General features: G+C 68.8%; 55 protein-coding genes, 2 tRNA genes and 1 pseudogene (1 of these 58 only partly in view). 35 read left to right on the top strand and 23 right to left on the bottom strand.

Features of this window, described 5'->3' with window-relative positions; all coding sequences use genetic code 11:
* The first annotated feature begins 204 nt into the window (after nucleotides 1–204).
* From A9X00_RS12375 to A9X00_RS12395, 5 genes are all read left to right on the top strand, one after another.
* Nucleotides 205–690: an SRPBCC family protein gene (locus tag A9X00_RS12375; RefSeq protein WP_067153304.1), complete on the top strand. Its 486-nt coding sequence runs from the start codon at nucleotides 205–207 to the stop codon at nucleotides 688–690.
* Nucleotides 687–1004, top strand: a complete 318-nt coding sequence (locus A9X00_RS12380; protein ID WP_067153306.1) for a helix-turn-helix transcriptional regulator — start codon at nucleotides 687–689, stop codon at nucleotides 1002–1004. The genes A9X00_RS12375 and A9X00_RS12380 overlap by 4 nt, the downstream gene beginning before the upstream one ends.
* 171 nt (nucleotides 1005–1175) lie before the next feature.
* Nucleotides 1176–3254 carry an NAD-dependent DNA ligase LigA gene (gene ligA / locus A9X00_RS12385; protein ID WP_067153308.1) on the top strand — a complete coding sequence of 693 codons (2079 nt, stop codon included), beginning with the start codon at nucleotides 1176–1178 and terminating at the stop codon, nucleotides 3252–3254.
* Nucleotides 3251–4378 (top strand): cystathionine gamma-lyase, encoded by a 1128-nt coding sequence (locus A9X00_RS12390; RefSeq protein WP_067153311.1) that lies wholly within the window; start codon nucleotides 3251–3253, stop codon nucleotides 4376–4378. The genes ligA and A9X00_RS12390 overlap by 4 nt, the downstream gene beginning before the upstream one ends.
* Entirely contained in the window at nucleotides 4375–5049 is a 675-nt protein-coding gene (locus A9X00_RS12395) for a DUF5995 family protein (RefSeq protein WP_067153312.1), read from the top strand. Before A9X00_RS12390 ends, A9X00_RS12395 begins: the two co-directional genes overlap by 4 nt.
* A 5-nt stretch (nucleotides 5050–5054) precedes the next feature.
* On the opposite strand, the gene A9X00_RS12400 is transcribed toward A9X00_RS12395, so the two are convergent.
* Nucleotides 5055–5711 (bottom strand): amino acid-binding protein, encoded by a 657-nt coding sequence (locus A9X00_RS12400; RefSeq protein WP_156772052.1) that lies wholly within the window; start codon nucleotides 5709–5711, stop codon nucleotides 5055–5057.
* Nucleotides 5712–5886: 175 nt separating this feature from the next.
* Between A9X00_RS12400 and gatC the strand changes: the two genes are divergently transcribed.
* From gatC to A9X00_RS12430, 6 genes are all read left to right on the top strand, one after another.
* A complete protein-coding gene (gene gatC, locus A9X00_RS12405; protein ID WP_067153317.1) occupies nucleotides 5887–6186 on the top strand; it encodes an Asp-tRNA(Asn)/Glu-tRNA(Gln) amidotransferase subunit GatC in 300 nt (99 codons plus the stop codon).
* Nucleotides 6183–7670 (top strand): Asp-tRNA(Asn)/Glu-tRNA(Gln) amidotransferase subunit GatA, encoded by a 1488-nt coding sequence (gene gatA, locus A9X00_RS12410; protein ID WP_067153319.1) that lies wholly within the window; start codon nucleotides 6183–6185, stop codon nucleotides 7668–7670. Before gatC ends, gatA begins: the two co-directional genes overlap by 4 nt.
* Before the next feature lie 54 nt (nucleotides 7671–7724).
* Nucleotides 7725–8756, top strand: coding sequence for an ATP-dependent 6-phosphofructokinase (locus A9X00_RS12415; RefSeq protein WP_067153321.1), 1032 nt, complete (start codon nucleotides 7725–7727; stop codon nucleotides 8754–8756).
* Between the two features lie 128 nt (nucleotides 8757–8884).
* Entirely contained in the window at nucleotides 8885–10030 is a 1146-nt protein-coding gene (locus A9X00_RS12420) for a MinD/ParA family protein (RefSeq protein ID WP_156772053.1), read from the top strand.
* Between the two features lie 27 nt (nucleotides 10031–10057).
* Complete coding sequence (gene gatB / locus A9X00_RS12425; protein WP_067153323.1) at nucleotides 10058–11569, top strand: Asp-tRNA(Asn)/Glu-tRNA(Gln) amidotransferase subunit GatB; 1512 nt, start codon at nucleotides 10058–10060, stop codon at nucleotides 11567–11569.
* 12 nt (nucleotides 11570–11581) lie between these two features.
* A complete protein-coding gene (locus A9X00_RS12430; protein WP_067153325.1) occupies nucleotides 11582–12136 on the top strand; it encodes a flavin reductase family protein in 555 nt (184 codons plus the stop codon).
* Here the strand turns inward: A9X00_RS12430 and A9X00_RS12435 are convergent.
* A complete protein-coding gene (locus A9X00_RS12435) occupies nucleotides 12133–13254 on the bottom strand; it encodes a sorbosone dehydrogenase family protein (RefSeq protein ID WP_067153328.1) in 1122 nt (373 codons plus the stop codon). The genes A9X00_RS12430 and A9X00_RS12435 overlap by 4 nt on opposite strands.
* 219 nt (nucleotides 13255–13473) lie before the next feature.
* On the opposite strand from A9X00_RS12435, the gene A9X00_RS12440 reads away from it, so the two are divergent.
* Complete coding sequence (locus A9X00_RS12440; RefSeq protein ID WP_067153330.1) at nucleotides 13474–14331, top strand: DoxX family protein; 858 nt, start codon at nucleotides 13474–13476, stop codon at nucleotides 14329–14331.
* Between the two features lie 3 nt (nucleotides 14332–14334).
* On the opposite strand, the gene A9X00_RS12445 is transcribed toward A9X00_RS12440, so the two are convergent.
* Nucleotides 14335–14712, bottom strand: coding sequence for a PH domain-containing protein (locus A9X00_RS12445; protein ID WP_197515143.1), 378 nt, complete (start codon nucleotides 14710–14712; stop codon nucleotides 14335–14337).
* 274 nt (nucleotides 14713–14986) lie between these two features.
* Between A9X00_RS12445 and A9X00_RS12450 the strand changes: the two genes are divergently transcribed.
* From A9X00_RS12450 to ilvC, 3 genes are read left to right on the top strand one after another with little or no spacing between them, the layout of a single operon-like run.
* Nucleotides 14987–16855: an acetolactate synthase large subunit gene (locus tag A9X00_RS12450; protein WP_067153332.1), complete on the top strand. Its 1869-nt coding sequence runs from the start codon at nucleotides 14987–14989 to the stop codon at nucleotides 16853–16855.
* A complete protein-coding gene (gene ilvN, locus A9X00_RS12455; RefSeq protein ID WP_067153334.1) occupies nucleotides 16855–17355 on the top strand; it encodes an acetolactate synthase small subunit in 501 nt (166 codons plus the stop codon). Before A9X00_RS12450 ends, ilvN begins: the two co-directional genes overlap by 1 nt.
* 33 nt (nucleotides 17356–17388) lie before the next feature.
* Nucleotides 17389–18390 carry a ketol-acid reductoisomerase gene (ilvC, locus tag A9X00_RS12460; protein ID WP_082975148.1) on the top strand — a complete coding sequence of 334 codons (1002 nt, stop codon included), beginning with the start codon at nucleotides 17389–17391 and terminating at the stop codon, nucleotides 18388–18390.
* Between the two features lie 159 nt (nucleotides 18391–18549).
* Here the strand turns inward: ilvC and A9X00_RS12465 are convergent, their stop codons facing one another.
* From A9X00_RS12465 to A9X00_RS12475, 3 genes are read right to left on the bottom strand one after another with little or no spacing between them, the layout of a single operon-like run.
* Nucleotides 18550–19248 (bottom strand): cephalosporin hydroxylase family protein, encoded by a 699-nt coding sequence (locus A9X00_RS12465; protein WP_082975155.1) that lies wholly within the window; start codon nucleotides 19246–19248, stop codon nucleotides 18550–18552.
* 25 nt (nucleotides 19249–19273) lie between these two features.
* Entirely contained in the window at nucleotides 19274–20323 is a 1050-nt protein-coding gene (locus A9X00_RS12470) for a class I SAM-dependent methyltransferase (RefSeq protein ID WP_197515144.1), read from the bottom strand.
* Nucleotides 20324–20327: 4 nt separating this feature from the next.
* Complete coding sequence (locus A9X00_RS12475; RefSeq protein ID WP_067153341.1) at nucleotides 20328–21161, bottom strand: NAD(P)-dependent oxidoreductase; 834 nt, start codon at nucleotides 21159–21161, stop codon at nucleotides 20328–20330.
* A gap of 143 nt (nucleotides 21162–21304) precedes the next feature.
* Here A9X00_RS12475 and A9X00_RS12480 point away from each other — a divergent pair, with 143 nt between their 5' ends.
* A complete protein-coding gene (locus A9X00_RS12480; protein WP_067153343.1) occupies nucleotides 21305–21997 on the top strand; it encodes a hypothetical protein in 693 nt (230 codons plus the stop codon).
* Between the two features lie 9 nt (nucleotides 21998–22006).
* Here A9X00_RS12480 and A9X00_RS12485 read toward each other — a convergent pair whose 3' ends face one another.
* The 6 genes from A9X00_RS12485 to A9X00_RS12510 form a co-directional block, all read right to left on the bottom strand.
* Complete coding sequence (locus A9X00_RS12485) at nucleotides 22007–23230, bottom strand: class I SAM-dependent methyltransferase (protein WP_082975150.1); 1224 nt, start codon at nucleotides 23228–23230, stop codon at nucleotides 22007–22009.
* Complete coding sequence (locus tag A9X00_RS12490) at nucleotides 23227–23778, bottom strand: dTDP-4-dehydrorhamnose 3,5-epimerase family protein (protein ID WP_067153422.1); 552 nt, start codon at nucleotides 23776–23778, stop codon at nucleotides 23227–23229. Before A9X00_RS12490 ends, A9X00_RS12485 begins: the two co-directional genes overlap by 4 nt.
* Nucleotides 23775–24890 carry a CDP-glucose 4,6-dehydratase gene (gene rfbG / locus A9X00_RS12495; RefSeq protein WP_232006780.1) on the bottom strand — a complete coding sequence of 372 codons (1116 nt, stop codon included), beginning with the start codon at nucleotides 24888–24890 and terminating at the stop codon, nucleotides 23775–23777. Before rfbG ends, A9X00_RS12490 begins: the two co-directional genes overlap by 4 nt.
* Nucleotides 24851–25624, bottom strand: coding sequence for a glucose-1-phosphate cytidylyltransferase (rfbF, locus tag A9X00_RS12500; RefSeq protein WP_067153344.1), 774 nt, complete (start codon nucleotides 25622–25624; stop codon nucleotides 24851–24853). The genes rfbG and rfbF overlap by 40 nt, the downstream gene beginning before the upstream one ends.
* A 277-nt stretch (nucleotides 25625–25901) precedes the next feature.
* Complete coding sequence (wrbA, locus tag A9X00_RS12505; protein ID WP_067153346.1) at nucleotides 25902–26501, bottom strand: NAD(P)H:quinone oxidoreductase; 600 nt, start codon at nucleotides 26499–26501, stop codon at nucleotides 25902–25904.
* Nucleotides 26498–27937 (bottom strand): NAD(P)/FAD-dependent oxidoreductase, encoded by a 1440-nt coding sequence (locus tag A9X00_RS12510; protein ID WP_067153348.1) that lies wholly within the window; start codon nucleotides 27935–27937, stop codon nucleotides 26498–26500. Before A9X00_RS12510 ends, wrbA begins: the two co-directional genes overlap by 4 nt.
* 29 nt (nucleotides 27938–27966) lie before the next feature.
* Between A9X00_RS12510 and serA the strand changes: the two genes are divergently transcribed.
* On the top strand, nucleotides 27967–29553 hold the full coding sequence (serA, locus tag A9X00_RS12515; RefSeq protein WP_067153350.1) for a phosphoglycerate dehydrogenase: 1587 nt from the start codon (nucleotides 27967–27969) through the stop codon (nucleotides 29551–29553).
* 49 nt (nucleotides 29554–29602) lie between these two features.
* Entirely contained in the window at nucleotides 29603–30613 is a 1011-nt protein-coding gene (locus A9X00_RS12520; RefSeq protein WP_067153352.1) for a 3-isopropylmalate dehydrogenase, read from the top strand.
* A 133-nt stretch (nucleotides 30614–30746) separates the two neighbouring features.
* Here A9X00_RS12520 and A9X00_RS29835 read toward each other — a convergent pair.
* Nucleotides 30747–31811: pseudogene (locus A9X00_RS29835) on the bottom strand (MFS transporter); the annotation flags it as partial.
* Nucleotides 31812–31880: 69 nt separating this feature from the next.
* Here A9X00_RS29835 and A9X00_RS12535 point away from each other — a divergent pair.
* The 4 genes from A9X00_RS12535 to A9X00_RS12550 all read left to right on the top strand — a co-directional run bounded on the left by A9X00_RS12535 (nucleotide 31881) and on the right by A9X00_RS12550 (nucleotide 34452).
* Nucleotides 31881–32681 (top strand): fumarylacetoacetate hydrolase family protein, encoded by an 801-nt coding sequence (locus tag A9X00_RS12535; RefSeq protein WP_067153358.1) that lies wholly within the window; start codon nucleotides 31881–31883, stop codon nucleotides 32679–32681.
* Entirely contained in the window at nucleotides 32678–34132 is a 1455-nt protein-coding gene (gene gltX, locus A9X00_RS12540; protein WP_082975151.1) for a glutamate--tRNA ligase, read from the top strand. Before A9X00_RS12535 ends, gltX begins: the two co-directional genes overlap by 4 nt.
* Before the next feature lie 103 nt (nucleotides 34133–34235).
* Nucleotides 34236–34307: transfer RNA gene (locus tag A9X00_RS12545), tRNA-Gln, on the top strand.
* Between the two features lie 72 nt (nucleotides 34308–34379).
* Nucleotides 34380–34452, top strand: a tRNA-Glu gene (locus A9X00_RS12550).
* A gap of 7 nt (nucleotides 34453–34459) precedes the next feature.
* On the opposite strand, the gene A9X00_RS12555 is transcribed toward A9X00_RS12550, so the two are convergent.
* Nucleotides 34460–34972, bottom strand: coding sequence for a pyridoxamine 5'-phosphate oxidase family protein (locus A9X00_RS12555; RefSeq protein ID WP_067153361.1), 513 nt, complete (start codon nucleotides 34970–34972; stop codon nucleotides 34460–34462).
* A 37-nt stretch (nucleotides 34973–35009) separates the two neighbouring features.
* Nucleotides 35010–35711 carry an IclR family transcriptional regulator gene (locus tag A9X00_RS12560; RefSeq protein ID WP_067153363.1) on the bottom strand — a complete coding sequence of 234 codons (702 nt, stop codon included), beginning with the start codon at nucleotides 35709–35711 and terminating at the stop codon, nucleotides 35010–35012.
* A gap of 65 nt (nucleotides 35712–35776) precedes the next feature.
* Here A9X00_RS12560 and leuC point away from each other — a divergent pair, with 65 nt between their 5' ends.
* The 3 genes from leuC to A9X00_RS29840 all read left to right on the top strand — a co-directional run bounded on the left by leuC (nucleotide 35777) and on the right by A9X00_RS29840 (nucleotide 38684).
* A complete protein-coding gene (leuC, locus tag A9X00_RS12565; RefSeq protein WP_067153365.1) occupies nucleotides 35777–37213 on the top strand; it encodes a 3-isopropylmalate dehydratase large subunit in 1437 nt (478 codons plus the stop codon).
* 18 nt (nucleotides 37214–37231) lie between these two features.
* Nucleotides 37232–37828 (top strand): 3-isopropylmalate dehydratase small subunit, encoded by a 597-nt coding sequence (gene leuD, locus A9X00_RS12570; protein WP_067153367.1) that lies wholly within the window; start codon nucleotides 37232–37234, stop codon nucleotides 37826–37828.
* 214 nt (nucleotides 37829–38042) lie between these two features.
* Nucleotides 38043–38684, top strand: coding sequence for an HU family DNA-binding protein (locus A9X00_RS29840; RefSeq protein ID WP_082975153.1), 642 nt, complete (start codon nucleotides 38043–38045; stop codon nucleotides 38682–38684).
* A gap of 64 nt (nucleotides 38685–38748) precedes the next feature.
* Here A9X00_RS29840 and A9X00_RS12580 read toward each other — a convergent pair whose 3' ends face one another.
* The 3 genes from A9X00_RS12580 to cofC all read right to left on the bottom strand — a co-directional run bounded on the left by A9X00_RS12580 (nucleotide 38749) and on the right by cofC (nucleotide 42712).
* Entirely contained in the window at nucleotides 38749–39696 is a 948-nt protein-coding gene (locus A9X00_RS12580) for an NUDIX hydrolase (protein WP_067153371.1), read from the bottom strand.
* A gap of 64 nt (nucleotides 39697–39760) precedes the next feature.
* A complete protein-coding gene (locus A9X00_RS12585; protein WP_067153373.1) occupies nucleotides 39761–41950 on the bottom strand; it encodes an RNA degradosome polyphosphate kinase in 2190 nt (729 codons plus the stop codon).
* A gap of 105 nt (nucleotides 41951–42055) precedes the next feature.
* Complete coding sequence (gene cofC, locus A9X00_RS12590; RefSeq protein ID WP_067153375.1) at nucleotides 42056–42712, bottom strand: 2-phospho-L-lactate guanylyltransferase; 657 nt, start codon at nucleotides 42710–42712, stop codon at nucleotides 42056–42058.
* A gap of 90 nt (nucleotides 42713–42802) precedes the next feature.
* Between cofC and A9X00_RS12595 the strand changes: the two genes are divergently transcribed.
* Together A9X00_RS12595 and A9X00_RS12600 are read left to right on the top strand one after the other, a co-directional pair.
* Nucleotides 42803–43813, top strand: a complete 1011-nt coding sequence (locus tag A9X00_RS12595; protein ID WP_067153377.1) for an NAD(P)H-dependent glycerol-3-phosphate dehydrogenase — start codon at nucleotides 42803–42805, stop codon at nucleotides 43811–43813.
* Between the two features lie 79 nt (nucleotides 43814–43892).
* Nucleotides 43893–45002 (top strand): D-alanine--D-alanine ligase family protein, encoded by a 1110-nt coding sequence (locus tag A9X00_RS12600; protein WP_067153379.1) that lies wholly within the window; start codon nucleotides 43893–43895, stop codon nucleotides 45000–45002.
* A gap of 5 nt (nucleotides 45003–45007) precedes the next feature.
* Here the strand turns inward: A9X00_RS12600 and A9X00_RS12605 are convergent, their stop codons facing one another.
* Nucleotides 45008–45523, bottom strand: a complete 516-nt coding sequence (locus tag A9X00_RS12605; RefSeq protein ID WP_082975154.1) for a DUF3515 domain-containing protein — start codon at nucleotides 45521–45523, stop codon at nucleotides 45008–45010.
* 172 nt (nucleotides 45524–45695) lie between these two features.
* Between A9X00_RS12605 and A9X00_RS12610 the strand changes: the two genes are divergently transcribed.
* The 4 genes from A9X00_RS12610 to A9X00_RS12625 all read left to right on the top strand — a co-directional run bounded on the left by A9X00_RS12610 (nucleotide 45696) and on the right by A9X00_RS12625 (nucleotide 48638).
* Nucleotides 45696–46664 carry a thiamine-phosphate kinase gene (locus tag A9X00_RS12610; protein WP_067153383.1) on the top strand — a complete coding sequence of 323 codons (969 nt, stop codon included), beginning with the start codon at nucleotides 45696–45698 and terminating at the stop codon, nucleotides 46662–46664.
* A 65-nt stretch (nucleotides 46665–46729) separates the two neighbouring features.
* Complete coding sequence (locus A9X00_RS12615; protein ID WP_067153385.1) at nucleotides 46730–47020, top strand: DUF1330 domain-containing protein; 291 nt, start codon at nucleotides 46730–46732, stop codon at nucleotides 47018–47020.
* Nucleotides 47017–47700 carry a uracil-DNA glycosylase gene (locus A9X00_RS12620; RefSeq protein ID WP_067153387.1) on the top strand — a complete coding sequence of 228 codons (684 nt, stop codon included), beginning with the start codon at nucleotides 47017–47019 and terminating at the stop codon, nucleotides 47698–47700. Before A9X00_RS12615 ends, A9X00_RS12620 begins: the two co-directional genes overlap by 4 nt.
* 5 nt (nucleotides 47701–47705) lie before the next feature.
* Entirely contained in the window at nucleotides 47706–48638 is a 933-nt protein-coding gene (locus tag A9X00_RS12625; protein WP_067153428.1) for an NADP-dependent oxidoreductase, read from the top strand.
* Between the two features lie 23 nt (nucleotides 48639–48661).
* Here the strand turns inward: A9X00_RS12625 and A9X00_RS12630 are convergent, their stop codons facing one another.
* Genes A9X00_RS12630 through A9X00_RS12640 form a run of 3 tightly spaced genes read right to left on the bottom strand, consistent with a single transcriptional unit; the run spans nucleotide 48662 to nucleotide 50360 of the window.
* Complete coding sequence (locus tag A9X00_RS12630; RefSeq protein ID WP_067153389.1) at nucleotides 48662–49168, bottom strand: carbonic anhydrase; 507 nt, start codon at nucleotides 49166–49168, stop codon at nucleotides 48662–48664.
* Nucleotides 49165–49680 (bottom strand): hypothetical protein, encoded by a 516-nt coding sequence (locus A9X00_RS12635; protein ID WP_067153391.1) that lies wholly within the window; start codon nucleotides 49678–49680, stop codon nucleotides 49165–49167. The genes A9X00_RS12630 and A9X00_RS12635 overlap by 4 nt, the downstream gene beginning before the upstream one ends.
* Nucleotides 49677–50360: a DJ-1/PfpI family protein gene (locus tag A9X00_RS12640; RefSeq protein WP_197515145.1), complete on the bottom strand. Its 684-nt coding sequence runs from the start codon at nucleotides 50358–50360 to the stop codon at nucleotides 49677–49679. Before A9X00_RS12640 ends, A9X00_RS12635 begins: the two co-directional genes overlap by 4 nt.
* A 100-nt stretch (nucleotides 50361–50460) precedes the next feature.
* Between A9X00_RS12640 and A9X00_RS12645 the strand changes: the two genes are divergently transcribed.
* Nucleotides 50461–51444, top strand: coding sequence for a GlxA family transcriptional regulator (locus tag A9X00_RS12645; protein ID WP_067153395.1), 984 nt, complete (start codon nucleotides 50461–50463; stop codon nucleotides 51442–51444).
* A gap of 7 nt (nucleotides 51445–51451) precedes the next feature.
* On the opposite strand, the gene rpmB is transcribed toward A9X00_RS12645, so the two are convergent.
* Nucleotides 51452–51646, bottom strand: a complete 195-nt coding sequence (gene rpmB, locus A9X00_RS12650; protein WP_066930307.1) for a 50S ribosomal protein L28 — start codon at nucleotides 51644–51646, stop codon at nucleotides 51452–51454.
* A 247-nt stretch (nucleotides 51647–51893) separates the two neighbouring features.
* Between rpmB and A9X00_RS12655 the strand changes: the two genes are divergently transcribed.
* The 3 genes in view from A9X00_RS12655 to A9X00_RS12665 are tightly spaced (at most 2 nt apart) and all read left to right on the top strand, a layout consistent with a single transcriptional unit that may run on beyond the window.
* Complete coding sequence (locus tag A9X00_RS12655; protein WP_156772054.1) at nucleotides 51894–53558, top strand: DAK2 domain-containing protein; 1665 nt, start codon at nucleotides 51894–51896, stop codon at nucleotides 53556–53558.
* Between the two features lie 2 nt (nucleotides 53559–53560).
* Nucleotides 53561–55801, top strand: a complete 2241-nt coding sequence (recG, locus tag A9X00_RS12660; RefSeq protein WP_067153400.1) for an ATP-dependent DNA helicase RecG — start codon at nucleotides 53561–53563, stop codon at nucleotides 55799–55801.
* Nucleotides 55798–56253: the 5' portion of an HNH endonuclease family protein gene (locus A9X00_RS12665; RefSeq protein ID WP_067153402.1), read on the top strand. The gene runs 255 nt beyond the window's last position; 456 of the gene's 711 nt are visible here — the first part of the coding sequence; it begins with the start codon at nucleotides 55798–55800; its stop codon lies beyond the right edge, outside the window. The genes recG and A9X00_RS12665 overlap by 4 nt, the downstream gene beginning before the upstream one ends.

Raw genomic sequence — 56253 nt, forward strand, 5'->3', positions numbered from 1 at the left:
CCGGCGCCGCCGGCACCGCCGGTGCCCGCGGTTCCGGCGGTCGCAAAGCCGCCCGCGCCACCGGCACCGCCGGCACCGGAGGGCCGTCTGGATTCTTGGGCGCGAACGGTTCGGACGGTTTGACCTAGCAGACGCCATAAGCAACTAAACGGTTGCGCTTCGGGTTTGGTTGTGCCAGCCTGAAAGGCAACCAGGAGGTTGCATATGAGTACGGATCGAATTCAGAAACAAGTCGTGTTGCGCGCGCCGCTGGACCGGGTGTGGCGAGCCATCACCGACGCCGAGCAGTTCGGGCGCTGGTTCGGCGTTCGCTTCGACGGGCCATTCGTCGCAGGGCGGCCCGTCGCCGCGACCATTACGCCGACAACCGTCGACGAAGAGGTTGCCAAGCGCCAGGAGCCGCACTCCGGCGTGACGACGACATGGGAGATCGTTGCCATCGAACCGCAGCGGCGATTCGCCTACCGGTGGCAGCCGTGCGCGGGCGATCCGGATGCCGACGATGGGCCGACCACGCTGGTCGAGTTCACGCTCGCCGACACGCCCGAGGGTGTGCTGCTCACCATCACCGAGTCCGGTTTCGACGCCATCCCCGCGGCGCGTCGCGCGTCGGCCTTTGAGGCCAACTCCGAGGGCTGGGCCATGCAGACCGACCTCGTGCGCCGGTATCTGGAGGGCACCCGGGTATGAGCGCCGTCGGCGCGCCGCTCTTCGACGCGCTGGGGGACGCGAATCGACTGCGCATCATCGTCCGGCTGTGCGACGTCGGGCCCTGCTCGACATCGCAAGTCACACAAGCCATTCCGGTCACCCGGCAGGCGGCCAGCAAGCACCTGGCGCTGCTGGAATCCGCGGGACTGGTCAGCAGCGCCCGCCGCGGGCGCGAACGGGTCTGGACGGTGCGGACCGAACCGCTGGCCCGCGCCAGCGACTACCTCGACCAGCTGTCACGGCGCTGGGACGCGGCGGTGGAGCGGTTGCGGGCGTTCGTGGAAGAGGAGTGAGTCACTCCGGTCACGGCGCGGAGGGATGTGCCGTGGTGCCCGCCTCCGAGCGACAACGGCTGTCGCTCTGAGGCGGGCACACGCGGTGCCGGCTCCGACGGAGGCGGGTGTGGCGGATGTGACCGACGCGTCGCAGTCCGGCATGTCCCAGCCCTTCGATAACCTGCGAAGGTGACTTCAGCAGAGGCTGACCCCGTTGCGCCCGACGTTCGGCGGCAATGGCGGGAAATGGCCGACGAGGTGCGCGAACACCAGTTTCGCTACTACGTACGCGACGCGCCGATCATCTCCGACGCCGAGTTCGACCAGCTCCTCAAGCGCCTCGAAGCGCTCGAGGAGCAGCACCCCGAGTTGCGCACGCCCGATTCGCCGACCCAGTTGGTCGGCGGGGCCGGCTTCGCCACCGATTTCACCGAGGCCGAGCACCTGGAGCGAATGCTGTCCCTGGACAACGTCTTCAGCGCCGAGGAGTTCGAGCTGTGGGCCGCGCGCGTGCGGGGCGAGGTCGGTGACGAGGTGCCGTACCTGTGTGAGCTCAAGATCGACGGCGTCGCGCTGTCGCTGGTGTATCGCGACGGTCGGCTGGTCCGGGCGGCGACGCGGGGCGACGGGCGCACCGGCGAGGACGTCACGCTGAACGCCAGGACCATCGACGACGTCCCGTTGAGGCTGACGGCCGGCAAGGACTACCCGGTTCCGAAGGTTCTCGAGGTGCGCGGCGAGGTGTTCTTCCGGCTGGAGGACTTCGAGGCGCTCAACGCTGCGCTGGTCGAGGACGGCAAGACGCCCTTCGCCAACCCGCGTAACAGCGCCGCGGGCTCGCTTCGCCAGAAGGACCCCGCGGTCACCGCGCGCCGCAGGCTGCGGATGATCTGCCACGGGGTGGGACACACCGAGGGCTTCCGGCCCGCCACGCTGCACGATGCCTATCTGGCGCTGGGCGCGTGGGGCCTGCCCGTCTCCGAGCACACCACCCGGGTGGAAAACGTGGCCGGCGCGCTCGAGCGCATCACCTACTGGGGCGAACATCGCCACGACGTCGATCACGAAATCGACGGTGTGGTGGTCAAAGTCGACGATGTGGCGCTGCAGCGCCGGCTGGGCTCGACCTCGCGGGCGCCGCGGTGGGCGATCGCGTACAAATACCCGCCCCAGGAGGTGCAGACCAAGCTGCTGGACATCCGCGTCAACGTCGGCCGTACCGGGCGCGTCACGCCATTCGCGTTCATGACGCCGGTCAAGGTGGCCGGGTCGACGGTGGGGCTGGCCACGCTGCACAACGCCGCCGAGGTCAAACGCAAGGGCGTCTTGATCGGTGACACCGTGATGATCCGCAAGGCCGGCGACGTCATCCCCGAGGTGCTCGGCCCGATCGTCGACCTGCGCGACGGCTCGGAACGCGAATTCGTCATGCCCACAACGTGTCCCGAATGCGGCACCCCGCTTGCCCCCGCCAAGGAGGGCGACGCCGACATCCGCTGTCCCAACGCGCGGTCGTGCCCAGCGCAGTTGCGGGAGCGGGTCTTTCACGTCGCCGGCCGCGGTGCGCTGGACATCGAGGGGCTGGGTTACGAGGCCGCCATCGCGCTGCTGCAGGCCGGCGTGATCGCCGACGAGGGTGACCTGTTCTCCCTCACCGAGGACGACCTGTTGCAAACCGAGCTGTTCCGGACGAAGGCCGGCGGGTTGTCGGCCAACGGCGCGCGGCTGCTGGCCAACCTCGATGTGGCCAAGGCGAAGCCGCTGTGGCGGGTGCTGGTGGCGTTGTCGATCCGGCACGTGGGCCCGACGGCCGCCCGCGCGCTGGCCACCGAGTTCGGCGACCTGCAGGCGATCGAGGATGCGTCCACCGAGCAGCTGGCCGCGGTCGAGGGGGTGGGCCCGACGATCGCCGCCGCGGTCACCGAATGGTTCACCGTCGACTGGCACCGGGCGATCGTCGACAAATGGCGCGCGGCCGGGGTGCGGATGGCCGACGAACGCGACGCGAGCGTGCCCCGCACCCTCGAGGGCCTGACCATCGTGGTCACCGGTTCGCTGGCGGGTTTTTCGCGCGACGACGCCAAGGAGGCGATCGTGTCGCGCGGTGGCAAGGCCGCCGGATCGGTGTCGAAGAAGACCGACTACGTCGTCGCCGGCGACGCACCGGGCTCCAAGTACGACAAGGCGGTGGAGCTGGGTGTGCCGATCCTCGACGAGGACGGGTTCCGAAAGTTGTTGGCAGACGGGCCCGCTGAGGCTGACGAGTGAGCGGTCGATACGGCGATTCGACCCGCAGCGTCAAGGCCGTAGGCTCCCCGGCCGTTCCCGGTCAGCCGGTGGCCCCGCCGGCGGTGCTCGCCTCCACGTATCACCTCTCCGACGACGAAGCCTCCGATCTCGACACCTACGGCCGCAGCTCCAATGCGACCTGGCGGCAAGTGGAATCGGCGGTCGCCGCGCTGGAGGGAGCGACCGGCGCGGTGGTCTTCAGCTCGGGCATGGCGGCCATCAGTGCCGCACTGCGCGCGCTGACCCGACCCGGGTCGGCCTTGGTGGTGCCGTCCGACGGCTACTATCAGGTGCGCCAGTATGCGGCGGAACACCTTGCGCCCGCGGGGGTTTCGGTTGTCGAGGCGTCGAGTACGCAAATCTACGACGCGGCGGCCGGCGCCGACGTGGTGCTGGCCGAAACCCCCACCAACCCCGCGCTGGACGTGATCGACCTGCAGCGGTTGGCCGCCATCTGCCGGTCTCGCGGGGCGCGGTTGGTCGTCGACAACACCGCGGCCACGCCGTTCGGGCAGTGCCCGCTGGCGCTGGGGGCCGACCTGGTGGTGGCCAGCGCCACCAAGGGGCTCTCGGGGCACAGCGACCTGCTGGCCGGATACGTGGCGGGCAACCAGCCCGAGTTGATCGCCGCGGTGGAACGCCAAAGGCTGCTCGCCGGCGCGATCCTCGGCGGATTCGAGGCGTGGCTGCTGCTGCGGAGCCTGGGAAGCGCCGGACTGCGATTCGACCGCCAGTGCCGCAATGCGCAGGCGGTGGCGACCATGCTGGCCGGCCATCCGGCGGTACGAGCCGTGCGCTACCCGGGGTTGGTCGGGGATCCGGCGCACCCGGTGGCCGTCGCGCAGATGCGCCGCTTCGGGGCCCTGGTCTCGTTCGAGTTGGCCGACGCGGCCGCGGTGCGGGCGCTGGTGGACCGCAGTGCGCTGCTCGTCTCGTCCACCAGCTTCGGCGGCATCCACACCTCGGTGGATCGCCGGGCACGGTGGGGCGACCGCGTCGCCGACGGATTCGCGCGCCTGTCGCTGGGTATCGAAGACACCGACGACGTGGTTGCCGACATCGAACGGTCGCTCGCCACCGAATCTGCTGTGATGGACGGGTGAGCCCAACGTCCGTTGCCGACGTGCTCGCGCGCATGCGGGCCATCGCGGCGCAACTGCCGCCCGATGACGGTGCCGAGGTGTTCAACGGCGTCTATCTGCGAGTGACCGAGATGATGGCGGACCGGCTCGCGACGAGGGGCGTGTTTCACGACGACGCGTTCGTCACCGACTTAGACGTCCGGTTCGCCGGTTACTGGTTCGACGCGTACGACGCCGCCGGGGCCAAGTCCAAGGCGTGGGCGCCGCTGTTCGCCGCCCGAGAAAGCAAGGGCGTCCTGCCGATTCAATTTGCGCTCGCCGGCATGAACGCCCACATCGAGCACGACCTGCCGCTCGCCGTGATCGCCACGTGTGCCGCGCGCCGGCTCACGCCGGACAGCCCCGGCGTGCACGCGGACTACGAGAAAATCAACGACGTCCTCGCCAGCGTCGAGGCCGAGATCCGGCGGTCCTTCCTGACCGACCTCGAACGGTCCGTCGACGATCACCTCGAGCCGGTCGCGCACCTGATCACCTCGTGGGACATCGCGAAGGCACGCGATTTCGCGTGGCTGACGGTGCAGACGATGTGGGAGCTACGGCGCGTCAGCGGGTTGTTCGACGCGTACGCCGCGGGGCTGGCCCACACGGTCGGGATGGGTTCCCGGCTGCTGCTGACCGCACTGACCTGAACGCGTCAGCGCAGCATCGTCGCCACGATGCCGGCCAGATAGCCCAGCCGGGCGACCTCCGAGGGCCGGAATTCCGGGCCCGGACGGCCCAGCACCACCGCCGTGTGTGGGTCGCCCAGCGGCGCCGCGACCATCATGGTGTCCATGTCGCGCCACGCCTGCGGCACCCACTCGGCGGTATGGTCCAGCGCCGCCGCGCGCTCGATCGGCAGCCACGGGGCAGAATCCGCCTTGGTTTCCGGGCACCCGGGGCTGCCGGCAAGGGGCTCCAGTTCGCCGTGCGAACTGCGCAACACCGTGCACCAGCTGACGCGCAGCACCTTGGGCGCCTCGTTGACCAGGACCTTCAGCCGCGACGCGTCGTCGCCGGCCGCGGCGACGTGGTCGAGCAGCTCCAGCTCGCGGTGCGCCTCCAGCAGCCCCGTATGCGGGCGGACGCTGCCCACGCGGACGTTGGGCAATGACTCCGCGGCCGTGATCAGCCGATCCGGCATCGCCCCCGGCGGCAGCTCGATGACCAGGTCGTCGATCGCATAACCCGAGCTGCGCTCCACCACGTCGAGCGACAGGATGTCGGCGCCCACCGAGCCGAGCGCGACGGCCAGCGCGCCCAGGCTGCCCGGGCGGTCGGCGAGCTCGATGCGCAACAGATACGACGGCACGGCCAACACTTTTTCACAGCAATGTATCCACGGCATTTCGGCTGGGACGGGTCCGAGGATGGCCCGCGGCCGAGCGTGCGGCTAGCTTCACACTCGGCACTGAGCGTGCGGCTAGCCGCACGCTCGCGGTTGCCGCCCCCCGCGCCGCATCGTGGCCCGACTAGGCTGATCGGTCGTGTCCCAGATCTCCCGCGACGACGTCGCGCACCTTGCGCGGCTGGCCCGGCTGGCCTTGACCGACGCCGAGCTGGACAGCTTTGCCGGCCAACTCGACGCCATCCTCACCCACGTCAGCCAGGTCCAATCGGTCGACGTTACCGGCGTCGAAGCGACCGACAACCCCCTCAAGGACGTCAACGTCACCCGCCCGGACGAGAGGACGCCGTGCCTGACGCAGGCCGAGGCGCTGGCCGAGGCGCCCGAGGCCGTCGACGGCCGCTTCGCCGTGCCGCAGATCCTGGGGGACGCCGAGTGAGCGACATCGTCCGCTCCGACGCCGCGACGCTGGCCGCCCAGGTCGCCGCCGGGGAGCTGTCGTCCACCGAGATCACCCGGGCCTGCCTGGACCAGATCGAGGCGACCGACGACCGGTACCACGCGTTTCTGCACGTGGCGGCCGACGAGGCGCTGGCGGCCGCGGCTGCGGTCGACGACGCGGTGGCCGCCGGCGAGCCGCTGGCGTCGGCGCTGGCCGGGGTTCCGCTGGCGCTCAAGGACGTGTTCACCACGGTCGACATGCCCACCACCTGCGGCTCCAAGATCCTCGAGGGCTGGCGTTCCCCCTACGACGCGACCGTCACCGCGCGGTTGCGCGCGGCGGGCATCCCGATCCTGGGCAAGACCAACATGGACGAGTTCGCGATGGGCAGCTCGACCGAGAACTCCGCCTACGGCCCCACCCGCAACCCCTGGAACCTGGACCGGGTCCCCGGCGGGTCTGGGGGCGGCAGCGCGGCGGCGCTGGCCGCGTTCCAGGCGCCGCTGGCCATCGGCTCCGACACCGGGGGATCCATCCGCCAGCCGGCCGCACTGACCGCGACCGTCGGCGTCAAGCCCACCTACGGCACGGTGTCGCGCTACGGGCTGATCGCCTGCGCGTCGTCGTTGGATCAGGGCGGCCCGTGCGCGCGCACCGTGCTGGACACCGCGCTGCTGCACCAGGTGATCGCCGGGCACGACGTCCGCGACTCGACGTCCGTCGACGCGGAGGTACCTGACGTCGTCGGCGCCGCCCGGGCCGGCGCGGGCGGCGATCTGCGCGGCGTGCGCGTCGGCGTCGTTCGGCAGCTGCGCGGCGAGGGCTATCAGGCCGGGGTCCTGACGTCGTTCGAGGCCGCCGTCGAGCAGTTGACCGAGCTGGGCGCCGAGGTCAGCGAGGTCGACTGCCCGCACTTCGACCACGCGCTGGCCGCCTACTACCTGATCCTGCCGTCCGAGGTGTCCAGCAACCTGGCCCGCTTCGACGCGATGCGCTACGGGCTGCGGGTCGGCGACGACGGCACGCATTCCGCCGAGGAGGTCATGGCGCTGACGCGCGCCGCCGGCTTCGGCCCGGAGGTCAAGCGGCGCATCATGATCGGCACCTACGCGCTGTCCGCCGGGTATTACGACGCCTACTACAACCAGGCGCAGAAGGTCCGCACGCTGATCGCGCGCGACCTCGACCGGGCCTACGAGTCCGTCGACGTGGTGGTGTCCCCGGCGACCCCGACCACGGCGTTCCCGCTGGGGGAGAAGGTCGACGATCCGCTGGCCATGTACCTGTTCGACCTGTGCACACTGCCGCTGAACCTGGCCGGCCACTGCGGCATGTCCGTGCCGTCCGGGCTGTCGCCGGACGACGGCCTGCCGGTCGGGCTGCAGATCATGGCCCCGGCGCTGGCCGACGACCGCCTGTATCGGGTGGGCGCCGCCTACGAGGCGGCCCGCGGGCCGCTGCCGAGCGCGGCCACCCTTTAGCGGCAATTTGCGCCAGGTCGCGCCATCCGGGGCCCGTGCGGGCAAGATGAACAGATGCGGATCGGAATTCTCACCGGGGGCGGCGACTGTCCCGGGCTCAACGCCGTCATCCGGGCGGTGGTGCGCACCTGCGACTCGCGATACGGCTCGTCGGTGGTCGGATTCCAGGACGGATGGCGCGGGCTATTGGAGAACCGGCGCATCCAGCTGCAAAACGACGACCGCAACGACCGCCTGCTCGCCAAGGGCGGAACGATGCTCGGCACCGCCCGCGTGCATCCCGACAAACTTCGGGCCGGGCTGAACCAGATCAAGCAGACCCTGGACGACAACGGCATCGACGTGCTGATCCCCATCGGGGGCGAGGGCACGTTGACGGCCGCGCACTGGCTGTCCGAGGAGAACGTTCCCGTCGTCGGCGTCCCAAAGACCATCGACAACGACATCGATTGCACCGACGTGACTTTCGGGCATGACACCGCGCTGACGGTCGCCACCGACGCCATCGACCGGTTGCATTCCACGGCCGAATCCCACCAGCGGGTGATGCTGGTGGAGGTGATGGGCCGGCACGCCGGCTGGATCGCGTTGAACGCGGGGCTGGCGTCCGGCGCGCACATGACGCTGATCCCCGAGCAGCCCTTCGACGTCGAGGACGTGTGCCGGCTGGTCAAACGGCGCTTCCAGCGCGGGGACTCGCACTTCATCTGCGTGGTCGCCGAGGGCGCCAAGCCGATCGCCGACTCAATCACGTTGCGGGAGGGCGGGATCGACGAGTTCGGCCACGAGCGGTTCACCGGCGTCGCCCAGCAACTCGGCGCCGAGGTGGAAAAGCGGATCAACAAGGAGGTCCGGGTGACCGTGCTGGGGCACGTCCAGCGCGGCGGCACCCCCACGGCCTACGACCGGGTGCTGGCGACCCGCTTCGGCGTCAACGCCGCCGACGCCGCGCACGCCGGCGAGTACGGCCAGATGGTCTCGCTGCGCGGCCAGGACATCGGCCGGGTCTCGCTGGCGGACGCCACCCGCCAACTCAAGCTGGTGCCCGACAGCCGCTACGACGACGCGGCGGCTTTCTTTGGCTAAGCGGCGGCGAACAGCCGGTGGCACCGAACTGACGACCGGCTGAATTTGCCGCCGAAGCCCGCAGCTCACGCCAAGTCGGGGCGATATTTGTGGTTTTCCGCCAGTTCGAAGCGGCTATACCGGTTCCTATGAGCAACCGCGGCTCACTTCGCGGAGCCGTTCAACAGCCGGGGTCGGGCCCGCCAGATCGCCAGCGGCCGCCGCGCCGCTGGCGCGACGACGCCAACTGGACGTCTGCCACGGTGCCGCAGCGACCCCAGCCCCCGCGGACCGCGCCGGCACCGGCGCGGCGGGTTCCGCGGTCTCGCCCCGAGCTGACCGTCGGCGGGACGGCCCTGGACAGCCTCGAGCTGCAGGAGCCCGAGGACTCCGCCGGGTTCGACTGGCGAGACCTGATCCGCCGCCTTACCGGAATCAATCTCGGCCCCGGCAAAAGCTCGGCATACGAGCAGGAGCTGCGGGACCGCATCCGCGCTCCACTGGGCGGCGCGTTCCCCATCGCGGTCCTCAACCTCAAGGGCGGCGTCGGCAAGACCGTGGTGGTCGAGGCACTGGGCTCGACCTTCGCGGCCGTCCGCGACGACCGGGTGATCGCCGTGGACATCGACGCCGGCGACCTGGCCGAGCGCCACGGCCGCCGCAATCCGCTGAGCATCGCCGACCTGCTGCGGGACGGCGCGGCCACCCACTACTCGGATGTGCGGGCGCACACCTACATGAACAGCTTCGGGCTGGAGGTGCTCGGCCTGCCCGACTACGCGCGCACCGATTGGCGGCTGGAACGGCCCGACGTCGTCAGGGCTTTTTCGATTCTGCGCAAACACTATTCGGTGGTGTTGGTGGACTGCGTCAAGGCGGTCAATTCGGCCGTGATGGACGCCGTGCTGCCGGAGTCCTGCGCCCTGGTGGTGGTCACCAGCACCTCGATCGATGCGATACGCAAGACGAAGACGACCCTGGACCTGTTGCGCAACAAGGGTTATCAGCGCTTGATGGCGCGGACCGTGCTGGCGATCAACCATGTCGAGGCGGGCAAGGTCGCCGTCGTCGCCGCCAAGGAGCTCGACGACTTGTCCGCACGTGTCGCCGCCACCGTCGTGCTGCCGTTCGATCGGCACGTGCACGACGGCAAGGAGATCGGCCTGGACCGGCTGAGCAGGGAAAGCCGGCGCAGCTACCTGGAGATGGCGGCCGCGTTGGCCGACGTGTTCCCCGGCCCAGGCATGGAGCAAAACCTCCGCCTCGGGGCCCGGCGACCGCCGCACGGGGTCTGAGTCGCAGTCCTAGTTAGGATCGACGGCATGAGTGTTGCCGCCGGTCCCGAGCTGCTGGACTACGACGAGGTCATTGCGCGTTTCGATCCCGTGCTCGGCCTCGAGGTGCACGTCGAGCTGTCCACCGCGACCAAGATGTTCTGCGGCTGCTCCACCACATTCGGTGCCGAACCCAACACTCAGGTGTGCCCGGTCTGCCTCGGGCTGCCCGGCTCGCTGCCGGTGCTCAACCGGGCCGCGGTGGAGTCGGCGATCCGGATCGGGCTGGCGCTGAATTGCGAGATCGTGCCCTGGTGTCGCTTCGCCCGGAAGAACTACTTCTACCCGGACATGCCGAAGAACTACCAGATTTCGCAGTACGACGAGCCGATCGCGATCAACGGCTACCTGGAGGCGCCGCTGGAAGACGGCTCCACCTGGCGGGTGGAGATCGAGCGCGCCCACATGGAGGAAGACACCGGCAAGCTCACCCACATCGGCAGCGAGACCGGTCGCATCCACGGCGCGACGACGTCGCTGATCGACTACAACCGGGCCGGGGTGCCGCTGATCGAAATCGTCACCAAGCCGATCGTGGGCGCGGGTGAACGGGCCCCGCAGATCGCCCGTTCCTACGTCACCGCACTGCGAGACCTGTTGCGCGCCTTGGGCGTATCCGACGTTCGGATGGATCAGGGCTCGATGCGTTGTGACGCCAACGTGTCGCTGAAACCGGCGGGGGCGACCGAGTTCGGCACCCGGACCGAGACGAAGAACGTCAACTCGCTGCGCAGCGTCGAGGTCGCCGTCCGTTACGAAATGCAGCGCCAGGGCGCCGTCCTGATGTCCGGCGGACGGATCACGCAGGAAACCAGGCACTTTCACGAATCCGGGTACACCAGCCCCGGCCGCACCAAGGAAACCGCCGAGGACTACCGCTACTTCCCCGAGCCCGATCTCGAGCCGGTCGCCCCCAGCCGCGAGTTGGTCGAGCAGCTGCGGCAAACCATTCCCGAGTTACCGTGGTTGAGCCGCAAGCGAATTCAGCAGGAGTGGGGCGTTTCCGACGAGGTCATGCGGGATCTGGTCAACGCCGGCGCCGTCGAACTGGTCACCGAGACCGTCAAGCACGGCGCGTCGAGCGAGCAGGCCCGCGCCTGGTGGGGAAACTTCCTGGTGCAGAAGGCCAACGAGGCCAACATCGAATTGGACGAGCTGGCCATCACGCCCGCCCAGGTCGCCGCGGTGATCGCGCTGGTCGACGAGGGCAAGCTGTCCAACAAGCTGGCCCGCCAGGTCGTCGAGGGCGTGCTGGCCGGGGAGGGCGAACCCGAGCAGGTGATGACCGCCCGCGGCCTGGCCCTGGTGCGTGACGACACGGTGACGCAGGCCGCCGTAGACGAGGCCCTGGCCGCCAATCCGGATGTCGCCGAGAAGATCCGCGGCGGCAAGGTGGCCGCGGCCGGCGCGATCGTCGGCGCGGTGATGAAGGCGACCCGCGGGCAGGCCGACGCGGCCCGGGTCCGCGAGCTCGTCCTGGCCGCCTGCGGTCAGGCCTGACGGCGAGGGGCCATGTTCGATGACCTGATGGCCATGCTGGACGGCCCGGTGTTCGTCGTGACCACCCAGACCGACACTCAACCGTCGGGTTGCCTGATCAGTTTCGCCACCCAAACCAGCGTCCAGCCGCCGAGTTTCATGGTGGTGGTGCCCCGCAGCAGCCCCACCTGCGACGCGGCCCGCCAATCCGAGCACCTGGCCGTGCACGTGCTGGCGCAGCACCAGGTCGCCCTGGCCGAGTTGTTCGACGGCGAAACGGACGACCAGCCCGAGAAATTCGGTCGCTGCTCGTGGCGGGTCGGCCCGCACGGGATGCCGATCCTCGACGAGGCGATCGCGTGGTTCGTCGGCAGGACCGCGCATTGGATCGACATCGCGGATCACGTCGCCTACATCGTGGAACCCGTCGCCGGCTGGGTTCCGGATTCCTACGAGGACGTGCTCTACCTGTCCGATCTCGACGAGATGGAACCGGGCCAGGTCGACCCGGAGCGGTTCGTCCTGCACAAGCCGGCCGCCGAGCCGCGCAAATACGGCGTGCGGTTCACCCTGGACGGGCCCGTCTAGGTCTTGTCGTCGTTGTTCCGCGGGAAGCCACCGCCCTGCGGGAACAGCGGGAACACGACGTCGTCGAGCTTCTCGGCGTCCCCGGCGGTCTTGTTAACCGTTGCGCCCCAGACGTTTCCGTCCGGCGACATCCGCAGCGCCCACGCGTGGGCGTGGGTGTCCTTGCGGACGACGTCGGGTTCGCCGGTGACCGCGCCGGTCTTCGGCGCGAGCCGCACCGCCACGGTCAGCTTGGTGTTGATCAGGTTCACCAGCACGGTCCCGTCCATTGCCGCGCAGCCCGCGACGCCGGGCTTGTCCGGCCACGTCCACACCGTGGAGACCTCCGAGGTCTTGGTGATGCGCTGCAGGCGATCGGCGGTGGGGGTGCGGTCGGCGACGTACAGCGAGCCGTCGACGGGGTCGGTGCACATGCCGCCGCCGGAGCCCACGCCGGACAGCGCGGTCGTCGGCGGGGCCTGGCCGACGGTGGTCGGCTGCTCGATGCGCAGCACCTTGCCGGCCAGGGACTTGGGGTCGGCGGCCATCGCCGGGTTGCCCGCATCGCCGGTCATCACGACCAGCGTGGTCGGGCTGGTGAAGATCAACGCCCCGGTGTTGCCGGTAGCGCCCTTGGGGATCCCGGTCAGGATGTCCTTCGGGATGTCGCCGTCGGCCACGCGGATGACGCGGTTGTCGGTGGGCGTGCTGATGTAGGCATACATCAGGCGGTCCTGCTGATAGGTGGGCGACAGCACGATGTCCATCAGGCCGCCGTCACCGGACGGGTCAACGGGGATGACCATCTTGACCTTCGGCTCGGCGTTGACCGAGATGTCCTTGACGGCGCCGGTTGTGCGCTCGGCGACCAGCGCGGTTTTGCTGTCGGGGCCCATGATCAGGCCGCTGGTGCTCTCCAGGCAGCCCTGCATGACCCCCGGCGCCGGGCACGCCTTGGGGAAGGGTGTCGGCGGCAGCGGTGGCGGCGGGGGAGGCGTCGAGCTGGGCTGGGGCTTGAGTTCGGGGGCGGTGGTGAACGGCTGGGATTGGGCGTCGTTGAAACGCGCGCAGCCGCTCGCGACCAGCGCCACCACGGAGACGGCGGCGAGCGCGCCGCGAACCGAGCCCCGTATCCGCATGACCGACAGGCTACGGACTGTGCGGGCACCGCCGCCACATGCCTGCCCGCGTCCGGCGACGGAAGGTGTGCCGGTGGGGCGCCGATTTCACTCATTTTTCGGCCCGTGGAAGGGCGGAAAAGGCGATTTGGGGCGAATCCGGGGTGTTTTGGCGGACTAACCGGCGAAAGCGCCGCTCAAATCCCCGATTCAGGCGCGTTTGCCCTTACCCTGACACCCGTGACCAGTCAATCGAATGACGCACATTGGAGCCGGCCCGGCGAATCCCCGGAGCCGGCATCGGGGCGCCCCGCCTCGGCGCGCTTGGTCGACCCCGAGGATGACCTGACGCCGGTCGGGTACCCGGGCGACTTCGGAAACACCACCGTCATCCCCTACGTCGACCCCGCGGCCTCGGGTGCCCCCGGGGCCGGCGGATATCACCTGCTCGACCAGCAGGAACCCCTGCCGTACGTGCAGCCACAGTCGGCGGCGCAGCCGACGTCGATCTCCGCGACCGAGCCGGCCGAGATCGACGCGGACAAGGACGACGACCGGCACCGCGAGATCGGCAAGCGCGGCACCCAGAACCTGGGTTTGCTGGTGCTGCGGGTCGGGCTGGGCGTGGTGTTGGGGGCCCACGGGCTGCAGAAGCTGTTCGGCTGGTGGGGCGGCGGCGGGTTGACCGGCCTCAAGAATTCGCTATCCGACGTCGGCTACCACCACGCCGACATCCTCGCGTACGTCAGCGCGGGCGGTGAGATCGTGGCGGCGGTGCTGCTGATCTTGGGGCTGTTCACCCCGGTGGCCGCGGCGGGTGCGCTGGCGTTCCTGATCAACGAACTGCTGGCCACCGTGTCGGGCGCCTCGCGCTCGCACGCCTTCGCCTATTTCCTGCCGCAGGGGCATGAATACCAGATCACGCTGATCGTCCTGGCCGTCGCGGTGATCCTGTCCGGACCGGGTCGCTACGGCCTGGACGCCGGCCGCGGCTGGGCCCACCGGCCCTTCATCGGGTCGTTCGTCGCCCTGCTGGCCGGCATCGCCGCCGGCGTCGCGGTCTGGGTCATGCTCAACGGGGTCAACCCGATCGCCTGACCCTCATCGGTAGGGGTTGGGCACCCGTCCCGAGCTGACCTCGGTCAGCTGCGGCAGCGTGGCGAAGGTAACCGCGGGCAGGCGCAGCTCCGCGCCGCTTTTCAGGCGGGCGCGCGCCCACGAACCGCGGTGGAAGCGCAGCCCCTCGATCTCTTCCCAGCGCACCGCCCTGCTCCCGAACAGGGTCCGCACGGTCACGCCCCGATCGTCGGCGACCGTGCGCAGCCGGATGATCAACGCGGACAACACCACCGGGATCACCAGCAGCGGCGCGGACACCGGCCAGGCCAGCACCGGTATCAGCAAGCCGAGCGTGAAGAACCCGACGGCGAAGTGGGCCATCGGCGACACCTTGAGCACCACGGGGGAATCGGTAGCCACGGGAGCATCATTTCACCGTGCGATGGCCGGGACGGTCCACGGGGGACCCGGATTTGACTGTTGAGCTGTGCGAAGGCTACCGTCGGACGTTATGGAAACCGCCGGAAAGCCCGGGATGCTCGTAGTAATTAGTCAGCGCGTTGGTGGTTGACTAGGTCTTCAGCATTTGAAGCGATCCAGCACCAACGCGCAACCCTCGTGCAGCAGCTGAGCTGACGGGGGTTTTTTCTTGCGCAGCAACGAAACTTCCAAGAGTGAATAGGACCCCAGGACAGTGAGCGCTCCCACCAGGCCCCCCGCCACGCAGGCGCAGGATCCGGCCAGCGTCGCCACGGACGCCGTGAAACCCGCCGCGAAGACCCCCGCCGCCGCGCCCAAACGCGTTGGCCCAGAGCAACTTACCGGTGCCCAGTCGGTGATCCGGTCGCTGGAGGAACTCGACGTCGAGGTCATCTTCGGGATTCCCGGCGGCGCCGTGCTGCCGGTCTACGACCCGCTGTTCGACTCGAAAAAGCTGCGCCACGTGCTGGTTCGCCACGAGCAGGGCGCCGGCCACGCGGCCAGCGGCTACGCGCACGCCACCGGCAAGGTCGGCGTCATGATGGCGACCTCGGGTCCCGGCGCCACCAACCTGGTCACCCCGCTGGCCGACGCCCAGATGGACTCCATTCCCGTCGTCGCCATCACCGGGCAGGTCGGGCGCGGGCTGATCGGCACCGACGCCTTCCAGGAGGCCGACATCTCGGGCATCACGATGCCCATTACCAAGCACAACTTCCTGGTCCGCAATGGCGACGAGATCCCCCGGGTGCTGGCCGAGGCGTTCCACATCGCCCGCTCGGGACGTCCGGGCGCGGTGCTCGTCGACATCCCCAAGGACGTGCTGCAGGGGCAGTGCACGTTCGCCTGGCCGCCGCGGATGGACCTGCCCGGCTACAAGCCGAACACCAAGCCGCACAACCGGCAGGTCCGTGAGGCCGCCAAGCTGATCGCGGCCGCGCACAAACCGGTGCTGTACGTCGGCGGCGGGGTCATCCGCGGCGAGGCGACCGAGCAACTGCGCGAGCTGGCCGAGCTGACCGGAATCCCGCTCGTCACCACGCTGATGGCGCGCGGCGCCTTCCCCGACAGCCATCCGCAGAACCTGGGCATGCCCGGCATGCACGGCACCGTGGCCGCGGTGGCGGCGCTGCAGCGCAGCGACCTGCTGATCGCGCTGGGCACCCGGTTCGACGACCGGGTGACCGGAAAGCTGGATTCCTTCGCCCCCGAAGCCAAGGTGATCCACGCCGACATCGACCCGGCCGAGATCGGCAAGAACCGGCACGCCGACGTGCCGATCGTCGGCGACGTGAAGGCCGTCATCACGGACCTCATCGCGATGCTGCAGCACCACGACGTACCCGGCAACATCGAAATGACCGAGTGGTGGGCGTATTTGCACAGCGTCCAGTCCACCTACCCGCTGAGCTACGGCCCGCAGAGCGACGGCAGCCTGAGCCCGGAGTACGTGATCGAGAAGCTGGGCGAGATCGCCGGGCCGGACGCGGTGTACGTCGCGGGCGTCGGCCAGCACCAGATGTGGGCCGCCCAGTTCATCTCCTACGAAAAGCCGCGCACCTGGCTCAATTCCGGCGGACTGGGCACGATGGGGTTCGCCATCCCGGCGGCCATGGGCGCCAAGATCGCCCGCCCGGACGCGGAGGTTTGGGCGATCGACGGCGACGGCTGCTTCCAGATGACCAACCAGGAGCTGGCCACCTGCGCCATCGAGGGCGCGCCGATCAAGGTGGCGCTGATCAACAACGGCAACCTGGGCATGGTGCGCCAGTGGCAGACGCTGTTCTACCAGGAGCGATACTCGCAGACCGACCTCGCGACGCACTCGCACCGCATCCCGGACTTCGTGAAGCTGGCCGAGGCGCTTGGCTGTGTCGGATTGCGTTGCGAGCGTGAGGAAGACGTCGTCGACGTGATCAACCAGGCGCGGGCGATCAACGACCGCCCGGTGGTGATCGACTTCATCGTCGGCGCCGACGCGCAGGTGTGGCCGATGGTCGCCGCCGGCACCAGCAACGACGAGATCCAGGCCGCCCGCGGGATCCGCCCGCTGTTCGACGACGAAAGCGAAGGGCACGCCTGATGCAGACGCACACGCTCTCGGTCCTGGTGGAGGACAAGCCCGGTGTGCTCGCTCGCGTGGCGGCGCTGTTCTCGCGGCGCGGCTTCAACATCGAGTCGCTGGCCGTCGGCGCGACCGAGCAGAAGGACATGTCGCGGATGACCATCGTGGTGTCCGCCGAGGAGACCCCGCTCGAGCAGATCACCAAGCAGCTCAACAAGCTGATCAACGTGATCAAGATCATCGAGCAGGACGACGACAACTCGGTGTCGCGGGAGTTGTCGCTGATCAAGGTGCGGGCCGACGCCGGCACCCGCAGCCAGGTCATCGAGGCGGTGAACCTGTTCCGCGCCAAGGTGATTGACGTGTCACCGGAATCGCTGACCATCGAGGCCACCGGTGACCGCGGCAAGATCGAGGCGTTCCTGCGCGTGCTGGAGCCCTTCGGCATCCGCGAAATCGCCCAATCCGGAATGGTGTCGCTATCCCGCGGTCCGCGCGGTATCGGCACGGCCAAATAGCAAACAAGGAGAAAGTTCACCGTGGCATTAGAGATGTTCTACGACGACGACGCAGACCTGACGATCGTCCAGGGCCGCAAGGTCGGCGTCATCGGTTACGGCAGCCAGGGGCACGCGCACTCGCTGAGCCTGCGCGATTCCGGCGTGCAGGTGCGCGTCGGGCTCAAGGAGGGTTCGAAGTCGCGCGCCAAGGTGGATGAGCAGGGCCTGGACGTCGACACCCCCGCCGAGGTCGCCAAGTGGGCCGACGTCATCATGCTGCTGGCACCCGACACCGCGCAGGCCGACATCTTCAAGAACGACATCGAGCCCAACCTGAAGGCCGGCGACGCTTTGTTTTTCGGCCACGGGCTCAACATCCACTTCGACTTGATCAAGCCGCCCGCCGACGTCACGGTCGCGATGGTCGCCCCCAAGGGGCCCGGCCACCTGGTGCGCCGCCAGTTCGTCGACGGCAAGGGCGTGCCGTGTTTGATCGCCGTCGACCAGGACCCGACCGGCCAGGGCGAGGCGCTGGCGCTGTCGTACGCCAAGGCCATCGGCGGCACCCGGGCCGGCGTCATCAAGACCACCTTCAAGGACGAGACCGAGACCGACCTGTTCGGTGAGCAGGCCGTGTTGTGCGGCGGCACAGAGGAATTGGTGAAGGCGGGCTTCGACGTGATGGTCGAGGCGGGCTACCCGCCGGAGATGGCGTACTTCGAGGTGCTGCACGAGCTCAAGCTGATCGTCGACCTGATGTACGAGGGCGGCATCGCCCGGATGAACTACTCGGTGTCCGACACCGCGGAGTTCGGCGGCTACCTGTCCGGCCCGCGCGTCATCGACGCCGGCACCCGGGACCGGATGCGGGATATCCTGCGCGACATCCAGAATGGCGAGTTCGTCAAGAAGCTGGTTGCCAACGTCGAGGGCGGCAACAAGCAACTCGAGCAGTTGCGCAAGGAGAACGCCGAGCACCCCATCGAGGTCACCGGCAAGAAGCTGCGCGACCTGATGAGCTGGGTCGACCGGCCGATCACCGAGACGGCGTAGCTTCTGGCCTACCGACGCGAAACTTAAACGGCTGCGGCCGTTTTCGGCGCGTCGCGTGCGCAGGTTACGCGTCGCGGAGGCGCGCAACCGGGCTTCGGCATCTTCCTTCCGCCGAGCGTGAAGCTGTTGCGAGTTTTTCGGCCGATTCTCGCCACAGTTTCACGCTCGGAGCGGGCCCGGCCTGGTCAGATACCCGTCCGGCGCGACGGTGATCAGCAACTTGCGCTGAATGCTCTTGTCGATCTCGAATTCCGGGTGGGTCTTGAGGAATTCGTGCACGGCGGTCTTCGGATTGTCGCCGGGGGCCCACGGGCGGTCGGGAAACATGTCGGCGGGCAGGTCCTCGATGATGGTGTCGAAGACGACGCAGGAGCTGCCCACGGAGGTCAGCGGCGCGTAGGCCTCCAGTTCGGCCAGCACGTGAGCGTGGGTGTGGTTGCTGTCCAGGCAAACCAGCACGCGCCGATAGCCCGCGGCGATCTCGCGCACCCGCGCCACCACATCGGAGGCGATGCTCGAACCCTGGATCATCTGGATACGCGAGGCCATCGGGTGCGCCTCGATGGCCGCGCGGTTGTGCTCGCGGATATCGATGTCGATGCCCAGCACCTTGCGGCCGGATGTGGCCGGATCGAGCGTGACTCCGGATTCGATGGCGTCGGCCATGTCCAGCAGCGCCAGCATGGACGCGCCGAAGATGAGCGATCCGCCGTGGGCGATGCCGGTCTCGATGATCAGGTCAGGGCGGACGCGCCAGATCAACTCCTGCATGGCGACCATGTCCTGGGGGTACTGGATGATCGGCCGCGACATCCACTCGAAGTTGTACGGATACCGAGATTGCAAAGAGGTACGCATGAATGCGGCGGCGTGCTCCGCGGAATCACTCACGCTCCATGCCGATCAGGTTGAAGCGATCTCCGGTCATCTTGCGAATCTCGTCGCGGTAATTGCTGTTCATCACGCAGATGTCCGAACCCGGTGGGAGCGTTGCCATCCCGTCTTCCGGGGACAACACGCGCAGACCGGTGGCCGGCACAAACTTTCCGCACTTGGCCGGGTTGATGTCGATCAGGACGTCGACCGGATTGCCGGCGCGCTCACGCAACAGCGAATAGATGACACCCTTGGATCCCGCGCCCCAAACCGCGCTCGGTTGGCGTGCCCCGTCGGACGGTGCGACGGTTGCCGCCGCCAGAAAATCTTCCGGGAAGTCCACCCGGTCCCGCGGGCCGGATACGGGTGGCCGCAAGGTGGCGAGATCGGCGACGGCGTAGAGGTATTGGCCGCCGAACAGATGCCCGCCCGCGACGACCCGGCCGAACATCCTCGAAAAATCTTCCAGCCTGAAGTAGTTGACGTGTTCGTAGAAGATGTCGAACCAGGCCCTCGCGCGGATGATCCAGTCGAAGCACGGCACCTCGATATAGATGAGCCCGCCGCCGTTGGCGTCGCGCAAGCCACCGAGAAACCGAACCGGGTCCTGCACATGTTCCAGCACGTGGCGCAGGACGAGTCCCCTGGCCGACACGGTGACCCCGTCGCCGAAGTAGCGTCGCTGGACGGCGGGATTCGCGCCCTCGTAGGTGGGGTCGAAACCCGTCACGGAGCAACCGCGCGACTGCAGCAACTCGAGGAAATACCCCTTGCCGCAACCGACTTCGACCAACGCGTCGGTGCCAAGGTTACGCTCGACGATGGCGGCGACTTCGTCCAGGTGACTCTTGAACGACGGGCTGTGCGCCTGCTCGTTTTGATAGGCGGAGTCATAGTTCATCAGTTCCGGGTCGAACGCCGCGTTGTAGACGAGGCCGCTGATGTCGTCCTGCACCAAGCGAATATCGCCCCGGGGACATGAGCGTGCCTCGGGGGCGGAGTCGTACATCCGGTTCTGGAAGATCGGGAAGGCGGACTGCTCGTAAAGGCTCCTCACCCGCTCACCGCACGTCCCCCTGCACGCCGACGACCCGCGATGGGTCGGAAACGTTCTCCGGCCGTGCCCCAAAGCGCAACAGTTCGCGGCGACCGTACTCGTCGGCGATGCGCTCGGCGAGCTGTCGAACGGTCACCGCCTTGCCCGAGCAGACGTTCACGGCGCCCTGCTGCCGGCCCAGCGCGACATCGGCGATCATCCGGCCGGCCTCCTTCACATCGAGGAAATCGCGTTCTTGATCGCCGCGAGTGAGGAGCGCTTCCTGCCCCGCGCCGAGCTGCCTGCGAAGGTATGGGACCAGTCGTCGCTCGTCTTCGTCTTCCCCGTACAGGTAAAAGAGCCGACACCAGGCGAAGCTCACGCCCTCGGCGCCGAGGAAGAGGCGCAGCACCTGAAAGGCCGACGCCTTGCACGCGGCGTACAGGGTATTGGGAGCCAGCGGTGTGTCCGTGGTCATCAGGCCCGCGGAGGAGTCGTACTCCGCGCAGGTTCCGACACCGACGAATCGCTTGCCCCCGACCGCCGCGAACGCGCGGGCCAGGTTGACCGTTCCGGCCAGGCACGTCAGGTTCAGCGGCGACGTGAGGTATTCGCCCGGCCGCGCATACCAAGCCGCGTGCACCAAGGTTTCCGAACCCTCGAGGAACGCCTCCAATCGGCCGGTTTCCTCCGCGAACAGGTCGGGCGTCTGCACCACCTCCAGTCCGCCGGACGCCCGGACGTCGGGCAACCGGGACGGATCGCGAACGAGCACCCGCACCGAGCAGCCCCGTTCGCGAAGGTTGCGCAAAATCTGCCTTCCTACGAAGCCTGTCGCTCCGGTCAAGGTCACGGTCATAGGAACCTCAGCTCGGTCTTTCACCGTCTTATCCGAATTCTGGGCCACGCGTCGACACTTGAGCAAGATTGGCCCGCGACGCTTGTGCGGGCCGACATTTCAGGCGAGGTTCTTGCTGCCCTTCATCACGGTAAAATCGGCAAATGGACCTCGTCGATATCTCTAGGGGCGGTCTGGTCGATTACGTGGCGGCACAAATCAATCACTTCTTCCCCGACCACGTCGGGGACACCCGCGCGCTGGTCGAAAGCGCGATCGATGACACGCTCGACCGGCTCGACCTACCGGTGAGACTCAATCGGGTATGGCCCCCGGGCGGCTTTCGCTACCTTCACTCGAACGAGTACGCGACGTTCCTTTATCTACTTTCGAACACGCTGTGGCGCCGGGGCGCCAGCGAAAACATCTGCAGCAAGGTCTTTTGCCTCAACAAGGCGCTCAACGCACTGGAGTGCTTCTACACCATTGAGTTACCGGAAATTTTTTGCATTGGTCACTCGACGGGCATCGTCCTGGCCCGGGCCAGCTACGGCAACTACCTTGTTCTGCACCAGAACAGCACGGTGGGCCGCGCTGACCCCGAATCGCGGCCGGTGCTGTCCGAGGGGGTGGTGATGTTCCCCAACACGGCGATCATCGGAGACAGCCATATCGGCCCCCGGACGATCCTCGCGCAGGGCAATTCGATCATTGACGGCGACACACCTGGGGACTGTGTGGTCTTTTCGCGTGAGGGGCAGCTGGTGTTCAAGGCGCCCAAAACCGACTACCTGCTGAGGTTCTTCCGTTTGGAGGATGCTCGCGCGCCCGCGCTGACGAAGGTCTCGACCGACTGACGCGGCGCCCTACAGCAAGCTCAACTGCGGCACTGCCGTGACGAGGGCTACTCCTTTGTCGACGAGGTCCTGCAACTGGGTCCGCACCTCGTGAGCGATGTTCCACGGCAGGATGAGCACGTAGTCGGGCGGAATTTCCCGCAGTGCTTCCGGCGAATAAATGGGAATGTGGCTGCCGGGCATGAATTTTCCTTGCTTGGACGCCGCCGCGTCACACACGTACGGCAGCAAATCCGGCCTGACGCCTGCGTAGTTCAACAACGTGTTGCCTTTCGCGGCCGCTCCGTATGCCGCCACGGACCGGCCGGCACGCTTCTGCTCGATCAGGAAGGCCAGGAGATCGACCTTCACCCGGTCGGCACGCTTCTGAAACTCGGTATACGTCGCCAGCCGGGTCACCCCGAACCGGTCCTCGCGCGCCAGTAGCGCATCGACGCGGGCCGTCGCAGCGATCGTCGCGTCGGCGCGGCAGCCGTAGACTCTCAGGCTACCGCCGTGGGTTGGCAGTTCTTCTACGTCCCACACACGCAGGCCGGCCCCGGAAAAGATGTCGGCCACCGTGGTGAGCGACAGGTAAGAGAAATGCTCATGGTAGATGGTGTCGAACTGGGTCTGCTCGATCAATGGCACAATATGTGGAAATTCCAGTGTTACAACGCCTTCGGGCTTCAGCGCGGCGGCCAACCCCCGGGTGAAGTCGTTGACGTCGGGAACGTGGGCATACACGTTGTTGCCCAGGATCAGATCCGCGCTTTGTCCTTCACCGGACAGTCGCCGTCCGAAGGCTTCGTCAAAGAATTCCCGCACGACCGGAATTCCCAGGGCCTCGGCCGCTGCGGCCGTGCCCGCCGTCGGCTCGACCCCCAGGCAGGGGATGCCCGCTGCCACAAAGTTCTTCAGGAGGTAGCCATCGTTGGACGCCACTTCGATGACGAAGCTTTCGGGCCCGAGTAGCAGGCGATCGGTGATCATGCGCACATACCCGGCCGCGTGTTCGAGCCAACTGCTCGAAGTGCTGGAGAAGTAGGCGTAGTCGGGGCTGAACAGCTCCTCGGCGCGGGCGTAGTCCTCGGTCTGCACCAACCAACACTGGTGGCACACCTTGACACGCAGCGGGTAATGCACCTCGGGGTTGCAGAGGTCGTCGGCCTGCAGGTAGGCGTTGGATGGGGGCGCAAAGCCCAGATCCACGAAGGTGTGCTCCAGGCGTGCACCACAGTGCCGGCATTTCATCCTGCGACTCCGACGAAGTCGGCATCCAGGAGGGGATGGGACAGATCGCGAAGCGAAAGGTCTTGCGGCGGCAGGGGCCAGGCGATGGCGAGCCTCGGGTCGTCGTAACGCAGGCCACCCTCCGACGGCGGGTGGTAGAACGCCGTGTGCAGGTACAACAACTCGCTGTCGGGCTCCAGGGCCTGGAAGCCGTGCGCGAATCCTTCTGGGATGACGAGCATCTGCGCATCGTCTTGTGCGAGTTCCTCGGCGTGCCACCGCAAGAAGGTGGGGGATCCCGTCCGCACGTCCACCGCAACATCCCAGACCCGGCCGCGAAGGCAGCGAATCATCTTCATTTCCGCATGCGGCGGGCGTTGGAAATGCATGCCACGGACGGCCCCGGCGTGGCTGGTTTTGGAGTGGTTGATCTGCGCGATCTGGCGGTGGTCCAGCAGGGGCTGAAGTTCCTGGGCGCAGAAGAGGCGGAGGAATGTGCCTCGCGCGTCGCGGTGGTGCACGGACCGCACCACCTTCAGGTCGGCGATCGGGGTGTCGAGGATGTTCATGCCTTCGCCCAAACTTGTCCGGACGCAAGGGCATCGGCGACATAGGCGGCCAGGTCGTCGGCACTGCAAACGTCGCCGACGTCCAGCAATCGGCGATACCAGTTGGCCGTGTGGTGGATTGTTTTCTCCAGATCCCAAACGGGACGCCAGCCGAGCTGCATCCGCGCCTTGGCGCTGTCGAGGTGCAGCAGGCCCGCCTCGTGTGGCTGAGGACTCGATGTCACTTGCCATCGAAGCTGTGGCCACGCGCCTGCAAGGTGGCCGAGCACCTGCTCGACCGTACGGTTTCCCGCTTCGTCGGGGCCGAAGTTCCACGCCTCGGCACAGGTGGTGTCGCGCGCCAGGAGCCGCTGACCCAAAAGCAGATACCCGCTGAGCAGGTCCAGGACATGCTGCCAGGGGCGGGTGGCCTGCGGCGAGCGAATGATCAGTTGCTCGCCGGCGGCGACCGACCGCGCCAGGTCGGGAACGAGTCGGTCCTCGGACCAGTCGCCACCGCCAATCACGTTGCCGCCCCGCGCGGTTGCGAGCAGCGGGGCCGACGGGTGTTGCAGCAACGCCGCCCGGTAGCTCGCGGCCACCAACTCGGCACCGGCCTTGGACGCGCTGTAGGGCTCGTGGCCCCCCAGCCGGTCTCTTTCCCGGTAGGCCCAAGGCCATTCGCGATTCTCATAACACTTGTCGCTCGTGACCGCCACCACGGCACGCACCTCCGGTGTGTGACGAACGGCCTCGAGGACATGCACCGTCCCCATCACATTGGTGGCCCATGTGGTGACCGGCTCGCGGTAGGACCGGCGGACCAACGGCTGGGCGGCCAGGTGGAAAACCATCTCCGGCTTTTCCGCGGTGAACACCCTGCGGACCGCCGCTTCATCGCGAACGTCGACGCGATGATCCTTGAGGGATAGCTTCAGCAGGCCCCAATGGCTGGGATCGGTCGGCGGGTCCAGCGCGAGCCCTGTGACCTCGGCGCCCAGCGCCTGCAGCCACATACACAACCAACTGCCCTTAAATCCGGTATGGCCGGTAACCAGCACTCGGCGCCCACGATAGGCGGCCCCAAAGGCGTTCAACGCCAGCATTTCCACGGCGCTTCGCCGGTACTCCATAGCTCCTCGAGCTGGTTCTTGTCCCGAAGCGTATCCATCGGCTGCCAGAAGCCGGAGTGGGCGAAGGCCATCAGTTGGCCGTCGGCGGCCAGCTTGGCCATGAGCTCGATCTCGAACGAGGTCTGGTCGCCGTCGATGTAGTCGAGTACCGCGGGTGACAGAACGAAGAAGCCGCCGTTGATGAGACCGCCATCGCCAGGTGGCTTTTCGACAAAGCGCGTGACCCGGTCGTCGGCGCACTCGATGGCCCCATAGCGCCCCGGCGGAATCACCGCCGTAACTGTGGCGTGACGCCCGTGCCGACGGTGGAAATCAATGCTCGCGCCGATGTTCACGTCGCTGAGCCCGTCACCGTAGGTAAAGCAGAACGCCTCCTCGTCACGGATGTGAGCCGCCACCCGCTTGAGGCGCCCGCCCGTCAGGGTCTCGTCTCCGGTATCGACCAGCGTGACGCGCCACGGTTCCGCGTGGTGCTCGTGCACTTCCATGCTGTTAGTCGACAAATCAAAAGTCACGTCCGACATGTGCAGGAAGTAATTGGCGAAATACTCCTTGATGACGTAACCCTTATAGCCGCAGCAAACGATGAACTCATGAATTCCGTGATGCGAATAGAGCTTCATGATATGCCAAAGGATCGGCCGACCGCCGATCTCGACCATCGGTTTGGGGCGGATGACGGTTTCCTCCCGCAAGCGGGTACCGAGGCCGCCCGCCAATAACACGGCCTTCATGAAAATCGACCTGTTTCGGGTCTTATCACTCTGAACACTTGCTCGACCAATCTCAGGCGATCACCGGGCGAGTCGGTTGCTGCCTCGGACACGGCCAGATCGTACTCGGCAACTAATGATCGCGGTGTGGGATCGGATCAGGACGCCGTGGATTGGATTGGATCCATTTAGCAAGTGTTGAAAAATTTAGACGCACAATTCTTTTCACAATGTGCAAGATGCTCGCGCCTCGGCACCCGGCCGGGCGCCGCGCGTCGACACGGTCTCGCCGTGACTCTCAAGACGTCAGGCGCCCGGCGACGTCCACCACCCGGCGGGCCAGGTGGTCGAGGGCGTCGTCGATTGGCTCGTCGAATTCGTTGATGTTGTCGTGGGTCGACACCAGGCTCACCCCGTACGGGTTGCCGTCGACGAACTTGACCGGATCGGTGTAACCCGGCGGCACGATGATGCCGCCGAAATGCATCAGCGTGAAGTACAGCGAGATCAGCGTGGTCTCCTGGCCACCGTGCCGGGTGTTGGACGACGTGAAGGCCGCGTAGACCTTGTCGGCGAGCTTGCCTTCGGCCCACAGCCCGCCCAGCGAGTCCAGGAAGGCGCGCAATTGCGAGGCGGGCGAACCGAACCGGGTCGGCGAGCCGAAGATGACCGCGTCGGCCCACACGATGTCGTCGCCGGTGGCCGCCGGAAGGTCCTTGGTCGCTTGGTAGTTCGCGGTCCAGGCTGGGTTGTGCGCGAACGATTCCGCGTCGTGGGTTTCGGCGACGTGACGCACGCGCACTTCGGCGCCGGCCGACTCGGCGGCCGCGGCGACGCGGTTGGCCATCGCGGTGCCGTGACCGGTTGCCGAGTAGTAGATGATCGCGAGTTTTGTCACGGTGTCAGCTTAGGCATGCCCAGGCCGAATTCACGGCGCAACAAGGCGCGTGCGGCGTAGTAGCCGGACATGCCGTGCACCCCGCCGCCGGGCGGGGTGGCCGCCGAGCACAGATACACCTTCGGAATCGGCGTGCTCCAAGGGTTTAGCCGCGGCGTGGGGCCGGCGATCGCGCGCCAGGCGGAATTTGCGCCCATTCCGATGTCGCCGCCGACGTAGTTGGCGTTGTGGACGGCCATCCTTGCGGCGGGCACCGCGCGGGACGCCACCACGATGTCGCGGAAGCCGGGTGCGAACCGCTCCACGATCCCGGTGACGGCCTCGGTGGCGTCGACGGTGGAACCGGACGGCACATGGACATACGTCCAGAACGGGCGGCGGCCCACGATGTCGATGCGGCCCGGGTCCGCGATGTGCGGCGACGCGGCCAGCACCATCGGCCACTGCGCGTGACGCCCGGCCGCGATGTCGGTCTCGGCCCGCGCCATCTGCTCGCGGGTGCCGCCCAGGTGCAGGGTCGGCGCCCGCCCCAGCCGCGCGTCGGCCCATGGGATGTCCTCGCTGAGCACGAAGTCGACCTTGGCGACGCCGGGGCCAAACCTGTAGCGGCGCAACGCGTTGGCGTAGCGATCGGGAAGCGCGTCACCGTAGATCCGCAGCAGCGCCGTCGGCGCGGTGTCGAACGCGACTATTCCGTCGGGCGGCCGCGTGACCTCGGTGCCGGCGGTCAGCTCGCCGCCGTGCGCGCGCAGGTCGGCGATCAGCGCGTCGGTGATCGCCTGGCTGCCCCCGACCGGGATGGGCCAGCCGACCGAATGCGCGAGCGTGGCCAGCATCAGCCCGGCGCCGGCGGCCGTCAACGACGGCATCCGCGAAATCACATGCGCGGCAACGCCGGTGAACAGGGCGCGCGCATCCACACCGTTTAGGAAGCCGACCAGCGACCCCCAGGCGGGGGTTCCCTGCGCCAGCATCCGCACGCCCAGGTGCAGCGCGGCCGGCAGCGACCGCGGCACCGATCGCTTGTCGCCGAGCAGCAATGCCACGACTGCGTCCGACTGCTCGACCAGCGGCCCGAGCAGTCGCCGCCACGACGCGCCGTGCTCCAGCTCCGCGCAGGTGCGCTCGAGATCTCGGTAGGCGATCACCGCCGGGCGGCCTGGCAGCGGGTTGGCGTAGGAAATCTCCGGGACCGCCAGTCGCACGCCGCGCGCGGGCAGGTCGAACGCCGCGAAGAATGGCGACGCCAGCGCCAGCGGGTGAACCGCCGAGCACACGTCGTGTAAGACTCCCGGAGAATCTGGGTCGGGCGCGGTGCGGGCGCCGCCGCCGAAGGTCGGTTGGGCCTCGATGACCTGCACTTTCAGGCCCGCGCGGGCGCAGATCACGGCCGCGGTGAGCCCGTTGGGTCCGCTGCCGATGACGGTGACGTCCACCCGTCAATTACAGCCGATAGGCTGGCCGGGTGAATCTGCCTGTTGTACTGATTGCCGACAAACTCGCCGAATCAACCGTCGCCGCCTTGGGGGACCAGGTCGAGGTGCGTTGGGTGGATGGCCCGGACCGGCCCAAGCTGCTGGCCGCCGTCCCCGAGGCCGACGCGCTGCTGGTGCGATCGGCCACCACCGTCGACGCCGAGGTGCTCGCGGCCGCCCCCAAGCTGAAGATCGTGGCCCGCGCCGGGGTCGGTCTGGACAACGTCGACGTCGACGCGGCGACCGCGCGGGGGGTGCTGGTGGTCAACGCGCCCACGTCGAACATCCACAGCGCCGCCGAACACGCGATGGCGCTGCTGTTGGCCGCGGCCCGCCAGATCGCGGCGGCGGATGCGACGCTGCGGGAGCACACCTGGAAGCGGTCGAAGTTCTCCGGCACCGAAATCTTCGGCAAGACGGTCGGTGTCGTCGGGCTGGGCCGCATCGGCCAGCTGTTCGCGCAACGGATCGCGGCGTTCGGCACGCACGTCGTCGCCTACGACCCGTACCTCGCGCCGGCCCGCGCCGCGCAGCTCGGCATCGAGCTGCTGTCCCTGGACGACCTGCTGGCCCGCGCCGACTTCATTTCGGTGCACCTGCCGAAGACGCCGGAGACGGCGGGCCTGATCGACAAGGAGGCGCTGGCGAAGACGAAGCCCGGCGTCATCATCGTCAACGCGGCGCGCGGCGGCCTGGTGGACGAGGCGGCGCTGGCCGACGCGGTGAACAGCGGGCACGTCCGCGCCGCCGGCCTCGACGTGTTCGCCACCGAACCGTGCACGGACAGCCCGCTTTTCGAGCTGCCGCAGGTGGTGGTGACACCGCACCTGGGGGCCTCCACCGCCGAGGCGCAGGATCGGGCCGGCACCGACGTCGCCGAAAGCGTGCGGCTGGCGCTGGCGGGGGAGTTCGTTCCCGACGCCGTCAACGTCGGCGGCGGCGTGGTCAGCGAGGAGGTGGCGCCCTGGCTGGACCTGGTGCGCAAGCTCGGGGTGCTGGCCGCCGCGCTGTCGGGCGAGGTGCCGGTGTCGTTGTCGGTGCAGGTCCGCGGCGAGCTCGCCTCCGAAGACGTTGAGGTGCTTAAGCTTTCGGCGCTGCGCGGCCTGTTCTCGGCGGTCATCGACGAGCCGGTGACGTTCGTCAACGCGCCTTCGCTGGCGGCCGAGCGCGGCGTTTCCGCCGAGATCACCACCGCGTCCGAAAGCCCCAACCACCGCAGCGTCGTCGACGTGCGGGCGGTCGCCCACGACGGCTCGTGCGTGAACGTGGCGGGCACGCTGTCCGGGCCGCAGCTGGTGGAGAAGATCGTCCAGATCAACGGCCGCAACTTCGACCTGCGCGCCCAGGGCACCAACCTGGTGATCAACTACGCCGACCAGCCCGGGGCGTTGGGCAAGATCGGCACGCTGCTGGGCTCGGCCGGGGTGAACATCCAGGCGGCGCAGCTGTCCGAGGACGCCGAGGGGCCGGGCGCGACGATCCTGCTGCGGCTGGACCAGGATGTGCCGGGCGACGTGCGATCGGCGATCGCGGCGGCCGTCGACGCCAACAAACTCGAAGTGGTTGACCTGTCGTGAAACTCGCCGGCGACGATGCAGAGCGAAGCGATGAGGAGGAGCGGCGCCGATGAAGTTGGCTGTTATCGGCGGCGACGGGATCGGACCCGAGGTGGTGGGCGAGGCCGTCAAGGTCCTCGACGCCGTCGTGCCGAACGTCGAAAAGACCAGCTACGACCTGGGCGCCCGTCGCTACCACGCCACGGGCGAGCTGCTGCCGGACTCGGTGCTCGCCGAATTGCGGGAGCACGACGCCATCCTGCTCGGGGCGGTCGGCGACCCGTCGGTACCCAGCGGCGTGTTGGAGCGAGGCCTGTTGCTGCGCCTGCGCTTTGAGCTCGATCACCACGTCAACCTGCGACCGGGCCGGCTGTACAAGGGGGTGAGCAGCCCGTTGGCGGGAAACCCCGAGATCGACTTCGTCGTCGTGCGCGAGGGCACCGAGGGCCCCTACACCGGCAACGGCGGCGCGATCCGCGCCGGAACGCCCAACGAGGTGGCCACCGAGGTCAGCGTGAACACCGCGTTCGGTGTGCGGCGCGTGGTGCGCTACGCGTTCGAGAAGGCCCGGCTGCGCCGCAACCACCTGACGCTGGTGCACAAGAACAACGTGCTGACGTTCGCCGGGAAGCTGTGGACGCGGATCGTGGCCGAGGTCGGCGCGGAATATCCCGACGTCGAGGTCGCCTACCAACACGTTGACGCCGCCACCATCTTCATGGTCACCGACCCCGGCCGATTCGACGTGATCGTCACCGACAACCTGTTCGGCGACATCATCACCGACCTGTCCGCGGCGGTGTGCGGCGGAATTGGCTTGGCCGCCAGCGGAAATATCGACGCCACCCGGGCCAATCCCTCGATGTTCGAGCCGGTGCACGGCAGCGCCCCCGACATCGCCGGTCAGGGGATCGCCGATCCGACCGCGGCGATCATGTCGGTGGCGCTGCTGCTTTCCCACCTCGGCGAGGACGCTGCGGCTGCCCGGGTGGATGGGGCTGTCGAGACCTATCTGGCAACTCGTGGGAGCGAACGGCGCGCCACCAGCGACGTCGGCGAACGGATCGCAGCCGCGCTCTAGTTTCCAGGCCGGGCGGCAGCAACCGGATCGGCACCAAGGGCACGGCCGCCAGCGGGAACAACCCGCACAGCAGCCACGCCGACGGGTATCTCGCCGCGCCGATCAGCACGCCGAACAGCGGCGGCCCGACGGCCGCCATCACGCGCTGGGTGGTGTTCTGGATGCCCAGGGCGCGCCCGCTCCAGAACGGGCCGGCGAACTCGGTGATGGCCGTCGCCTCCAGCCCGTTGTCGAGCACGGCGAACACCGAGATGGCGACCATCAGCGGGATGTCGAACCGCGAATCGAGCTGGTCGGAAAGCGCCAACAGAAACAGGGTCAACGCGGCGACGGCGGCGATGACGGCGACCGGCAGCATGCGCGAGCCGATGCGATCGGACCAGCGGCCCACCGCGACTCGGCCCGCCGCGCCCAACAGCTGCGACAGGGTGACCAGGCCGCCGGCCGCGGCGACCGACCAGCGGTGGTGGTTCATCAGCCAGACCAGCATGAACGTGACGGTCACCGTTTGCGGCATCATGAGCAGGCCCGCGACGGCGTGGATTCGCCACAGCACCGACGACCCGCGGTACGGGCTGGCCAGTTCCGCCTTGGTCGCCGTCTCCCGGGGCTTGCGCACCGGGTCGACGATGCCGACCGCGCTCGCCAGCGCCGCCGCCGTGCACACCAGCGCCGGAAATATCAGCCCCGCATGCACGCCGCGCTCGGCCAGCTCGGGCATGACCAGCGCGCCCGCCGCGATGCCCAACGGCTGCGCGGTCTGCCGGATGCCCATCGCCAGGCCCCGCTGCTGCGGGGGAAACCACGCCGACACCAGCCGGCCGCCGGCGGTGTTGCAACTCGCGGCGGCCATGCCGCCGAGGAACAGGTAGACCGCGACCCACACCATCGAGTGCACCGACGCCGCGGCGTACGCGGCGGCCGCGGTCAGACCCGAGCCCAGCGTCAGCACCAGCCGCTCGCCGACGCGGTCCAGCACGTAGCCCCATGCGATGAGCGTCACCACCATGCCCCAGCTCGGCATCGACGCGAGCAGGCCGGCCTCGGCCAGCGGGGTGCCCCGCGTCGCCTCCAGCGACGGGATCAGGAAGGCGACGCCGTTGATGAATAGGAAGGAGCTGGTCGTCACGAATAGCGAGACGATCATGATCGACGATCGCTTGCCGGCGCCGACGGCGGCAGGGTGCCCCTTGGGCATCAGTCCATGCTTGCACACGGCCGGCACCGGTTGCGGGAGCCGCTACTAGCCATCACTAGGCTTCTGCGAATGCGCCTCGGTCGAATCGCCAGCCCGGACGGTGTCGCCTTCGTCAGCATCGAGGGCGAACTCGACGATCCCGCCGCACTGACCGCCCGGGAGATCGCCGAGCACCCGTTCGGCACCCCGACCTTCACCGGACGATCGTGGCCGCTGGCCGACGTCCGGCTGCTGGCGCCGATGCTGGCCGGCAAGGTGGTCTGCGTCGGCAAGAACTACGCCGATCACATCGCGGAGATGGGCAGCTTCGAAACGGGCCCGGCGCCGGCGGACCCGATCATCTTCCTCAAGCCCAACACCGCGATCATCGGGCCCAACGTGCCGATTCGACTGCCCGCCAACGCATCACCGGTGCACTTCGAGGGCGAGTTGGCGGCGGTCATCGGTCGGCCCTGCAAGGACGTTTCGGCCGCCCAGGCCGCCGAGAACATCCTCGGCTACACCATCGCCAACGACGTGTCGGCGCGCGACCAACAAAAGGCCGACGGCCAATGGACCCGAGCCAAGGGCCATGACAGCTTCTGCCCCGTCGGGCCGTGGATCGTCACCGATGTCGACCCGGCGGACCTCGAACTGCGCACCGAGGTCAACGGCGAGGTGAAGCAACACAGCCGCACCTCGCTGATGATCCACGACGTCGGCGCCATCGTGGAGTGGATCTCGGCCGTGATGACGCTGCTGCCCGGCGACCTCATCCTGACCGGCACTCCTGCCGGCGTCGGGCCCATTGAGGACGGCGACACGGTGTCCATCACCATCGAGGGCATCGGCAGCCTCACCAATCCCGTTGTCCGCAAGGGAAAGTCGTGACCGTTCGAGTCCGGTTCTGCCCGTCGCCCACCGGCACCCCGCACGTCGGCATGGTGCGCACCGCGCTGTTCAACTGGGCCTACGCGCGACACACCGGCGGCACCTTCGTCTTTCGCATCGAGGACACCGACGCGGCGCGCGACACCGAGGAGAGCTACCTGGCGCTGCTCGACGCGCTGCGCTGGCTCGGCCTGGACTGGGACGAGGGGCCGGAGGTCGGCGGTCCCTACGGGCCGTACCGGCAGTCGCAGCGCGGCGAGATCTACCGCGACGTGGTGGCGCAGCTGCTCGAGGCGGGCGAGGCCTATTACGCCTTCTCGACGCCGGAGGAGGTCGAGGCGCGCCACATCGCCGCGGGCCGAAACCCCAAGCTGGGCTACGACAACTTCGACCGGCAGCTGACCGATTCGCAGCGCGCGGCGTTCCTCGCCGAGGGCCGTCAGCCGGTGGTGCGGCTGCGCATGCCCGACGACGACCTCGCGTGGGACGACCTGGTGCGCGGTACCACCACCTTCGCGGTGGGCAGTGTGCCCGATTTCGCGCTCACGCGCGCGAGCGGAGATCCGTTATACACCTTGGTCAACCCGGTCGACGACGCGCTGATGAAGATCACCCACGTGCTGCGCGGCGAGGACCTGCTTCCGTCCACGCCGCGCCAGCTGGCGCTGTATCGGGCGCTGACGCGGATCGGTGTGGCCGAGCGCACACCGCAATTCGCGCACCTGCCAACCGTGTTGGGCGAGGGCACCAAGAAGCTGTCCAAGCGCGACCCGCAGTCGAACCTGTTCGCGCACCGCGACCGCGGCTTCATCCCCGAGGGCCTGCTGAATTACCTTGCGCTGCTGGGCTGGGCGATCGCCGACGACCACGACCTGTTCAGCCTGGACGAAATGGTCGCCGCGTTCGACGTCGTCGACGTCAATTCCAACCCGGCCCGGTTCGACCAGAAGAAGGCCGACGCGATCAACGCCGAGCACATCCGGATGCTCGACCCCGCCGACTTCACCGCCAGGCTGCGCGACTACTTCGACACGCACGGCTTCGACACCGGGCTCGACGACGCGGGATTCGCCGAGGCCGCCGAGCTGGTGCAGACGCGCATCGTCGTGCTGAGCGACGCGTGGGAATTGCTGAAGTTCCTCAACGACGACGAATACGCGATCGAGGAGAAGGCGGCCGCCAAGGAACTCGGCCCGGACGGCATTGCGGTCTTGGAGGCCGCGCTGGCCGCGTTGGACGGCGTGACGGAGTGGACAACCGAGCGGATCGAGGCCGCGCTCAAGGCCGCGCTCATCGACGGGCTGGCGCTCAAACCGCGCAAGGCGTTCGGCCCGATCCGCGTCGCCGCGACGGGGACAACGATCAGCCCGCCGCTGTTCGAATCGCTCGAGCTGCTGGGCCGCGAGCGCAGCCTGGCGCGGTTGCGGGGCGCGCGCGACGGGGCGCTCTGAGTTTTTGGTAGTCTGCACAGCGGTTTACAAAGGCCGACGACGGCCGGCCACGGCGGCGCGGGTAACCGCAGAACCGTTGTGACCAGCAGTTTTAGGCAGCCAATGGGGTATGGTGTAATTGGCAACACAGCTGATTCTGGTTCAGCCATTCTAGGTTCGAGTCCTGGTACCCCAGCAAGATCGCGGCACGGCTTGCGATTAGGTCGCCCCTCTCCGGTGAGCTATGCTGGCTGCTCGGATCGGTTCAGGCCCCGTCGTCTAGCGGCCTAGGACGCCGCCCTCTCACGGCGGTAGCGTGGGTTCGAATCCCATCGGGGCTACAAACAACTACTGGCCGGTCCCCAGCACGGCCGGGGCGGTCGACCCGCCCACCGGCATGGGCGGCAATCCCAACTTGCGGTGATCCCACGAGCGCGCGCGGCGGGCCACGATGCGCACGCACACGCGCTTGTTCATCATCTGCTCGACGAAGGGCTTCATCTCGTCGGTGTAGGGGCCGGTGTAGCGCTCGAACACGCTGACACCCACCCGGTGCGCGACGTCGGGATCGTCGACGATCTCCGCGACGCCCTCGAACGACACCCCGCGCAGCGTGTCGTAGGTGTCGCCGTCCTCGATCAGAAAGCTCACCCGCGGATCCCGGGTGAGGTTCACCGCCTTCTGCGACTTGGCCTTGGTCTCCAGCCAGACCTCGCCGTCGACGACGGCGTACCACATGGCGGTCAGGTGCGGCTGGCCATCGGGGCCGACGGTGGCGAGTGTTCCGGTGCGGCTCTTGACGACGAAGTCGGCGATCTCGTCCTCCGACATGACGATGCTCGCGCGCTGATTGGTTCCCATGCCGGTCAGTTTGTCAGGTCCGCTGCTCGCCGCAGGACTAGAGCCGGCGGGTAAGCGCGTCGGCCGCGGACAGCAGATCGGCGGCCCAGCGTGCCCCCGGGCGGCGCCCGATGCGATCGACGGGCCCGGACACCGATATCGCGGCGATGACGACACCGCGGCCGTCGCGCACCGGCGCCGACACGCTGGCCACCCCGGGCTCGCGCTCGGCGACGCTTTGCGCCCAACCGCGCCGGCGCACTTCGGCAAGCGCCCGGTCGGTGAATTTCGCCGACGGCAGCACGGCCTTCTGGACTGTCGCGTCGGCATAGGCGAGTAGCACCTTGGCCCCCGAGCCCGCCGTCATCGGCAGGCGCGCCCCGACCGGCACCGTATCGCGAAGACCCGCAGCCGGTTCCAGGGCGGCCACGCAGACCCGCGACGCGCCCTCGCGGCGGTACAACTGCACGCTCTCGCCGGTGGTCTCGCGCAGGCCGGCCAGCACGGCCGCGCCGGCGGCCAGCAGCGGATCGTTGACGCGCGCGGCCAGTTCGGTGACGGCGGGGCCCAGCCGCCAACGCCCTTCGTCGTCGCGGCCCGCCAGCCGATGAACTTCCAGCGCGGCCGCCAGCCGGTAGGCGGTGGCCCGGGGCAACCCGGTTCGCTCGCACAGTTCGGCCAGGCCGCACGGGGATTCCGCGATCGTGTGTAGCACGCCCACCGCTTTGTCGAGGACGCCGATGCCGCTATGCTGTCTCACAAGGAGATACTAGCGTCTCGTATACTGAGATGACAGCCGAAGGACCGGATAGGGGCGAATTCGATATGGGATCCGAAGCCAAGCCGCGCACCCTGGCCGAAAAGGTTTGGGACGACCATGTTGTGGCGTCCGGGGGCGGTTCCGACCAAGCGGGGGCCCCTGACTTGATCTACATCGACCTGCATCTGGTGCACGAGGTGACCAGCCCGCAGGCGTTCGACGGCCTGCGCCTGGCCGGCCGGCCGGTGCGGCGCCCCGACCTGACGCTGGCCACCGAGGACCACAACGTGCCGACGGTCGACATCGACAAGCCGATCGCCGACCCGGTGTCGCGCACGCAGGTCGAGACGTTGCGGCGCAACTGCGCGGAATTCGGCGTCCGGCTCTATCCGATGGGCGACATCGAACAGGGCATCGTGCACGTCGTCGGCCCGCAATTGGGGCTCACGCAGCCGGGGATGACGATCGTGTGTGGCGACAGTCACACGTCGACGCACGGCGCATTTGGCGCGCTGGCCATGGGGATTGGCACCTCGGAGGTGGAGCACGTGCTGGCCACCCAGACCCTGCCGCTGCGGCCGTTCAAGACGATGGCGGTGAATGTCGACGGGCAGTTGCCCGCCGGCGTGACCGCCAAGGACATCATCCTCGCGCTGATCGCGAAGATCGGCACCGGCGGCGGGCAGGGTCACGTCATCGAATACCGCGGCAGCGCCATCGAATCGCTGTCGATGGAAGGCCGGATGACGGTCTGCAACATGAGCATCGAGGCCGGCGCCCGCGCGGGCATGGTGGCGCCGGACGAGACCACGTACGAGTTCTTGCGCGGCCGCCCGCACGCCCCGACGGGCGCGCAGTGGGACGCCGCCGTGGCCAACTGGCAGCAGCTGCGCACCGACCCCGGCGCCGTCTTCGACACCGAGGTCTACCTCGACGCGGCCTCGTTGAGCCCGTTCGTCACGTGGGGGACCAACCCCGGCCAGGGTGTGCCGCTGGGCGCGGCCGTGCCCGACCCCGAACTGATGACCGACGACGGCGAGCGGCAGGCCGCCGAGAAAGCCTTGGCGTACATGGACCTTCGACCGGGCACGCCGATGCGCGAGATCGGGGTGGACGCCGTGTTCGTCGGCTCTTGTACCAACGGTCGTATCGAAGACCTGAGGGTGGTGGCCGACGTGTTGCGGGGGCGCAAGGTCGCCCCGGGGGTGCGGATGCTCGTCGTGCCGGGCTCCATGCGGGTGCGCGCGCAGGCCGAAGCCGAAGGGCTGGGCGAGGTTTTCACCGCCGCGGGCGCCGAGTGGCGCCAGGCCGGATGCTCGATGTGCCTGGGCATGAACCCCGATCAGCTGTCCCCGGGGGAGCGGTGCGCCGCCACGTCGAACCGCAACTTCGAAGGGCGGCAGGGCAAAGGGGGCCGCACTCACCTGGTATCCCCGGCCGTCGCCGCGGCCGCCGCGGTCCGGGGCACGCTGTCCTCGCCGGCCGACTTGAACTCCAACTGATTTTGAATCGAGGACGAAATGGAAGCCTTTCGCACCCACACCGGCATCGGGGTGCCGCTGCGGCGGTCCAATGTCGACACCGACCAGATCATTCCGGCGGTGTTCTTGAAGCGGGTAACCCGAACCGGTTTCGAGGACGGCTTGTTCGCCACGTGGCGCTCGGATCCCTCATTCGTGCTCAATCTCAGCCCCTTTGACCGCGGCTCGGTTCTGGTGGCCGGACCCGATTTCGGCACCGGGTCGTCGCGTGAGCATGCGGTGTGGGCGCTCATGGACTACGGGTTCCGGGTCGTCATCTCGTCTCGGTTTGGTGACATTTTTCGGGGCAACGCCGGCAAGGCGGGGCTGTTGGCGGCGGAAGTTTCTCAAGACGGCGTCGAACTGCTTTGGAAGCTCATCGAGCAGAGCCCCGGCTTGGAAATCACTGCCAATCTTCAAGATCGAAATATCACCGCCGGAACGACGGTGCTGCCGTTCAAGATTGACGACCACACCGCGTGGCGATTGCTCGAAGGCCTCGACGATATAGGCCTTACGCTGCGGAAACTCGACCAGATCGAGGCATTCGAGTCGGCGCGCCCGGAGTGGAAACCGCGCACTCTGCCCGCCTCCTGAAGGGCCGATCGGGACGGTGATTTCACCCCCGACCGGATAGGTAGCCCGTCTTATTTTGGGCCCGCGCCACCGGTCAAGGGCGGCAACCGGATTGCGAAAAATGCGCTCGTTCCGTCCTGAAATTGCGCGTGGCTCTTGGAAATTTGCTGGGTGAGGGTTTACCGTGTTCGCAGTCGGTTCCCAAAAATGGGACCACTGGCTTCGGAGGGTTTGGATGAACAAAGCAGAGCTCATAGATGTGCTCACACAGAAATTGGGCTCGGACCGTCGGCAGGCGACCGCCGCCGTCGAGAATGTTGTCGACACCATTGTGCGCGCCGTGCACAAGGGCGACAGCGTCACCATTACCGGGTTCGGTGTCTTCGAACAGCGGAGGCGCGCGGCGCGGGTGGCCCGCAATCCGCGTACGGGCGAGACGGTAAAGGTTAAGCCGACATCGGTCCCAGCGTTCCGGCCCGGTGCTCAATTCAAAGCGGTTGTGTCTGGCGCACAGCGCCTCCCGGCGGAAGGACCTGCAGTGAAACGTGGTGTGGTAGCGGCCGGCGCAGCCAAGAAGGCGGCGAAGAAGGCTCCGGCGAAGAAGGCGGCGAGCAAGGCTCCGGCCAAGAAGGCTGCGGCCAAGAAGGCCCCGGCCAAGAAGGCCGCGGTGAAGAAGGCCCCCGCCAAGAAGGCCGCGACCAAGGCTCCGGCCAAGAAGGCCGCGGTGAAGAAGGCTCCCGCCAAGAAGGCCGCAGTGAAGAAGGCTCCGGCCAAGAAGGCCGCAGTGAAGAGGGCGCCGGCCAAGAAGGCAGCGAGCAAGGCTCCGGCCCGCAAGGCTCCCGCCAAGAAGGCCGCCGCTCGGCGCGGTCGCCGGTAGGAAGTTCCACACGCGGATGCCCTTCGGGGTGGCGGCAATGCCCCACCCGGAGGGTATTTGCGTGTCAGGCCCGCACGTTGGCGGCCAGCGCGCCGCCGATGTGGTCGGCCGCCACCAGGCGGCCGCCTGACAGGGACAGCACCCACGTACTGCCCTTGTGGTTGCGCGATTTATCGGCGCGCACCCCGTCGCGTTCGCACCACCACGCGATGAGGTCCGGAATCACCTTGCCCTGCGTGCAAATCACGGGCGTGCCTGCCTCCTCGGCGATGCGCAGCATCCGGTGGCGCGCACGCTTGGGACTCTTCGCGTAGGACTCCTCGGTGAGGGCCGGCTCGTTGTGGACCGTCACGCCGAGTTCTTCGGCGAGGGGTTCGACCGTCTGGTGGCAGCGCAACCGGTCCGCCGCATACACGTCGGTTGCGCCGAAGGCCAGCAGCTGGGGAACCAGTGCCTCCGCCTGCGCGCGGCCCCGCTTGTCGAGCGGGCGTTTGGTGTCGTCGCCTTTGAAACGTGATTTCCGGCCGGCGGTGCCGTGCCGGACCACCAGCACGGTGCGCGTGTCTTCGGGCTGTTTCGCGAAGTGGCGCAACATCTTTCGATCATGCGGGTAGGTGAGTCTGTCCTTCGCCTCGGCGACCGGCAGCCACACCAACTCATCGACTTCGCGTCCGGGCGCGAAGTCGCCGCCGGTGTCGCGCGCCGCCCAGTAATAGACCTTCTTGACGCCCTGGTCGATCGGATAGCTCACCATGTCGAGTCGCCGGCCGAGGATGGCGCGGTGGCCCGTCTCCTCGAACACCTCGCGGACCGCTGCCACCGGGGCCGTCTCGCCGGGGTCCACCTTGCCCTTCGGCAGCGACCAGTCGTCATAGCGGGGGCGGTGGATCAGGGCCACCTCGAGGCTTGGGTCCGCCGTATCGTCGCCGCACCTGCGCCACAGCACCGCGCCCGCCGCGTACACGATCTTGCTTCCCGACCGCCGACCCGCCGACGAGGTCTGGTTCGACACCTAAACTCCTGCAGGTCAATTCGCTCGCGGTCGTGGATGCGACCTGGAAGCTACCACACGGGCGTCAGGGGCTGCGGTGCCGCTCCATCAGCGATTCCTGATGGTCGCGCACGCTGTGGCCCTCCTGGGGCGACGCGGTCCACTGCCCGTCGGAACCCAGTTCCCAGCACCGGGTCGACGGGTCCAACGCGGACTCGAACAGGTCGTCCAGATAGGCCGTGAGTCGCGGATCCTTGACCTGAACCAGCGCCTCGACGCGCCGGTCGAGGTTGCGGTGCATCATGTCGGCGCTGCCGATCCAGAACTCGTTGAGGCGGTTGAAATGCATGATCCGCGAGTGCTCCAGGAAGCGCCCGAGGATCGAACGGACCGAGATGTTCTCCGAGAATCCCTCCGCACCCGGGCGCAGCGCGCAGATGCCGCGCACCACCACCTCGACCTGCACCCCGGCCCGCGACGCGCGATACAACGCGTCGATCACCTGCTCGTCGACCAGAGCGTTCATCTTCATCCGGATCCGCCCGCCACCGTGTTCGCGGTGGGCGGCGATCTCGCGCTCGACGCGTTCGATGATCCCCGTGCGAATGCTGTGCGGGGCCACTAAGAGATTGCGATAGGAAACCTTGCGCGAGTAGCCGGTAAGCGAATTGAACAGATCGGTCAGATCGGCCCCGATTTCGGGGGACGCCGTGAGCAGACCGACGTCCTCGTACAGCCGCGCCGTCTTCCCGTTGTAATTGCCGGTCCCGATGTGGCAGTACCGACGGATCGCCGAACCTTCGCGGCGCACCACGAGGCAGGTCTTGCAGTGCGTCTTCAGCCCGACGTAGCCGTAGACCACGTGGACGCCCGCCTGCTCAAGTGTGCGGGCCCAGCGGATGTTGGCCTGCTCGTCGAAGCGCGCCTTGATCTCCACCATGGCCACCACTTGCTTTCCGGCCTCGGCCGCGGAGATCAGCGCCCGAACGATCGGCGAATCACCGGAGGTGCGGTACAACGTCTGTTTGATCGCCAGCACGTTGGGGTCGGCGGCGGCCTGCTCGATGAATCGCTGCACGCTGGTGGAAAACGAGTCGTACGGATGATGAAGCAGCACATCGCCTTCGCGCAGCGTCGCGAAGATGCTCCGCGGTGTCTCGCGGTCGGCGAAGGCGGGGTGGGTGTCGGGAACGAAGGTCGGATCCTTGAGTGCCGGCCGCTCGATCCCGTAGATCTGCCACAACGACGAAAGGTCGAGCAGCCCCGGCACTTCGATGACGTCACCGGGATGCACGTCGAGTTCGCGCAGCAGCAGCTCCAGCATGCTTTCGGTCATGTCGTCGGCGATCTCGAGCCGCACCGGGGAACCGAAACGCCTGCGCGCCAACTCGCGCTCCAGTGCCTGCAGTAGGTCCTCGTCGCGGTCCTCTTCAACCTCGTAGTCCGCGTTGCGGGTGATGCGGAACGCGTGATGCTCAACGATTTCCATGCCCGGGAACAGCTCGGGCAGGAACGCCGCGATCAGTTCTTCCATCGGGAGATAACGGACGATTTCCGGTCCTTCACCGTCGGCGCCGCGGGTGTCGAGCTCGACGAAGCGATCGACGTTGTTCGGCACCTTGACCCGGGCAAAGTGCTGGCCACCATCCTCAGGCTGGCGCACCATGACCGCCAGGTTCAGGCTCAACCCGCTGACGAACGGGAACGGGTGAGCGGGGTCGACGGCCAGCGGCGTCAGGACGGGAAAGACTTGTTCGGTGAAATACGTCGACAATTCGTCGCGCTCGGCCTGATCCAGATCGGCCCACGTGACGATGTGGATGCCTTCCTCGGCGAGCGCCGGTCGCACCGAGTCGAGGAACACCCGCGCGTGCCTGGTGGCGATTCGCTGGGTCTGTTCGCCGATGCGGGCCAGTTGCTCACGCGGTGTCAGCCCGTCGGCCGACCGGACGGACAGGCCCATCTCGTCGCGGCGCTTGAGGCCGGCGACCCGCACCATGTAGAACTCGTCGAGATTGGAGGCGAAGATCGCCAGGAACTTCGCGCGTTCCAGCAGCGGCAGCGAGTTGTCGTCGGCCAGCGCGAGCACACGCGCGTTGAAGTCCAGCCAGCTCAGTTCGCGGTTGAGGTAGCGGTCCTCGGGCAGCTCGTCGGAGATCGCGGCGGGCGTCGCGGCCGGTGGCGCCGCCACGTCGGCCTCGCCTGAATGCCATGTGGTCTCGTCGGGCCGTGCCTCGGCTTCGGTTTCGGTCACCATGCGATCATTGCTCATCATCCGCTGGTGCTGCTAGCGCTCGGCGGACATCCATTCGCAGTTGGCGCGCCGTTCATCGCTCGTACAGATTTGCTGGTGCCGGAATTCGCTATTGCTGCGCTCGTACTATTTGATGGCCCGGGCGGTCGCCGCCCCCACGCCGAGACGACGCGCGGCCGCCAGGTCGGCGGGCGTGTCGACGTCGCACCGCAGGCCGGGCCAGGCGCCCGTGAGTTCGATCGCGCCCGAACGCCGGTGCCGCGCGCACGAATCCGGGCCGAACTGTGGATCCAGCGCGGCGCCGAAAGCGCAGAGCGCGGCGGTTCCCGTCGCCAACCGGTCGGCGACGAAGCTGCGCCGGTGCTGGCGCGCGGCGGCGATCGCCTCGGCCAACTCCTGGGTCTGCAACGCGGGCAAGTCGCCTTGCAGCACAACGACATTGGTGAAGGCGCCGGCCACCGCCCGTTCGGCGGCGACGATCGCACTGTTCAGCGGGTCGCGGTCGCCCTCGGGCGTCGGGTCGGCCAGCACGGCGGCGCCGAGTTCGGCCGCCGCGGCCGCCGCGGCGTCGTCGGGCGTGACGACGGTGATCGAGCCCAGCGCCTCGACACCAGACGCGGCGGTCAGGGTGTCGACCAGCATGGCCAGCACCACCTTCTCGCGCCGGGACGCCGAGAACACCGGGGCCAGCCGGGTCTTCGCGGCGGCCAGCCGCTTGACGGCGATGATCAACGCGACGTCACCCGCGCCGTCGTCCGCCCCCTCGGCCCGTGTGCCGCTCATCCCGCCATCCTGCCAGCGCGACCGCGGCGACCGGCCGTCGCGGTAGCGTGATCCGCGTTGATGGCATAACCGCTCGGACGGGGGTGACGGATGGCCGGCACAGAGGGCGCCGTTGCGGTGATGGGCGCCGGTGCCTGGGGCACCGCGCTGGCCAAGGTGCTCGCTGACGCGGGCGGAGAAGTCGTGCTGTGGGCGCGGCGCTCCGACGTGGCCGACGAGATCAACGCCACCCGTTACAACCCCGCCTATCTCCCCGGCACGCTGTTGCCGCCCGGCATCCGCGCCACCACCGACGCGAGCGAGGCCCTGGCCGGCGCGACGACGGTGCTGCTGGGGGTGCCGGCGCAGACGATGCGCGGCAACCTCGAGCGATGGGCGCCGTCGGTGGCCGACGGCGCGACCCTGGTCAGCCTGGCCAAGGGCATCGAGCTGGGCTCGCTCATGCGGATGAGCCAGGTGATCGTTTCGGTGACCGGAGTGGATGCCGCACAGGTCGCGGTCATCTCGGGGCCCAACCTGGCCAGTGAGATCGCCCAGTGTCAGCCCACCGCCACGGTGGTCGCGTGCAGCGACTCCGGGCGCGCGGTCGCCGTGCAGCGGATGCTCAACAGCGGCTACTTCCGTCCCTATACCAATAGTGATGTGGTCGGCACCGAGATCGGCGGGGCGTGCAAGAACGTCATCGCGCTCGCCTGCGGCATGGCGGCCGGCGTCGGGCTCGGCGAAAACACCGCCGCGGCGATCATCACCCGGGGCCTGGCCGAGATCATGCGGTTGGGGATAGCGCTCGGCGCCAAGGGGGCGACGCTGGCCGGGCTGGCCGGCGTCGGGGACCTGGTGGCCACCTGCACCTCGCCGCACTCGCGCAACCGGTCGTTCGGCGAATGCCTGGGCCGCGGCGGGACCCTGGAGTCGGCCACGCAGGCGGGGGAGGGGCACGTCGTCGAGGGGGTGACGTCCTGTGAGGCGGTGCTGGCGCTGGCGTCCAGCTACGACGTCGAGATGCCGCTCACCGACGCCGTGCACCGGGTGTGTCACAAGGGATTGTCGGTGGAGGAGGCGATGGCGCTGCTGCTGGGCCGCAGCACCAAGCCCGAATGAGGCGCCCCGGCGCGCGAAAGCCCAGGTGGCGGTGCGGTGCCCGACCCCGCGGCGGATGTACCGGTAGCCTCTCCAGGTTGTGAATGCCAGCGAGCGCGTGCGCGTCGCCGTCGTGTTCGGCGGGCGCAGCAACGAGCACGCCATCTCGTGCGTGTCGGCCGGCAGCATTCTGCGCAACCTCGACCCGCAGCGCTTCGAGGTGATCGCGATCGGCATCACGCCGCAGGGTTCGTGGGTGCTCACCGACGGCGACCCGGATGCGCTTGCGATCACCGACCGGCAGTTGCCCGAGGTGACCGCCGATTCGGGGACCGAGCTGGCCCTGCCGGCGGATCCCCTGCGCGGCGGTGAGCTGGTGTCGCTGTCGCCGGGCGCCGGCGAGGTATTGACGGCGGTCGACGTGGTGTTTCCGGTGCTGCACGGCCCCTATGGCGAGGACGGCACGATCCAAGGCCTGCTCGAACTCGCCGGCGTGCCCTACGTCGGCGCCGGGGTGCTGGCCAGCGCCGCGGGCATGGACAAGGAGTTCATGAAGAAGCTCCTTGTCGCCGAGGGACTTCCGGTCGGTCCGCACGCGGTGCTGCGCGCGCCCCGGGCGGCGCTGGACCTCGACGAGCGCGAGCGGCTTGGCCTGCCGGTGTTCGTCAAACCCGCGCGCGGCGGTTCCTCGATCGGCGTCGGGCGGGTCGCGAGTTGGGACGAGCTGCCCGCCGCGGTCGCGAACGCCCGCCGGCACGATCCGAAGGTGATCGTCGAGGCGGCGATCAACGGTCGCGAGCTGGAGTGCGGCGTCCTCGAAATGCCCGACGGCACAGTGCAAGCCAGCACGGTGGGCGAGATCCGGGTGGCCGGGGTGCGGGGGCGCGAGGACTCGTTCTACGACTTCGCGACGAAATACCTCGAGGACGCAGCCGAATTGGACGTGCCCGCGAAGGTCGAGGACGACATCGCGGATGCGGTGCGCCAGTTGGCGATCCGGGCGTTCAAGGCCATCGACTGCCAGGGCCTGGCCCGGGTCGACTTTTTTCTCACCGAAAACGGGCCGATCATCAACGAAATCAACACGATGCCGGGTTTCACGACCACCTCGATGTACCCGCGGATGTGGGCGGCCAGCGGGGTCGACTATCCGAACCTGCTCGCGATCATGGTGGAGACGGCGTTGGCGCGGGGCGTGGGTCTGCGCTAACCAAACTAGCGCGCGGGTGCCGGGTCGATGGGCACGGCGGCCATGGTGTGGTCGATCGCTTCGGAGAGCTGCTGGATGGGCGTCGGCCCCGATCCCGCGGGCAGCGTGAGCGCCACGTACACCGGCCGGTCGACCGTGTACCAGGTGGCCCGCGCGGCCTCACCCCCGGATTGCGGGCCAGCGGCCACCTCGAACCACTGCACCCGGTCGACGACCTGGATCGGTGAGCCCACCACGAACTCGGCGGGGCGGTCGAGCCCGCAGCGCAACACCACCGGCTGGCTGTCGGGCGAGGTCCGCCAGGCCGCCGCGCCGTCGGGCGCCGGCTGCGCCAGCTGCGCGCGTTGATAGTCCCCGAGCCGCTGCGGCAGCGCGTCGACCAGCGCCCGGCACGCGGCGCTGGTCGCCTGTGGCGCGGGGAAGGCCGCGACGGTCACCGGCTGCGGTGGCGCCTGGCGGGTGGCCGCGATGGCCAGGATCACGCCGATCGCCGCGACGGCCACCGCCACCGCCGCGATCATCAGGGCACGCGGTGGTCCGGTATCGGTCGTGGGGCCGCTTGCGGGGTCGGTCGTCACCGCCCGCGCACCTCCTTGCTTCTCTTACACTGGCGCGGTCCGCTCGCGCGGGCAGGGATCTAACTTACCGCAGGTCGGGCGGCGTACGGTGGCGCGGGACGGCCGAGGAGGTGGCGTGCGCGACGACACATCGGGGGAACCCCCCACGCTGGCGCGGCTCGGAGAATTCGCGGTCATCGATCGGCTGGTAAGCGGCCGCCGGCAACCCGACGCGGTGCTGCTCGGCCCCGGCGATGACGCGGCGCTGGTGTCGGCGGGCGACGGCCGCAGCCTGGTCTCGACCGATGTGCTGGTGCAGGACCGGCACTTTCGGCTGGACTGGTCGACGCCCCACGACGTCGGCCGCAAGGCGATCGCGCAGAACGCGGCCGACATCGAGGCGATGGGCGGGCGCGCCACGGCCTTCGTCGTGGGCTTCGCGGCGGCCGCCGGCGCGCCGGCCGCGCAGGTCGACGCGCTGGTCGACGGGATGTGGGACGAGGCGGGCCGGATCGGCGCCGGCATCGCCGGCGGCGACCTGGTCAGTGCCCCGCTGTGGGTGTTGTCGGTGACGGTGCTGGGTGACCTCGGAGGCCGGGCTCCGGTGTCACGGTCCGGGGCGAAGGCCGGCTCGGTGATCGCCGTCGCCGGTCAGCTGGGCCGCTCCGCCGCCGGGTATTCGTTGTGGGAGAAGGGCATTGAGGGTTTCGAGGAGCTGCGGCGTCGCCACCTGGTGCCCCAGCCGCCCTACGGGCAGGGCGCCATGGCCGCCGCCGCGGGCGCGCAGGCCATGATCGATGTCTCCGACGGCCTGGTCGCCGACCTCCGCCACGTCGCCGAGGCGTCCGGGGTGGGCATTGACCTGTCCACCGCGGCGCTGGGCGCGGACCGCGACGCGCTGGCCGCCGCCGGGGACGCCGTCGGTCATGATCCGTTGGCGTGGGTGCTCGGCGGCGGCGAGGACCACGCCCTGGCGGCGTGTTTCGCCGGCCCGGTGCCGCCGGGGTGGCGCGTCATCGGCCACGCGCTCGACGGGCCGGCGCGGGTGTTGGTCGACGGCGCGGAGTGGAGCGGTTACGCGGGGTGGCAATCTTTCGCCCGGTGACGATGCGGGCCGTGTCGCGGCCCGAGGAGGAGGCGGGCATCGGAGTTGGCGCTAGGGTGACGCGAGTGACCGTCTACGCCATCGCCCAGCTGAAGTTCACCGACCGGGTGGCCTACGACCGGTACCAGGCGAGGTTCATGGACGTCTTCCGCCGTCACCCGGGAACGCTGCTGGCCGCCGACGAGTCGCCGAAGGTCGCCGAGGGGGCCTCCGACCGCGAGAAGGTGGTGCTGATGTCGTTTCCCGACGAGGCGGCGTTCCGGACGTTCGTGGAATCGCCCGAATACGAGGAGATCGCGAAGGACCGGCGGGCGGGGGCCGACACGGTGGTGCTGCTCGTGCAGGGGCTGCAATGACGGCGCGCCCGTTGAGCGAGCTCGTCGAGCCCGGCTGGGCCACCGCGCTCAAACCCGTCACGGACCAGGTCGCCGAGATGGGGCAGTTCCTGCGGGCGGAGATCGCCGCGGGTCGCCGCTACCTGCCGGCGGGCCCAAACGTGTTGCGCGCCTTCACCTATCCGTTCGACGACGTCAGGGTGCTGATCGTCGGGCAGGATCCCTATCCCACGCCCGGGCACGCCGTGGGCCTGAGCTTCTCGGTGGCGCCCGACGTGCGGCCGCTGCCCCGCAGCCTGGCGAACATCTTCGACGAGTACGCCGCCGACCTGGGCCACCCCCAGCCGGCGTGCGGCGACCTGTCTCCGTGGGCGGAGCGCGGCGTGATGCTGCTGAACAGGGTGCTCACGGTGCGTCCCAACAACCCGGCGTCGCACCGGGGCAAGGGCTGGGAGGCGGTGACCGAGTGCGCGATCCGCGCGCTGGCCGAGCGGTCGCTGCCGCTGGTGGCCATCCTGTGGGGCCGCGACGCGTCGACGCTCAAACCCATTCTGGCCGAAGGCAATTGCGTGGCGATCGAATCGCCGCATCCGTCGCCGCTGTCCGCGTCCCGCGGCTTTTTCGGCTCGCGCCCGTTCAGCCGCGCCAACGAGCTGCTGGTGGGAATGGGCGCCGACCCGATCGATTGGCGGCTGCCGTGACCGAGATGACCGCGCTGCGCGCGCACCGGCGGGGTGGCCCGGAGGTGCTGGTCGTCGAGCGCGCGCCCGTCCCGGTCCCCGCGGCCGGCGAGGTGTTGGTGGCGGTGCGCGCGGCGGCCATCACGTTCGACGAGCTGACCTGGGACGAGACGTGGACTGCCGACGGCGTCAGCCGGACCCCGGTCATCCCTTCGCATGAGGTTTCCGGCGTGGTGTCCGAGATCGGCTCGGGCGTAACGGATTTCCAAGCCGGCGACGAGGTGTACGGGCTGGTGGGATTCGATCGCGACGGCGCGGCGGCCGAATACGTCGCGGTTCCGGCCGCCGACCTGGCCGCCAAGCCTGCGACGGTGTCGCACGCCAGTGCGGCCGCGCTGCCGATGGGCGGGCTCACCGCCCTGCAGGCCCTGGTCGACCACGCCGCGGTGCGGCCCTCAGAGGAGGTCCTGGTGCACGGCGGGGCCGGCGGGGTCGGGCTTCTGACGGTCCAACTGGCCGCGATCCTCGGGGCGCGGGTCACCGCGACCGTGCGCAGCGATGCCGGCGAGCTCCTCCGCGGTTTGGGCGCCGCACGCGTAATCGACGTTCGCTCAGAAGCTTTCGACGAAGGCGGTGCCGCCTACGACGTCGTCATCGACACCGTCGGCGGCCAGACCTTGGACCGATCCTTTGGCGTGCTGCGCCGAGGCGGACGGTTGGTCACCCTCTCGGCGCCCCCGCCGGCCGGCAAGGCTGACGAATACGGCGTTTCGGCAACGTTCTTTATCGTCACGCCCAACGGTGACCAGCTCGCCGAACTCGCGGCGTTCGTGGACGGTGGCCGGCTGCACGTGGAGATCGCGGCGACCTTCCCGCTCGACAGGGGGCGGGAGGCGTTCGAAAGCGGACGGTTACCGCGCCGGCGAGCGGGAAAGACCGTCCTCGTCGTGCGCGACTGACGAGCGGCCCGCCCCGGCCACGTTCAGTCCGAGCGTCGCACCGTGCCGGATTCGAGGTCGTAGACCAGGCCGGTGATCGTCGTTTCCGGCGCCCGTGCGAACTCGCGCAAGAGATGGACGTCGTAGTTCACCGCGCGCCAGGGATCGGCGACGGTCAGCTTCGCCACGTCGTCCTCGTGGGTGCCCAGATAGGCGGCGACCAGCGCGGCGTGCTCCGGGGCGTCGAGCCGAGCCAGTCCGCAGTCGGTGTGGTGCATGACGAGGATCTCGAACACGGCGTCGATGCCCTCGACGGCGGCGACGGTGGACAGGACCAGCAGGCTTCGCAGCACGTCGGGGGTGACCCGGCCGCCGGGGTTGCGCAGCACGATCGCGTCGCCCGGCTGCAGACCGAGAACGTGTGCGGGGTCGACGCGGTGGTCGGCGCACGTGAGGACGATGGTTCGCAGTGCCGGTGTGAGCGAGCGGCTGGCGGTGGACAAGGTCTTTGCGCGCCGCGCGTTGCGGTCGATGAGCCTACTGACGCTCATGCGGTTTGCTCCCTCGTCGCGCGCTGCCGCAGCATCGGGTCGAGTTCGGTTCGGGCGAGGTTATTGATCAGGTTCCCGAGCATGTTTTCGGCGATGACCGCCGCGACGTCGATCATGGTTTGGGCGTCGATCCCCGCGGCGCGCGCGTCGTCGAGGTCCGCGTCGCTCAACTGGCCGCGAGCGTGGAGCATCCGCGCCGCGAACTCGACCTGGGCTTCGACGCCACGATTGTCGGCGTCGGCCGTCCGGGCGACGGCCCGCGCGGCGAGGCTATGCGCCGTCCGGCAGTACTCGCATCCGTTCGTCTCGGCGACGTGGATCGCGATGCGCTCTCGGGCCAGCGGCAAAACACTGCCCTGGGCGTTGAACTCGCCCGCCGTGAGGTAGAGGTCGGCCGCGTTGGTTCCGCGCGCCATGACACGGATGGTGTTCGGCAGCCAGCCGTATCGACCTCGCGCGGTGTCGAACGCGGGCAGCGGGGCGTCGGCGCGGACGGGTTCGATGCGGGTCATGCCGTCACCCGCGCCCAGGGCAGCTCGGCGGTCGCCAGCCGCTCCATCGCGGGACCGCTCTCGAACGCCAGCAGGAGCTGCTTCTCGCCGTCGGTCACGTCGGTGACGGCACCGCGGGCGAACGACGGCGGCGCGGGGAAATACTCGATGCCCAGTTGCACCAGACGCGCCATCTCCTCACCGGCGATCAGCCCCGCGAGGAACAACCCCGCATCGATGCTCGCCGACACGCCGGCGCCGGTGACGATCCGCCCGTCGCGGTGGAAGCGCTCGGGGACGACCTCGACGCCGTAGGAGGCCACGCGATCCCGCCAGCCCCAGTTGGTGGTCACGCTGACGCCACCGAGGACCCCGGCCGCCGCCAAAAGCGCGACCCCGTTGCAGATTCCGACGGTCCACGTCGTCGTTGCGTGCATCCGCGCTATCCAGCCAAGGAGGCCCGGTTCGCCGAGTGCCGCGCAGACGCCCGGTCCGCCCGGCACGTAAAGGATGTCGGCCGAGGCGATTTCGTCGATGCCGCGGTAGGCGACCAGCCCCAGGCGGCGGGTGTCGGCCGCGATCACACCAGGGGCCGCCGCGGCGAATTCGACCTCCACGCCTGGGACGTTGGCCAGCACTTCGTAACCGCCGACGACGTCCAGCGCCGTGAAGCCGTCGAACAGCACGACCGTCAGTCGCATGTCTTCCTCCTTGCCCATCAACACCGTGAGCTTCATGCTGGCGTGCGGAGGCGGACGGCACGAGTGGCGGAAATGCCACTAAAGCGGCTATTGTCGCCACATGGCGGATGCGGCCAGCCGGGTGGGCATTCTCGTCTACGACGGTTGCTTCGCGTCCGAGGCGTTCGCGGTGCTCGACGTGCTCACCCTCGCGAACCGGGTCGCGGAGTTCAACGGTCAACCGGTCCCGTTCATCCCGACACTCCATGCCGCTCGCGCTCGCGCTGTATCCGCCAGCGGCGGAATCGAAATGCGGGCTCCGCGCATGCGTTACAGCCTCGACCTGCTGGTGGTTCCGGGATTCGATCTGAGCCCGGCCCAGGACCTCGGCCGTCGGCTCGAGGCATGGGGGGACGAGATCGCGCTGCTGCGCCGCGTTGCGGCGCGGGGCATCCCGACCGCGAGCATCTGCGTCGGCGCCTTCTTGCTGGGCGAGGCCGGCATGCTCGGGGGACGGCGCGCGACCACCGCGTGGCTCTTCGCGGACGAGCTGGGCAGGCGGCACCCCGACGCGATCGTGGACCGCCACGCGCTGCTGATCGAGGACGGACCGATCACGACGACGGGCGCGTTCAGCGCGTCACTCGACCTGGCGCTGCACCTCGTCCGCGTGCGCGCGGGCGCCGCGGTGGCCCGCACCACATCGAAGATCACGCTGACCACACCGGGCCGTGCGCTGCAGTCGCCCTACATCGACGAGACCCTCGACGATCATGTGCGGCAAGGGTTCTCGACCAATGTTCGGCGCGACCTGCTGGCCAACCTGGATCGCGAGTACAACCTGGCCGAGCTCGCGGACGCGCATCACGTGAGCACCCGCACCATGCTCCGTCGATTCCGGGCCGAGACGGGCCAGACACCGCTGGACTTCCTCCAGGCGGCGCGCGTGTCCCGCGCGAAGCAACTCCTGGAAGCGACGGACCTCAGCGTCGAGCAGATCGCGCGGTCGGTGAGCTATCGGGACACCGGAACATTCCGGCGACTGTTCTCGGGCGCGGTGGGCTTGACGCCGTCGGACTACCGGCGCGCGTTCGCCACGGGTTGATGCGGCGCTAGCCGCGGACGACCTTGCCGGCCTTGATGCAGGACGTGCACACGTTCAGCCGCTTCTTGTTGCCACCCGGGCGGGTCACAACGTGTACGGTCTGGACGTTGGGGTCCCACCGGCGGCTGGTGCGGCGGTGGGAGTGCGACACCGACTTGCCGAAGCCGGGGCCTTTCCCGCAGATATCGCACACAGCGGCCATTGTTCAAGCTCCTCAAATGATCGGGGTCCGGCTCGGCGGTCTGGCAAGCGCCGGGACAGCCCGGAATGACTCGGGCCAGCCCAGGATACCGACTGACATGGGCAACCACCAAAACGATCAACACCCGTCCGGCGACGTGGCCCCGGCAATGTCGCCGGCTCTGGCTAGGCTCGATGGGTCGGCGCACTCAGGCAACGGGGGCGCCGCCGTGGCTGGCCGCTGGGAGGCTCCGAGGGAGGTGGGTCGCTTGGGCACGTCAGAGGCGCTGCTGGACGCCCCTGCCCTGCGGGACTGGGCCCACACCGCCGTCAGCGACCTGATCACCCACATCGACGAGATCAACCGGCTCAACGTCTTCCCGGTCGCCGACTCCGACACGGGTGCGAACATGCTGTTCACCATGCGTTCCGCGCTGGCGGAGGCCTCTGCAGGGTCGGGCGGCGACGGCTGCGTGGCGCGGGTGGCGGCGGCCCTGTCGGCCGGTGCGCTGAACGGCGCCCGCGGCAATTCCGGGGTGATATTGTCGCAGATCCTGCGTGGTATCGCCGATGTCACCGCGGCTGCGGCGGCCGACGCCGGCGGCGAGCTGCCCCACATGGACGCGGCCATGCTCGGGGCCGCGCTGCGGCGCGGCGTGGAGCTGGTCATCGCGTCGATGGGCGGCGCCGAAGTCCCGGGAACCATCGTCTCGGTGCTGCGGGCCGCCGCCGAGGCCGTCGAGGGCTGCGCCGACGAGGGGCTGTCCGCCGCGATCACCGCCGCGGGCGATGCGGCGGTGATCGCGCTGGAAAAGACCCCCGAACAGCTCGACGTCCTCGCCCACGCCGGCGCCGTGGACGCCGGCGGGCGCGGCCTGCTCGTCCTGCTGGACGCGCTGCGCAGCGCCGTCAGCGGCCAGGCGCCCCGCCGCGCGGTGTACGCGCCGTCGCCGCGCGCGCACCGGCCCGAAGCCGCCGCCGAACAACCGGCGCCGCAGTTCGAGGTGATGTACCGGCTGGACGGTTGCGATTCCGCGGCCGCGGACGCGCTGCGCAATCGCCTCGAGAGCCTCGGGGAATCCGTGGCCATCGCCGCGGCGGCCGCGCAGGAATCCACCGACAGCTACTCCGTGCATGTGCACACCGACGACGCCGGGGCCGCCGTCGAGGCGGGACTGGCGGCCGGGCGCCTCAGCCGCATCGTCATCTCGGCGCTGACCTCCGGTGCCACCGGGATTCCCGCCGGCGGCTGGACGCGCGAGCGCGCGGTGCTGGCCGTCGTCGACGGCGACGGCGCCGCCGAGCTGTTCTCCGGCGAGGGCGCCTGCGTGCTGCGGCCCGATCCGGACGTCGGTGACATCAGCGCGCACCAGCTGATGCGGGCCGTCGTCGACACCGGCGCCGCCCAGGTGATGGTGCTGCCCAACGGCTATGTGGCCGCCGAGGAGCTGGTGGCCGGCTGCACGGCGGCCATCGGGTGGGGGATCGACGTGGTGCCCATTCCGACGGGCTCGATGGTGCAGGGGCTGGCGGCGCTGGCCGTGCACGAAGCGGACCGGCAGGCGGTCGACGACGGCTTCACCATGGCCCGCGCCGCCGGCGCGGCCCGGCACGCGTCGGTGCGCGTCGCGACCGAGAGCGCGTTGACCTGGGCCGGTCGCTGCCAGCCCGGCGACGGCTTGGGCATCGCGGGCGACGAGGTGCTCATCGTGGCCGCCGACGTTGCCGGGGCGGCGATCGGCCTGCTCGACCTGCTGCTGGCATCCGGGGGCGATCTGGTGACGGTGCTGATCGGATCCGGCATCGACGATCAGGCCGCCGCCACGGTGGGCGACGTCCTGCAGGACCACGTGCACGACAACCATCCGGGGACCGAGCTGATGACCTACCGCACCGGCCACCGCGGCGACGTCCTGCTGATCGGGGTCGAGTAGCCGTGGCGTCGCTGTCCGACCGGCTGGACTACGTGGTGGGCGGCAAGGTGATCAAGCTGCTCGACGAAATATTCGGCATCCGGACCGTGGACGACTTGCTGCGCCATTACCCCCGCGGCTACTCCGAAGGCGCGAGCCTGTGGGGCTTCGGCGACGAGCGGCCCGAGGAGGGCGAGCACATCACCATCGTCGACGTCATCACGGATGCCTTCACGAAGCCGATGAACAAGGACCCGAAGAAGAAATACTGCCGCATCACCGTTGGCAGCGGACGCAACAAGGTGACGGCGACATTCTTCAATGCGGGGTGGATCAGCAAGGAGCTGACCAAACACACCAAGGTGATGTTGTCCGGCGAAGTCGGTTACTACAAGGGCGCTATGCAGTTCACGCACCCGGCCTTTCTCGTTCTCGATTCACCGGACGGCAAGGCCCACGGCACCAAGTCGCTGGCCAAAATCGCGGGCGCGTCACGAGCCTCCACGGCCGAAGAGGTCTTGGATGCTTACGAACGCCGCTTCTTCGCGATCTATCCCGCCAGCGCGAAATTGCAGAGCTGGGACATCTTCGCGACCGTCCGCCAGGTGCTCAACATGCTCGACCCGGTGCCCGACCCGCTGCCGGAAGAGCTGCGCGCCGAACTCGGCCTGATCTCCGAGGACGAGGCGCTGCGAGCGATCCATCTCTCTGAGGACGAGCGCGAACGGCAAAGGGCGCGTGAGCGATTGACGTTCGACGAGGCCGTCGGCCTGCAGTGGGCGCTGGTCGCCCGTCGGCACGGCGAGCTGTCGGAATCGGGGCCCCCGGCACCGCGACGCGACGACGGCCTGGCCTCGGAGTTGTTGCGGCGGTTGCCTTTCGAGCTGACGGCGGGACAGCGCGAGGTGCTCGCCGTGCTGTCCGAGGGGCTGGCGGCGACCCGCCCGATGAACCGCCTGCTGCAGGGCGAGGTCGGCTCCGGCAAGACGATCGTGTCGGTGCTGGCGATGCTGCAGATGGTCGACGCGGGCTACCAGTGTGCGCTGCTGGCGCCCACGGAAGTCCTTGCCGCACAACATCTCCGATCGATCCGCGATGTCCTCGGCGAGTTGGCGATGGCGGGCCAGCTGGGCGGGGCGGACAACGCGACCCGGGTGGCGCTGCTCACCGGCTCGATGACGGCCGCGCAGAAGAAGCAGGTCCGTGACGAGGTCGCCGGCGGTCACGCCGGCATCGTCATCGGCACCCATGCGCTGCTGCAGGACGCGGTGAACTTCCACAACCTGGGCATGGTCGTCGTCGACGAACAGCACCGGTTCGGCGTCGAGCAGCGAGATCAATTGCGCGCCAAGGCCCCCGCGGGCATCACGCCGCACCTGCTGGTGATGACGGCGACTCCGATACCGCGTACCGTCGCGCTCACGGTGTACGGCGACCTGGAGACCTCGACGCTGCGCGAACTTCCGCGCGGGCGCCAGCCGATCAACACCAACGTCATCTTTATCGGCGACAAGCCCGCCTGGCTCGAGCGCGCCTGGCACCGCATCATCGAGGAGGTCTCCGCGGGCCGCCAGGTCTATGTGGTGGCGCCGCGAATCGACGAGACCGACGACAGCGGAAAGGAGAACGAAAAGGAAAAGGAAAAAGAGGAGGGCCGCCGTCCGTCGTCGACCGCGGTGGGACTGTTCGACCGATTGCGCTCCCGGGAGCTGGCGGACCTGCGGCTGGCCCTGATGCACGGGCGGTTGTCGGCCGACGAGAAGGACGCCGCGATGGCCGCCTTCCGCGCGGGTGACGTCGACGTCCTGGTGTGCACCACCGTCATTGAGGTCGGTGTCGACGTTCCCAACGCCACGATCATGCTGGTGATGGACGCCGACCGGTTCGGCATCAGCCAGCTGCATCAGCTGCGCGGCCGCATCGGCCGGGGCAAGCATCCGAGCCTGTGCCTGCTGGCCAGCTGGGTCCCGCCGGAATCGCAGGCCGGTCGGCGGCTGCGTGCCGTGGCCGAGACCATGGACGGCTTCGCCCTGGCCGACCTGGACCTCAGGGAACGCCGCGAGGGAGATGTGCTGGGCCGCAACCAATCCGGTCGGGCCGTGACGTTGCGGCTGCTGTCGCTGGCCGACCACGGAACCTACATCGAGGCCGCCCGCGACTACTGCGTGCGGACCTACGAGCGCGATCCCGCCAACCCCGAATTGGCCTTGCTGGCGGCGCGTTTCACCGACACCGACCGGATCGAATACCTGGACAAGGCGTGAACCGGAAGCTGCTGCTGTGGTTGTCGGCGGCCGCGCTGCTCGCGGTGTTGGTCGCCTACCAGACGCTGGGATCGCTGTCGTCCAAGCGCGCCGAGGTCGCCGCCCGCGCCGATGTGCCGACGGTGCAACCCGGCACCGACGTGCTCGCGGGCGTCGCCGTGTTGCCGGAGCGGGCCCACCGCTACGACTACCGTCGCGCGGCGTTCGGCGACGCCTGGGATGACGACAACGATGCCCCGCTCGGGCACAACGGGTGTGACACCCGCGACGACATCCTCGACCGCGACCTCGTCGACAAGACCTACGTGTCGATCAAGCGGTGCCCGAACGCGGTGGCGACCGGGACCCTGCACGACCCGTACACCAACACCACGGTCATGTTTCAGCGCGGGGCCAAGGTGGGCGAGGCGGTGCAGATCGACCACATCGTCCCGCTGGCCTACGCCTGGGAC

This window comes from Mycobacterium sp. 1245805.9, from assembly GCF_001672915.1.
Taxonomy (GTDB): Bacteria; Actinomycetota; Actinomycetes; order Mycobacteriales; family Mycobacteriaceae; genus Mycobacterium.

What these genes read in the sequence shown, in the direction of transcription:
- A9X00_RS12375 (WP_067153304.1), top strand. Translation starts at nt 205, where the DNA reads ATGAGTACGGATCGAATTCAGAAACAAGTCGTGTTGCGCGCGCCGCTG.
- A9X00_RS12380 (WP_067153306.1), top strand. Translation starts at nt 687, where the DNA reads ATGAGCGCCGTCGGCGCGCCGCTCTTCGACGCGCTGGGGGACGCGAAT.
- A9X00_RS12415 (WP_067153321.1), top strand. Translation starts at nt 7,725, where the DNA reads ATGCGGATCGGAATTCTCACCGGGGGCGGCGACTGTCCCGGGCTCAAC.
- A9X00_RS12420 (WP_156772053.1), top strand. Translation starts at nt 8,885, where the DNA reads ATGAGCAACCGCGGCTCACTTCGCGGAGCCGTTCAACAGCCGGGGTCG.
- gatB (WP_067153323.1), top strand. Translation starts at nt 10,058, where the DNA reads ATGAGTGTTGCCGCCGGTCCCGAGCTGCTGGACTACGACGAGGTCATT.
- A9X00_RS12430 (WP_067153325.1), top strand. Translation starts at nt 11,582, where the DNA reads ATGTTCGATGACCTGATGGCCATGCTGGACGGCCCGGTGTTCGTCGTG.
- A9X00_RS12435 (WP_067153328.1), bottom strand. Translation starts at nt 13,254, where the DNA reads ATGCGGATACGGGGCTCGGTTCGCGGCGCGCTCGCCGCCGTCTCCGTG.
- ilvN (WP_067153334.1), top strand. Translation starts at nt 16,855, where the DNA reads ATGCAGACGCACACGCTCTCGGTCCTGGTGGAGGACAAGCCCGGTGTG.
- ilvC (WP_082975148.1), top strand. Translation starts at nt 17,389, where the DNA reads ATGTTCTACGACGACGACGCAGACCTGACGATCGTCCAGGGCCGCAAG.
- A9X00_RS12465 (WP_082975155.1), bottom strand. Translation starts at nt 19,248, where the DNA reads ATGCGTACCTCTTTGCAATCTCGGTATCCGTACAACTTCGAGTGGATG.
- A9X00_RS12475 (WP_067153341.1), bottom strand. Translation starts at nt 21,161, where the DNA reads ATGACCGTGACCTTGACCGGAGCGACAGGCTTCGTAGGAAGGCAGATT.
- A9X00_RS12480 (WP_067153343.1), top strand. Translation starts at nt 21,305, where the DNA reads ATGGACCTCGTCGATATCTCTAGGGGCGGTCTGGTCGATTACGTGGCG.
- A9X00_RS12485 (WP_082975150.1), bottom strand. Translation starts at nt 23,230, where the DNA reads ATGAAATGCCGGCACTGTGGTGCACGCCTGGAGCACACCTTCGTGGAT.
- A9X00_RS12490 (WP_067153422.1), bottom strand. Translation starts at nt 23,778, where the DNA reads ATGAACATCCTCGACACCCCGATCGCCGACCTGAAGGTGGTGCGGTCC.
- rfbG (WP_232006780.1), bottom strand. Translation starts at nt 24,890, where the DNA reads ATGGAGTACCGGCGAAGCGCCGTGGAAATGCTGGCGTTGAACGCCTTT.
- rfbF (WP_067153344.1), bottom strand. Translation starts at nt 25,624, where the DNA reads ATGAAGGCCGTGTTATTGGCGGGCGGCCTCGGTACCCGCTTGCGGGAG.
- A9X00_RS12520 (WP_067153352.1), top strand. Translation starts at nt 29,603, where the DNA reads ATGAAGTTGGCTGTTATCGGCGGCGACGGGATCGGACCCGAGGTGGTG.
- A9X00_RS12535 (WP_067153358.1), top strand. Translation starts at nt 31,881, where the DNA reads ATGCGCCTCGGTCGAATCGCCAGCCCGGACGGTGTCGCCTTCGTCAGC.
- A9X00_RS12555 (WP_067153361.1), bottom strand. Translation starts at nt 34,972, where the DNA reads ATGGGAACCAATCAGCGCGCGAGCATCGTCATGTCGGAGGACGAGATC.
- leuC (WP_067153365.1), top strand. Translation starts at nt 35,777, where the DNA reads ATGGGATCCGAAGCCAAGCCGCGCACCCTGGCCGAAAAGGTTTGGGAC.
- leuD (WP_067153367.1), top strand. Translation starts at nt 37,232, where the DNA reads ATGGAAGCCTTTCGCACCCACACCGGCATCGGGGTGCCGCTGCGGCGG.
- A9X00_RS29840 (WP_082975153.1), top strand. Translation starts at nt 38,043, where the DNA reads ATGAACAAAGCAGAGCTCATAGATGTGCTCACACAGAAATTGGGCTCG.
- A9X00_RS12585 (WP_067153373.1), bottom strand. Translation starts at nt 41,950, where the DNA reads ATGATGAGCAATGATCGCATGGTGACCGAAACCGAAGCCGAGGCACGG.
- cofC (WP_067153375.1), bottom strand. Translation starts at nt 42,712, where the DNA reads ATGAGCGGCACACGGGCCGAGGGGGCGGACGACGGCGCGGGTGACGTC.
- A9X00_RS12595 (WP_067153377.1), top strand. Translation starts at nt 42,803, where the DNA reads ATGGCCGGCACAGAGGGCGCCGTTGCGGTGATGGGCGCCGGTGCCTGG.
- A9X00_RS12605 (WP_082975154.1), bottom strand. Translation starts at nt 45,523, where the DNA reads ATGATCGCGGCGGTGGCGGTGGCCGTCGCGGCGATCGGCGTGATCCTG.
- A9X00_RS12620 (WP_067153387.1), top strand. Translation starts at nt 47,017, where the DNA reads ATGACGGCGCGCCCGTTGAGCGAGCTCGTCGAGCCCGGCTGGGCCACC.
- A9X00_RS12625 (WP_067153428.1), top strand. Translation starts at nt 47,706, where the DNA reads ATGACCGCGCTGCGCGCGCACCGGCGGGGTGGCCCGGAGGTGCTGGTC.
- A9X00_RS12630 (WP_067153389.1), bottom strand. Translation starts at nt 49,168, where the DNA reads ATGAGCGTCAGTAGGCTCATCGACCGCAACGCGCGGCGCGCAAAGACC.
- A9X00_RS12635 (WP_067153391.1), bottom strand. Translation starts at nt 49,680, where the DNA reads ATGACCCGCATCGAACCCGTCCGCGCCGACGCCCCGCTGCCCGCGTTC.
- A9X00_RS12640 (WP_197515145.1), bottom strand. Translation starts at nt 50,360, where the DNA reads ATGCGACTGACGGTCGTGCTGTTCGACGGCTTCACGGCGCTGGACGTC.
- A9X00_RS12645 (WP_067153395.1), top strand. Translation starts at nt 50,461, where the DNA reads ATGGCGGATGCGGCCAGCCGGGTGGGCATTCTCGTCTACGACGGTTGC.
- rpmB (WP_066930307.1), bottom strand. Translation starts at nt 51,646, where the DNA reads ATGGCCGCTGTGTGCGATATCTGCGGGAAAGGCCCCGGCTTCGGCAAG.